This is a genomic window from Mesorhizobium sp. P2_A8, assembly GCF_056404935.1.
Window position 1 is genome coordinate 1 of the sequence record NZ_JBFUDB010000006.1, and the last position, 51,825, is coordinate 51,825.

General features: G+C 63.1%; 68 protein-coding genes, 1 tRNA gene, 2 pseudogenes and 1 riboswitch (1 of these 72 only partly in view). Of the genes and pseudogenes, 47 read left to right on the top strand and 24 right to left on the bottom strand.

The annotated features are described in order from the left end of the window. The first annotated feature begins 181 nt into the window (after positions 1-181). Both AC1D10_RS18065 and AC1D10_RS18070 read left to right on the top strand, forming a co-directional pair. Positions 182-505 carry a protamine-2 (modular protein) gene (locus tag AC1D10_RS18065; protein WP_477274991.1) on the top strand — a complete coding sequence of 108 codons (324 nt, stop codon included), beginning with the start codon at positions 182-184 and terminating at the stop codon, positions 503-505. Between the two features lie 242 nt (positions 506-747). Further along, positions 748-921, top strand: a complete 174-nt coding sequence (locus tag AC1D10_RS18070) for a hypothetical protein (protein ID WP_477274153.1) — start codon at positions 748-750, stop codon at positions 919-921. A gap of 487 nt (positions 922-1,408) precedes the next feature. Here AC1D10_RS18070 and AC1D10_RS18075 read toward each other — a convergent pair whose 3' ends face one another. After that, positions 1,409-1,708: a hypothetical protein gene (locus tag AC1D10_RS18075; RefSeq protein WP_477274155.1), complete on the bottom strand. Its 300-nt coding sequence runs from the start codon at positions 1,706-1,708 to the stop codon at positions 1,409-1,411. Positions 1,709-1,978: 270 nt separating this feature from the next. Between AC1D10_RS18075 and AC1D10_RS18080 the strand changes: the two genes are divergently transcribed. After that, complete coding sequence (locus AC1D10_RS18080; protein WP_379098929.1) at positions 1,979-2,218, top strand: hypothetical protein; 240 nt, start codon at positions 1,979-1,981, stop codon at positions 2,216-2,218. A gap of 236 nt (positions 2,219-2,454) precedes the next feature. Here the strand turns inward: AC1D10_RS18080 and AC1D10_RS18085 are convergent, their stop codons facing one another. The 4 genes from AC1D10_RS18085 to AC1D10_RS18100 all read right to left on the bottom strand — a co-directional run bounded on the left by AC1D10_RS18085 (position 2,455) and on the right by AC1D10_RS18100 (position 5,182). Continuing rightward, positions 2,455-3,285, bottom strand: a complete 831-nt coding sequence (locus AC1D10_RS18085; RefSeq protein ID WP_379098926.1) for a hypothetical protein — start codon at positions 3,283-3,285, stop codon at positions 2,455-2,457. Positions 3,286-3,701: 416 nt separating this feature from the next. Beyond that, positions 3,702-3,908 (bottom strand): hypothetical protein, encoded by a 207-nt coding sequence (locus tag AC1D10_RS18090; protein WP_477274158.1) that lies wholly within the window; start codon positions 3,906-3,908, stop codon positions 3,702-3,704. Between the two features lie 272 nt (positions 3,909-4,180). After that, positions 4,181-4,384, bottom strand: a complete 204-nt coding sequence (locus AC1D10_RS18095; RefSeq protein WP_477274160.1) for a hypothetical protein — start codon at positions 4,382-4,384, stop codon at positions 4,181-4,183. A gap of 261 nt (positions 4,385-4,645) precedes the next feature. Further along, positions 4,646-5,182 carry a DnaJ domain-containing protein gene (locus AC1D10_RS18100; protein ID WP_477274993.1) on the bottom strand — a complete coding sequence of 179 codons (537 nt, stop codon included), beginning with the start codon at positions 5,180-5,182 and terminating at the stop codon, positions 4,646-4,648. A gap of 918 nt (positions 5,183-6,100) precedes the next feature. Here AC1D10_RS18100 and AC1D10_RS18105 point away from each other — a divergent pair. Next, positions 6,101-6,310: a hypothetical protein gene (locus tag AC1D10_RS18105; RefSeq protein WP_477274162.1), complete on the top strand. Its 210-nt coding sequence runs from the start codon at positions 6,101-6,103 to the stop codon at positions 6,308-6,310. Between the two features lie 121 nt (positions 6,311-6,431). Here the strand turns inward: AC1D10_RS18105 and AC1D10_RS18110 are convergent. The 3 genes from AC1D10_RS18110 to AC1D10_RS18120 all read right to left on the bottom strand — a co-directional run bounded on the left by AC1D10_RS18110 (position 6,432) and on the right by AC1D10_RS18120 (position 7,327). Then, positions 6,432-6,505 (bottom strand) — tRNA-Gln (locus AC1D10_RS18110). A 103-nt stretch (positions 6,506-6,608) separates the two neighbouring features. Continuing rightward, complete coding sequence (locus tag AC1D10_RS18115) at positions 6,609-6,899, bottom strand: hypothetical protein (RefSeq protein WP_477274164.1); 291 nt, start codon at positions 6,897-6,899, stop codon at positions 6,609-6,611. Positions 6,900-7,033: 134 nt separating this feature from the next. Next, positions 7,034-7,327, bottom strand: a complete 294-nt coding sequence (locus tag AC1D10_RS18120) for a hypothetical protein (RefSeq protein WP_477274166.1) — start codon at positions 7,325-7,327, stop codon at positions 7,034-7,036. Between the two features lie 473 nt (positions 7,328-7,800). On the opposite strand from AC1D10_RS18120, the gene AC1D10_RS18125 reads away from it, so the two are divergent. The 3 genes from AC1D10_RS18125 (at position 7,801) to AC1D10_RS18135 (ending at position 9,554) form a co-directional block, all read left to right on the top strand. Then, a complete protein-coding gene (locus AC1D10_RS18125; protein WP_477274168.1) occupies positions 7,801-8,865 on the top strand; it encodes a PAS domain S-box protein in 1,065 nt (354 codons plus the stop codon). Between the two features lie 180 nt (positions 8,866-9,045). Next, a complete protein-coding gene (locus tag AC1D10_RS18130; protein ID WP_477274170.1) occupies positions 9,046-9,342 on the top strand; it encodes a hypothetical protein in 297 nt (98 codons plus the stop codon). Between the two features lie 77 nt (positions 9,343-9,419). Further along, the gene (locus tag AC1D10_RS18135; RefSeq protein WP_477274172.1) at positions 9,420-9,554 is read left to right on the top strand and encodes a hypothetical protein; all 135 of its coding nucleotides are present in this window, start codon (positions 9,420-9,422) and stop codon (positions 9,552-9,554) included. Positions 9,555-9,627: 73 nt separating this feature from the next. On the opposite strand, the gene AC1D10_RS18140 is transcribed toward AC1D10_RS18135, so the two are convergent. The 5 genes from AC1D10_RS18140 to AC1D10_RS18160 all read right to left on the bottom strand — a co-directional run bounded on the left by AC1D10_RS18140 (position 9,628) and on the right by AC1D10_RS18160 (position 11,547). Then, on the bottom strand, positions 9,628-9,873 hold the full coding sequence (locus AC1D10_RS18140) for a DUF982 domain-containing protein (protein WP_477274174.1): 246 nt from the start codon (positions 9,871-9,873) through the stop codon (positions 9,628-9,630). Positions 9,874-9,887: 14 nt separating this feature from the next. Beyond that, positions 9,888-10,124: a DUF982 domain-containing protein gene (locus tag AC1D10_RS18145; protein ID WP_477274176.1), complete on the bottom strand. Its 237-nt coding sequence runs from the start codon at positions 10,122-10,124 to the stop codon at positions 9,888-9,890. A 125-nt stretch (positions 10,125-10,249) separates the two neighbouring features. Next, positions 10,250-10,696 (bottom strand): GFA family protein, encoded by a 447-nt coding sequence (locus AC1D10_RS18150; RefSeq protein ID WP_477274178.1) that lies wholly within the window; start codon positions 10,694-10,696, stop codon positions 10,250-10,252. Between the two features lie 130 nt (positions 10,697-10,826). Next, entirely contained in the window at positions 10,827-11,006 is a 180-nt protein-coding gene (locus AC1D10_RS18155; protein ID WP_379103843.1) for a DUF3606 domain-containing protein, read from the bottom strand. Positions 11,007-11,178: 172 nt separating this feature from the next. Then, positions 11,179-11,547 carry a VOC family protein gene (locus AC1D10_RS18160; RefSeq protein ID WP_477274180.1) on the bottom strand — a complete coding sequence of 123 codons (369 nt, stop codon included), beginning with the start codon at positions 11,545-11,547 and terminating at the stop codon, positions 11,179-11,181. 200 nt (positions 11,548-11,747) lie between these two features. Between AC1D10_RS18160 and AC1D10_RS18165 the strand changes: the two genes are divergently transcribed. Further along, positions 11,748-12,206 (top strand): DoxX family protein, encoded by a 459-nt coding sequence (locus tag AC1D10_RS18165; RefSeq protein WP_477274182.1) that lies wholly within the window; start codon positions 11,748-11,750, stop codon positions 12,204-12,206. A 58-nt stretch (positions 12,207-12,264) separates the two neighbouring features. On the opposite strand, the gene AC1D10_RS18170 is transcribed toward AC1D10_RS18165, so the two are convergent. Then, entirely contained in the window at positions 12,265-12,618 is a 354-nt protein-coding gene (locus AC1D10_RS18170; RefSeq protein WP_477274184.1) for a hypothetical protein, read from the bottom strand. Positions 12,619-12,713: 95 nt separating this feature from the next. Here AC1D10_RS18170 and AC1D10_RS18175 point away from each other — a divergent pair. Both AC1D10_RS18175 and AC1D10_RS18180 read left to right on the top strand, forming a co-directional pair. Continuing rightward, positions 12,714-12,988, top strand: a pseudogene (locus AC1D10_RS18175) (DoxX family protein); the annotation flags it as partial. Positions 12,989-13,218: 230 nt separating this feature from the next. Then, on the top strand, positions 13,219-13,659 hold the full coding sequence (locus tag AC1D10_RS18180) for a hypothetical protein (RefSeq protein ID WP_477274186.1): 441 nt from the start codon (positions 13,219-13,221) through the stop codon (positions 13,657-13,659). Positions 13,660-13,677: 18 nt separating this feature from the next. Here AC1D10_RS18180 and AC1D10_RS18185 read toward each other — a convergent pair whose 3' ends face one another. Further along, the gene (locus tag AC1D10_RS18185; RefSeq protein ID WP_379103829.1) at positions 13,678-13,983 is read right to left on the bottom strand and encodes a hypothetical protein; all 306 of its coding nucleotides are present in this window, start codon (positions 13,981-13,983) and stop codon (positions 13,678-13,680) included. A 99-nt stretch (positions 13,984-14,082) separates the two neighbouring features. Then, entirely contained in the window at positions 14,083-14,352 is a 270-nt protein-coding gene (locus AC1D10_RS18190; RefSeq protein ID WP_477274188.1) for a hypothetical protein, read from the bottom strand. 501 nt (positions 14,353-14,853) lie between these two features. Between AC1D10_RS18190 and AC1D10_RS18195 the strand changes: the two genes are divergently transcribed. The 6 genes and pseudogenes from AC1D10_RS18195 (at position 14,854) to AC1D10_RS18220 (ending at position 17,967) form a co-directional block, all read left to right on the top strand. Further along, entirely contained in the window at positions 14,854-15,069 is a 216-nt protein-coding gene (locus tag AC1D10_RS18195) for a hypothetical protein (protein WP_477274190.1), read from the top strand. A gap of 252 nt (positions 15,070-15,321) precedes the next feature. Next, complete coding sequence (locus AC1D10_RS18200; RefSeq protein ID WP_477274192.1) at positions 15,322-15,741, top strand: hypothetical protein; 420 nt, start codon at positions 15,322-15,324, stop codon at positions 15,739-15,741. Continuing rightward, positions 15,701-16,339 (top strand): annotated as a pseudogene (locus tag AC1D10_RS18205) (terminase large subunit domain-containing protein); the annotation flags it as partial. The gene AC1D10_RS18200 and the pseudogene AC1D10_RS18205, both read left to right, overlap by 41 nt. A 343-nt stretch (positions 16,340-16,682) precedes the next feature. Continuing rightward, positions 16,683-17,438, top strand: a complete 756-nt coding sequence (locus AC1D10_RS18210) for a phage terminase large subunit family protein (protein WP_477274194.1) — start codon at positions 16,683-16,685, stop codon at positions 17,436-17,438. A gap of 6 nt (positions 17,439-17,444) precedes the next feature. After that, positions 17,445-17,690 carry a hypothetical protein gene (locus tag AC1D10_RS18215; RefSeq protein ID WP_477274196.1) on the top strand — a complete coding sequence of 82 codons (246 nt, stop codon included), beginning with the start codon at positions 17,445-17,447 and terminating at the stop codon, positions 17,688-17,690. 52 nt (positions 17,691-17,742) lie between these two features. Then, a complete protein-coding gene (locus tag AC1D10_RS18220; protein WP_477274198.1) occupies positions 17,743-17,967 on the top strand; it encodes a hypothetical protein in 225 nt (74 codons plus the stop codon). Here AC1D10_RS18220 and AC1D10_RS18225 read toward each other — a convergent pair. Beyond that, positions 17,946-18,317, bottom strand: a complete 372-nt coding sequence (locus AC1D10_RS18225; protein ID WP_477274200.1) for a nuclear transport factor 2 family protein — start codon at positions 18,315-18,317, stop codon at positions 17,946-17,948. The two genes, AC1D10_RS18220 and AC1D10_RS18225, sit on opposite strands and share 22 nt — an antisense overlap. A 136-nt stretch (positions 18,318-18,453) precedes the next feature. Between AC1D10_RS18225 and AC1D10_RS18230 the strand changes: the two genes are divergently transcribed. Continuing rightward, complete coding sequence (locus AC1D10_RS18230; RefSeq protein WP_477274202.1) at positions 18,454-19,023, top strand: hypothetical protein; 570 nt, start codon at positions 18,454-18,456, stop codon at positions 19,021-19,023. A 201-nt stretch (positions 19,024-19,224) separates the two neighbouring features. Here the strand turns inward: AC1D10_RS18230 and AC1D10_RS18235 are convergent, their stop codons facing one another. After that, the gene (locus tag AC1D10_RS18235) at positions 19,225-19,842 is read right to left on the bottom strand and encodes a class I SAM-dependent methyltransferase (protein WP_477274204.1); all 618 of its coding nucleotides are present in this window, start codon (positions 19,840-19,842) and stop codon (positions 19,225-19,227) included. Between the two features lie 104 nt (positions 19,843-19,946). Between AC1D10_RS18235 and AC1D10_RS18240 the strand changes: the two genes are divergently transcribed. Next, positions 19,947-21,719: a portal protein gene (locus tag AC1D10_RS18240; protein ID WP_477274206.1), complete on the top strand. Its 1,773-nt coding sequence runs from the start codon at positions 19,947-19,949 to the stop codon at positions 21,717-21,719. Continuing rightward, positions 21,716-22,036, top strand: coding sequence for a Bbp19 family protein (locus AC1D10_RS18245; RefSeq protein WP_477274208.1), 321 nt, complete (start codon positions 21,716-21,718; stop codon positions 22,034-22,036). The genes AC1D10_RS18240 and AC1D10_RS18245 overlap by 4 nt, the downstream gene beginning before the upstream one ends. Before the next feature lie 156 nt (positions 22,037-22,192). Here the strand turns inward: AC1D10_RS18245 and AC1D10_RS18250 are convergent, their stop codons facing one another. Continuing rightward, positions 22,193-22,513: a YMGG-like glycine zipper-containing protein gene (locus tag AC1D10_RS18250; protein WP_095091384.1), complete on the bottom strand. Its 321-nt coding sequence runs from the start codon at positions 22,511-22,513 to the stop codon at positions 22,193-22,195. Positions 22,514-22,892: 379 nt separating this feature from the next. Between AC1D10_RS18250 and AC1D10_RS18255 the strand changes: the two genes are divergently transcribed. Further along, a complete protein-coding gene (locus tag AC1D10_RS18255) occupies positions 22,893-23,465 on the top strand; it encodes a hypothetical protein (protein ID WP_477274210.1) in 573 nt (190 codons plus the stop codon). Between the two features lie 11 nt (positions 23,466-23,476). Here the strand turns inward: AC1D10_RS18255 and AC1D10_RS18260 are convergent, their stop codons facing one another. Then, a complete protein-coding gene (locus AC1D10_RS18260) occupies positions 23,477-23,899 on the bottom strand; it encodes a DUF7674 family protein (protein WP_477274212.1) in 423 nt (140 codons plus the stop codon). 96 nt (positions 23,900-23,995) lie between these two features. On the opposite strand from AC1D10_RS18260, the gene AC1D10_RS18265 reads away from it, so the two are divergent. The 13 genes from AC1D10_RS18265 to AC1D10_RS18325 all read left to right on the top strand — a co-directional run bounded on the left by AC1D10_RS18265 (position 23,996) and on the right by AC1D10_RS18325 (position 38,845). Further along, positions 23,996-24,907, top strand: coding sequence for a hypothetical protein (locus AC1D10_RS18265; protein WP_477274214.1), 912 nt, complete (start codon positions 23,996-23,998; stop codon positions 24,905-24,907). 91 nt (positions 24,908-24,998) lie between these two features. Further along, positions 24,999-25,988: a Coat protein gene (locus AC1D10_RS18270; protein ID WP_477274216.1), complete on the top strand. Its 990-nt coding sequence runs from the start codon at positions 24,999-25,001 to the stop codon at positions 25,986-25,988. A 182-nt stretch (positions 25,989-26,170) separates the two neighbouring features. Beyond that, positions 26,171-26,608, top strand: a complete 438-nt coding sequence (locus tag AC1D10_RS18275) for a VOC family protein (RefSeq protein WP_477274218.1) — start codon at positions 26,171-26,173, stop codon at positions 26,606-26,608. A gap of 178 nt (positions 26,609-26,786) precedes the next feature. Then, positions 26,787-27,407 carry a phage connector family protein gene (locus tag AC1D10_RS18280; protein ID WP_477274220.1) on the top strand — a complete coding sequence of 207 codons (621 nt, stop codon included), beginning with the start codon at positions 26,787-26,789 and terminating at the stop codon, positions 27,405-27,407. Beyond that, positions 27,407-29,878 carry a phage tail protein gene (locus AC1D10_RS18285; RefSeq protein WP_477274222.1) on the top strand — a complete coding sequence of 824 codons (2,472 nt, stop codon included), beginning with the start codon at positions 27,407-27,409 and terminating at the stop codon, positions 29,876-29,878. Before AC1D10_RS18280 ends, AC1D10_RS18285 begins: the two co-directional genes overlap by 1 nt. A 63-nt stretch (positions 29,879-29,941) precedes the next feature. After that, entirely contained in the window at positions 29,942-30,652 is a 711-nt protein-coding gene (locus tag AC1D10_RS18290) for a hypothetical protein (RefSeq protein ID WP_477274224.1), read from the top strand. 3 nt (positions 30,653-30,655) lie between these two features. After that, a complete protein-coding gene (locus tag AC1D10_RS18295) occupies positions 30,656-31,159 on the top strand; it encodes a hypothetical protein (protein ID WP_477274226.1) in 504 nt (167 codons plus the stop codon). Next, the gene (locus AC1D10_RS18300) at positions 31,159-31,851 is read left to right on the top strand and encodes a hypothetical protein (protein ID WP_477274228.1); all 693 of its coding nucleotides are present in this window, start codon (positions 31,159-31,161) and stop codon (positions 31,849-31,851) included. The genes AC1D10_RS18295 and AC1D10_RS18300 overlap by 1 nt, the downstream gene beginning before the upstream one ends. Positions 31,852-32,127: 276 nt before the next feature. After that, positions 32,128-32,808 carry a hypothetical protein gene (locus AC1D10_RS18305; protein WP_477274230.1) on the top strand — a complete coding sequence of 227 codons (681 nt, stop codon included), beginning with the start codon at positions 32,128-32,130 and terminating at the stop codon, positions 32,806-32,808. A 225-nt stretch (positions 32,809-33,033) separates the two neighbouring features. Further along, a complete protein-coding gene (locus AC1D10_RS18310) occupies positions 33,034-33,447 on the top strand; it encodes a hypothetical protein (protein WP_477274232.1) in 414 nt (137 codons plus the stop codon). Between the two features lie 70 nt (positions 33,448-33,517). Continuing rightward, positions 33,518-35,872, top strand: a complete 2,355-nt coding sequence (locus AC1D10_RS18315; protein WP_477274234.1) for an SGNH/GDSL hydrolase family protein — start codon at positions 33,518-33,520, stop codon at positions 35,870-35,872. Positions 35,873-35,911: 39 nt separating this feature from the next. Continuing rightward, on the top strand, positions 35,912-37,003 hold the full coding sequence (locus AC1D10_RS18320; RefSeq protein ID WP_477274236.1) for an acyltransferase family protein: 1,092 nt from the start codon (positions 35,912-35,914) through the stop codon (positions 37,001-37,003). Between the two features lie 303 nt (positions 37,004-37,306). After that, the gene (locus AC1D10_RS18325) at positions 37,307-38,845 is read left to right on the top strand and encodes a hypothetical protein (RefSeq protein WP_477274238.1); all 1,539 of its coding nucleotides are present in this window, start codon (positions 37,307-37,309) and stop codon (positions 38,843-38,845) included. Between the two features lie 101 nt (positions 38,846-38,946). Here the strand turns inward: AC1D10_RS18325 and AC1D10_RS18330 are convergent, their stop codons facing one another. Together AC1D10_RS18330 and AC1D10_RS18335 are read right to left on the bottom strand one after the other, a co-directional pair. Further along, positions 38,947-40,011 carry an acyltransferase family protein gene (locus AC1D10_RS18330; protein ID WP_477274240.1) on the bottom strand — a complete coding sequence of 355 codons (1,065 nt, stop codon included), beginning with the start codon at positions 40,009-40,011 and terminating at the stop codon, positions 38,947-38,949. Between the two features lie 221 nt (positions 40,012-40,232). Further along, on the bottom strand, positions 40,233-41,330 hold the full coding sequence (locus AC1D10_RS18335; RefSeq protein WP_477274242.1) for an acyltransferase family protein: 1,098 nt from the start codon (positions 41,328-41,330) through the stop codon (positions 40,233-40,235). An 83-nt stretch (positions 41,331-41,413) separates the two neighbouring features. Between AC1D10_RS18335 and AC1D10_RS18340 the strand changes: the two genes are divergently transcribed. The 7 genes from AC1D10_RS18340 (at position 41,414) to AC1D10_RS18370 (ending at position 44,149) form a co-directional block, all read left to right on the top strand. Next, a complete protein-coding gene (locus AC1D10_RS18340; RefSeq protein ID WP_477274244.1) occupies positions 41,414-42,130 on the top strand; it encodes a glycoside hydrolase family 108 protein in 717 nt (238 codons plus the stop codon). Next, positions 42,130-42,351: a hypothetical protein gene (locus AC1D10_RS18345; RefSeq protein ID WP_477274246.1), complete on the top strand. Its 222-nt coding sequence runs from the start codon at positions 42,130-42,132 to the stop codon at positions 42,349-42,351. Before AC1D10_RS18340 ends, AC1D10_RS18345 begins: the two co-directional genes overlap by 1 nt. A 1-nt stretch (position 42,352) precedes the next feature. Continuing rightward, the gene (locus AC1D10_RS18350) at positions 42,353-42,580 is read left to right on the top strand and encodes a hypothetical protein (RefSeq protein WP_477274248.1); all 228 of its coding nucleotides are present in this window, start codon (positions 42,353-42,355) and stop codon (positions 42,578-42,580) included. Then, positions 42,565-42,750 (top strand): hypothetical protein, encoded by a 186-nt coding sequence (locus tag AC1D10_RS18355; protein WP_477274250.1) that lies wholly within the window; start codon positions 42,565-42,567, stop codon positions 42,748-42,750. Before AC1D10_RS18350 ends, AC1D10_RS18355 begins: the two co-directional genes overlap by 16 nt. Then, the gene (locus AC1D10_RS18360) at positions 42,750-43,073 is read left to right on the top strand and encodes a hypothetical protein (protein WP_477274252.1); all 324 of its coding nucleotides are present in this window, start codon (positions 42,750-42,752) and stop codon (positions 43,071-43,073) included. The genes AC1D10_RS18355 and AC1D10_RS18360 overlap by 1 nt, the downstream gene beginning before the upstream one ends. Positions 43,074-43,427: 354 nt before the next feature. Beyond that, the gene (locus tag AC1D10_RS18365; protein WP_477274995.1) at positions 43,428-43,667 is read left to right on the top strand and encodes a DUF982 domain-containing protein; all 240 of its coding nucleotides are present in this window, start codon (positions 43,428-43,430) and stop codon (positions 43,665-43,667) included. Continuing rightward, on the top strand, positions 43,664-44,149 hold the full coding sequence (locus AC1D10_RS18370) for a hypothetical protein (RefSeq protein ID WP_477274254.1): 486 nt from the start codon (positions 43,664-43,666) through the stop codon (positions 44,147-44,149). The genes AC1D10_RS18365 and AC1D10_RS18370 overlap by 4 nt, the downstream gene beginning before the upstream one ends. A gap of 172 nt (positions 44,150-44,321) precedes the next feature. Here AC1D10_RS18370 and AC1D10_RS18375 read toward each other — a convergent pair whose 3' ends face one another. Then, positions 44,322-45,029 (bottom strand): hypothetical protein, encoded by a 708-nt coding sequence (locus tag AC1D10_RS18375; protein WP_477274256.1) that lies wholly within the window; start codon positions 45,027-45,029, stop codon positions 44,322-44,324. Between the two features lie 193 nt (positions 45,030-45,222). Between AC1D10_RS18375 and AC1D10_RS18380 the strand changes: the two genes are divergently transcribed. Further along, positions 45,223-46,767 (top strand): glycosyltransferase family 39 protein, encoded by a 1,545-nt coding sequence (locus tag AC1D10_RS18380; protein ID WP_477274258.1) that lies wholly within the window; start codon positions 45,223-45,225, stop codon positions 46,765-46,767. A 134-nt stretch (positions 46,768-46,901) separates the two neighbouring features. Further along, positions 46,902-47,420: a peptide-methionine (S)-S-oxide reductase MsrA gene (msrA, locus tag AC1D10_RS18385; RefSeq protein WP_477274260.1), complete on the top strand. Its 519-nt coding sequence runs from the start codon at positions 46,902-46,904 to the stop codon at positions 47,418-47,420. Between the two features lie 53 nt (positions 47,421-47,473). On the opposite strand, the gene AC1D10_RS18390 is transcribed toward msrA, so the two are convergent. Then, positions 47,474-48,211, bottom strand: a complete 738-nt coding sequence (locus AC1D10_RS18390; protein WP_477274262.1) for an SDR family oxidoreductase — start codon at positions 48,209-48,211, stop codon at positions 47,474-47,476. A 147-nt stretch (positions 48,212-48,358) separates the two neighbouring features. Between AC1D10_RS18390 and AC1D10_RS18395 the strand changes: the two genes are divergently transcribed. From AC1D10_RS18395 to AC1D10_RS18415, 5 genes are all read left to right on the top strand, one after another. After that, complete coding sequence (locus AC1D10_RS18395; protein WP_477274264.1) at positions 48,359-49,279, top strand: LysR family transcriptional regulator; 921 nt, start codon at positions 48,359-48,361, stop codon at positions 49,277-49,279. Between the two features lie 171 nt (positions 49,280-49,450). Next, a riboswitch (TPP riboswitch) is annotated at positions 49,451-49,564 on the top strand. Beyond that, positions 49,555-50,163 carry a YkoF family thiamine/hydroxymethylpyrimidine-binding protein gene (locus AC1D10_RS18400; RefSeq protein WP_477274266.1) on the top strand — a complete coding sequence of 203 codons (609 nt, stop codon included), beginning with the start codon at positions 49,555-49,557 and terminating at the stop codon, positions 50,161-50,163. It overlaps the preceding riboswitch by 10 nt. A 35-nt stretch (positions 50,164-50,198) precedes the next feature. After that, positions 50,199-51,023 carry an ABC transporter permease gene (locus AC1D10_RS18405; RefSeq protein ID WP_477274268.1) on the top strand — a complete coding sequence of 275 codons (825 nt, stop codon included), beginning with the start codon at positions 50,199-50,201 and terminating at the stop codon, positions 51,021-51,023. Further along, positions 51,020-51,799 (top strand): ABC transporter ATP-binding protein, encoded by a 780-nt coding sequence (locus AC1D10_RS18410; protein ID WP_477274270.1) that lies wholly within the window; start codon positions 51,020-51,022, stop codon positions 51,797-51,799. The genes AC1D10_RS18405 and AC1D10_RS18410 overlap by 4 nt, the downstream gene beginning before the upstream one ends. Then, positions 51,792-51,825 carry the start of an ABC transporter substrate-binding protein gene (locus AC1D10_RS18415; protein WP_477274272.1) on the top strand. The gene runs 989 nt beyond the window's last position, so the window shows 34 of its 1,023 coding nt (coding positions 1-34); it begins with the start codon at positions 51,792-51,794; the stop codon falls past the right edge of the window. The genes AC1D10_RS18410 and AC1D10_RS18415 overlap by 8 nt, the downstream gene beginning before the upstream one ends.

Here is a 51,825-nt window from a genome sequence, read left to right on the forward strand (position 1 = left end):
ATCGGCGCAGCTACGTCCCTTCCTGTGCTGATAGGGTTCGCGAGCCGCACGGCGGTTGGCGAACCCAATTGTACCGGGCGCAAAGCCTGCCTTTCCCGGCCGCGCGCCTTAAGAGTTGGTAACATTAGAGTTGTGTAACACTGGGAGGCTTTCTATGGATCGGCGATCCTTCTTGACAGCAATGTTTGGCATTGCAGGGGCCGCGGCCTTTGCAAGCGCGGTTCGGCCTATCAACGCAGTGGCCGGCGTGCCAGGGGCCAGCGGCATTCTCGATGAACTCGACGCGCCAGACTCACCGACCTTCGATGATGAAGGTACTCAGGCGGAAGTGAAGCCGGTCTACCATCGGCGCTACCACGACCCCTACTACGACCCCTATTACGACCCCTATTACCGCCGCCACCGCCGGCGGGGCTGGAGAAGGGTCTGCCGTAGGTACTGGCGACATGGTCGCCGGCGCGTCCGGTGCTACCGCAGGCGGGCCGGGATCGTGCTTCGGTTCTAGCAACTAGGCGGAGCCTGGGTTGGACTCGACCCGACGGCCGCGCCGTGTCGCTGCGGCTGGGGCAAGGACGGTCGCTTCGCAAATGGGGCGGCCGGCCTTCCATCACAGGGAATGCGGTGCCGCAGCACGCTCTGAAAGTTCGGCCAGAACGGCGGCAAGCTTCCCTCAACAGCGCTCGAAGATTTCTCGGGAACATTTCCTCACGCCGGTAATTTCTTGGCCGTCAGACCAAGGAGGCTGTCATGAGACGACGCGTCGATCGCGAAAAGATCGAAAGAGCGGACCGCGAGAGCAAACTGATATTGGATGGTGAGCGCAAAGCCAGGGAAGCCAAGACGGCCAGGCTAAGGGAACAGCGACTTGCCCAAAAGAACGAGCCGCAGGCGACCGGCAACGCACCATCGGGAACCGATTAGGTTGTGGGAATGAGCGACGCGGAATAGCGACGGGCATCGCCGTCAAGAGATCGGCGACACGGGTCTGGATCGAGACGATCGCACGGGAGGTGGGGTGCCAGTAACCCGTGGCTCGGTGGCGTCAGTTGGATCGCGAATTCGCTATCCCTGAGATGCGAACGGCAAGCGCATCCAATCCGTTGTCATAGATCCGCGTCAGCACGCCTTCCGCGGCGTTGGCTCGCTGGGCTGTGCAACCGAGCAGGTCCCGCCCTCCGAGGCTCGCCGGAGCATTGGTCGTACGATCCCAGACCGCCCAGGTTCCGCCCGTCTGGACGTGACAATAAAATCTGTGCAGGTGGTTTTCCATGGATGGGAAACGTTCGACGCCCGTTCCGGGTCCATGCCGATGGGCGACGTGGTTAATGTCGCGGCCGTTTCGTGAGCGCCGCCATCCCGGACATGGTCGAATTGCGCCAGCGCTCACAGCCAGCCACCGTTTGTCTGCCTATTGGATCGAAACCGGGTGAGGCAGATCGAGCGGGGCGATCGCGCGCTCGCCGTCATCGTCAACCAGGCCATCCACGAACAGACTGGCCAGGCCGTCGAATTCGATTGCCGCGCCAACGAGTTGTGCCGCCTGCAGGACCAGATGTTCAATGTCCTCAAGAGCGACATTCTCGGCCAGATTCCTGATCCTGACCTGCTCCGCCACCACCGTGATGTTGACGATGCCCGCCGTCGCGAATGCTGTGTGGACCGCTGAACTGACGTCATCGCGCAGCTGCGCCGAGTAATCGTACCGCATCGAAACCTCCCTAAGGGATCGGTTTTCTAGTCAAATGGAAGCATGCACCGGTGACCGGTCAATGGCAAGTAAAATCTGAAAAATATCTAATTAAATCAGTTAGTTAGCATAGTTACACAAATGTGTGGCCGGCGCTTGATCCGCATCATGTGTGGGATGCGGCGTTCACGCATCGCAGGGTCTTGACGCATTATGGGGGTTATCCTAATTATAAGCCGAGTGAGTGAGATACTAACTCGACGTATTCTTAGTCCTGAGCGAGGAAGCGCCATGGCTGAACTGGAACGCCCCGAACGACTGCAGATCATGCTGACGGCCGACGAACTGGCCGCGCTGGAAAACTGGCGATACGATAAGCGCATGCCGAGCCGTTCGGCAGCGGTGAGGGAACTGCTGCGGCGCGGTCTGGCGTCGGACGGGTTCCTGACGGCGGAGCAGGGGGTCAAGTCGCAGGATTTTGGAATCCTGCCCACCGACGGCAACGGGATCGCCGACGGCGGCAAGGAATAGTTGGTGGCTGGCTGGCGGTGGCCCGGTCGCCAGCATGGATCGTCCGCCAGCAGTGGGTCGCCTTTTGAGGCGGATCCGTTCAGTTTCGCGCGCTGAAGGAACGGACGCTTTGTGCCTCATATCGGACATTGAAGCGTTTAACCGGCACGATTATGCCCGAGACGCTGACTGCGCTAAGGATAGAGGCCAGATAAGGGGCTCCTACCCATGCTGGCCGCAATAGAACGTGGGCAGGTCTATTGCGAAACTGTGAACCCACACTGCTTCTGTTCCATCTCGATCTGCTTCGTAATGCGGATGGCGTTCTGCGCATAGGCTTCGGTCACGGAGCCGCTGTTCACGGTCTTGTCTTTCAGCGGACTCACGGCTGCGCAGAGGTGAAAAACATGCGGCTCCGTGGACTTTTTGGCGCCATTTTCCGGCGCGATCCAGTAAACAACATCCTGACCGGCGGGGTGATTGGCGTCCTTCGTAGCGGCCGTCACCGCGGCGGAGTCCGTGGAGATCTCTTGCGCCTGGGCGGCGACGTCGGGCGAACAGGCTGTGGTTGGCTGCCCCGTCTTAATCTGGGTCGCGCACACGTTCATGTCCTGGGTGTATTGCTCGACCGAAGGAGGTTGGTAGCTGACCCCGATCAGCGTCGCGAGCACGGCAAGGGCTGCGCCCAAACCGCCGGCAACCTTCTTGGTCTGCGGATCCATGTTCTTGTCGGTCAATATCAGGAAAACCAGGGGGAGGAAGGCAATCAGCGTGATGATCGCGCCGAGCTGGTTTTGGAAGAAGAATCTGGCCGTGTCGGATGCGCGGGCCGGATCGTGCCTATTGGCCGCCTTCCACAGCAAGTTGCCGACGATCGCAAAGACCGCGATTCCGACCAGCAAGCCGATCAGCAGCGGCATGTTGCCGTGGTCGAACTTGTGCTGGTAGAACAGGTAGATCCCGGCGATCTCGCCGCCAATGGCTACGATCCAGCAGAGCACAGCGAAAAGGCGCAGCCGTGTCGCGGAAGACTTCTGGCCCTGCGTCGCTTGCCAATCCTTGGTAACGTCTGGCCTGTTGTCGCTCATGACCAATCCCCCGATATCGACACTTTTGCGAGTGCGGCGGCAAATCGAAAGGCCAAACCGTTCGGCGCAGCGTCATTGAACCAACGTCTTCATCGACTGCCTTGGCGGCGCCGCGTCAGACCACATCCCATCCATATTGCGCATGAAGTGATCCGTCCAGACCCACGGACGCAGACGGCGGTGCGGCGGTGGCTCCGTTCTTCTTCATCTCCGGCTCGGACTTGATGCTGCCACGGCAATTCGGCAGAGGCCGCGGTGGTCACTGGATCGATCAAAAGCAACATCGGCAGATCAGAACTGCAGCCGGATCGATGGCCTGAGAACCTAGGAGCGGACTGTCTGCTCCCGGCCAATTGCGCTCATTCTGGATCTACCTCGAGGCGAAGCCGTTTTGTGAAACCCGGCTGTTCCCGGCTTTACAGGATGTTGGTCGTCACTTCGACGACGATCGCCGCGCCTTCCGGCGCGCCATTCGTGACATGCACGACACGCGATACCCGCAGGTCCTGCGCATTTCCGTTGATCGACAGGGAAACGCTTTCGCCGATCCGGGGAACGGCCTGGAAAACGGCATCGGTGGCTTCCGGACGGTTGTCGATCGAGATGCGGCAGTTGACGGTCATGGGATGTCTCCTGGGTCTGACGGGTGCCCCGGTCGTCAACGCAGGGTCGGCGAAATGGTTTCAGAATGGCTGGGGGCTGAAACTTATTGGCGCTTGAGTTCGTATAGAGCAGCAGTTGCTCCATGTTCGGGAGCAACAGGCTCGCTGGGGAGGGCATTGGGGCTGCCCCGGCGAGCTGCCGCATCATCGATGATGCCGCCTGCCCAGTCTTGCCTTTGCAAGATTGTTTTCAGCGCGGCCTGTTGCCCACGGGCATCGGGCGCCGGCTCTTTTCATTGCGTCGCGCGTGGCACGAGATAGCTCGTCACGGTGCCTTGGCCAATGCCTCGCTTGACCACGACCGTCGTGTATTGCGCTGGCAGCGATGCGGTGACGTTGGGGTCGATCGACTTGCACCTTCCGACGATTTCGCCGTTGGGAGAGCTTGCCAGCCTGTGCGCCAGTGACGCCTGGCACTGATCAAGCGACGTGTACATTGTCGGCGCCATATCGACGGGTCTGCATATGGCAGCCTGTCCCGGGCTGCACGAAAGCAAAAGCATCACTGCCGCGGTTGCCGGATCCATTCCCTGAGCTCCCATGCTGGATGAGCCTCAACGCGCAAGAGCGGCCTTGGTTTCGCCGTCGCTAAAAGACCGCTTCGCATTGCCCGCCCTGCCGGGCTTTTGTGACGTTGGCCCGCGGCCTCAGTGAAGCGCTGGGATGCACGGTTCGACGGCGTCGTGCAGTGGCCAACTTCAGCTTGTATGGTCCAGCAGTCTGGTGGTGATATCACGACGATGTTCGTTGTTGGCGCGATCGATGCCTTCAACGGTGATCGCGTACATCCCGTTTTCGATCCTTGATATCCAGCCTTTTGCTTTCAGATACCAAAGATGAAACTCCAGATGTTCACGTGGACAGCCTGCCAGGCGTTCGATTTCTGAATCGCCAATACCAGGATTGTTGACGTCTTGTCGGCGTTTGACATAAAGCAGCGCGAGCAGTTTGGCCTGAATGACGACATCCCGTTCGACGCCTTTGGTGTTGCTGGCTTCCTCGGTCAGCTCGCGGCGAATGTTCAAATTATCTTTATATTGAATGTCGTACTGCGCGCGCTTGACCGGATCTTTGAGCGTATTGTGGGCATCTATGATTTCGCTGAAGCGGGATTCGTCGCCGGTGTCCCGATTGTCGGGATGATAGCGCATGGCAAAATAACGAAATATCCGTTCTATCGTTTCCGAGTTGGCGTTCGGGCTGATTTCCAGAAGTTCGTAGTAGTCAATGAACAAATCGGTGCTCCCCCCAACGTCGCTATTAGGCGGCAACGCGTCCGTCAAGACAAAGGGCCTGGCCGCTAAAGATTTGCGGTCCAGGCCCTTGTCGTCGGGTTCATTCCTAGAGTGCGCCTGTTGCCGCCCAGTCGCAAGCTGGACCATGGTCCTTGGACCTAAGATCACAAATCCGGTGCCGTCAAATGCCAAAAACCGGTGGCCGGCGGCGCGAGCCAAGGATAGACGCCGCGATCGAGGCCGCCAGCGGCGCTATTCGCCGCGCGGTCTGGCTTTCGGTCCTGGCCTGCTTTCCGTAGGGTTTGCGGCCAATCTGGCGGATCGCCGGTCTCTCAGCCACAGGGACATCTTTTTTCTTGCCAGCAGCTCTTCGCGAGCGCCATCCGCTCCATGCTTCGCAGCGATCGCATAGTCGGCTCGGTTCGTTCGATAGTCTTCCTTTTGCCCAGACATCGCTTCCTCCTGTTCCGCAGGCGTTTTCCCTCCTCTGGCCCGCGGAGGGGCTACTAACTGCCGGTGCATCGCGCGAGTCTACCAATTGGGGATTGCATTAAAATGATGCAGTCCGCAGTCGCGCCTGCATCTCGCCGCTTTTGATGATGCCTGCTGCGCCCTCTACCTGCTACAATCCGATATGGCCGGCAGAATAGCGATTGTCCTGGCACTTCTTTGCGCCTTCGCCTACGGATTCGCAAAACTCGTGGAACGTTATGGCAGTGTTGGCGATGCTCCCTCTCCGTGTGCGGAATGGTCAAACCCTGATTGCTCAAACCGGAACGTGGCGCCTGCACAGTAGCGATGGTCCACACATCTCGCTTCCCCAGTGATCTCAGGTCGTGCGAGATTTGCGGAGACGGCCGATTTCTTTGCCCGACTTGTGCAAACGCCTCTATGCTAGCGGAAAGCATAGGAGACATCATGGCCAAGCTGACAAACGCTGCCGATATGGCTCGGACCGTTGGTGTTGATCCGACGGCATTTCTGCAGGCATTGCGAAACGCGAAGTTCCCTTGGCACAAGCGCAATGCTGATTGGATTGTTGAGCTTGATAGCGCGGAGCACTCGTCAATGCGGACCGTGCTTGTAACTCTCCTGAAGCGAAAGAAGCCCGTTGCCGTCCGGACCTGAAGGCCAGAAGCGCCCACCGACGTGATCGGCAATGCCGTCGGCGTCGGCCCGCATGTCGCGCCTGTTTATTCGATGATGTTCGACAAAAGGCGACCGGAAATGCCTTGGCGGTTGCTTTGGCTGGTTCCCGCTCATGGGCTCGAACCACGATTCACGCCTTCAAAGGGCGATGTCCTACCATTAGACGAAGCGGGATAATGCTACCTGCGCCGACACCCCTAGCCGGTTCGCGCGCCGGGATCAACGCGATCTTCCTGCGATCGGCAACCGGCGATCGGCAATTGGCGGCAAGCCGATGTCACGGGATACGGCCAACCGGCTCGTCGCACTTGTAGACCGGGCAGCGGCCGTCACGGGTCGGGACATAGGCCGACATCGGCACATGGGGCCAGTCGCATTCGTTGCCGAATTGCCTGACATAGCGGTCATAGGTGTTGGGGCCGGTGGTCAGCACCACGGCGCGGCGGCTCTGGATCAGTTGCTGGAGCTGCTGGCAGCTCATCGTGCGGGTGTCGGGCCGGGCCTCAGTGAGGCCGGTCGCGGCAAGCAGCATTGCTGCTGTCGTCAAGGCAGTTCGGCGGATGGGCATGACGGTTACCTCAGCGTTTCACGTACCACGCAAACGTGTCAGGCCAAACTCGCATCCCGGCCAGCGGTTCGCAACAGCGCGATCCTCGTGCGACAGGCAACTGGCGATCGGCAATGGGCGGCAAGCCGCCGCCGTCAATCCGGGAGATCGCCGATCGGCTGGTCGCAGCGGTAGACCGGGCAGCGGCCGTCACGGGTCGGAACATAGGCCGACATCGGCACTTCCGGCCAGTCGCATTCGATGCCGAATTGCCTGACATAGCGGTCATAGGTGTTGGGGCCGGTGGTCAGCACCACGGCGTGGCGGCTCAGGATCAGCTGCCGAAGCTGCTGGCAATCCATCGTGCGGGTGTCGGGCCGGGCGTTGGCGAGGCCGGTCGCGGCGAGCAGGATCGCTGTTGTCGTCAGGGCAAGGCGGCGGATGGGCATGGCGGTTACCTCGGTGTTTCGCGAATGTCGAGTGAGCGTGTCACGCGAAACTCGCATTCCGGCCAGCGGTTCTGCAACAGCCAGCCGGCCGTCTTCTTGCGGCGCAACCAAATGCCGCGTCGCGCATTGCTGGGAATGGACGGCAGGAAGCCCTACGAGACTCCGCAATGGCCACCCGGAAACGAGGATCGCGAGGCCATGTGCTGTTCCTATTGCGGCGGTCGCGACCACCGCTACGAGGACTGCCCGCAACGCGAGCCCGATGCCGATCCTCCGCCTGACGCCGCCCCGGACGAGGCCACTCCCACACCGAACGGATCCTGAAGCCGGGTTCGGGTTCTTCGAAGTCCTCTCGACCGCAGGTGCGGAATGCCGCGCGCCCATTGCAACCAAATGCGCCACCACGCATTGCTGGGCATGGGCGGAATCTGTCACGCCGGCCCTGAAGGCGACGGGATGGGGGAAGGTGGGACATGACAGGATTGACGAGCATCAATGCTCTGATCGGAATCACTGCCGACGCAAGGCTGGCGGCGATCGTCGATTCGTCCTTCGACGCCATCATCAGCAAGGATCTGAACAGCGTCATCACCAGTTGGAACGGGGCGGCGCAGCGCATGTTCGGCTACACTGCAGAGGAGGCTGTCGGCCGATCGGTGCTGATGCTCATTCCCGATCATCTCAGGGATGAAGAGGCCGATATCATCGGCCGGGTTCGCAATGGCGAAATGGTGGCCAGTTACGAGACGATCCGGCGACGCAAGGATGGCGGGATCATTGCCGTGTCGCTGACCGTCTCGCCGATCAGAAATGCGGTGGGCGAGATCATCGGCGCTTCGAAGATCTCCCGCGACATCACCGCGACCAAGGAGAGCGAGCGCCGGATCAGGCTGTTGCTGCGGGAGGTGAACCATCGCGTCAAGAACCAGTTCGCGGTGATCCTGTCGATGGTCAGGGAAACCAGCAAGCGCTCGACCGAACCGCGCGAATTCGAAGACCTCATCCGCTCCCGCATCATGGCGCTGTCGCGGTCGCACGACCTGCTGGTGAACTCGGAATGGGCGGGCGCCAGCCTCTTCGACCTCATTCAGGAGCAGCTCAAGCCGTTCGGCCACGAGGAACAGGTGTCGCTGTCCGGACCGCTGCTGACCTTGCAGCCGAACGCCGTGCAAAATCTAGGCATGGCATTTCATGAGCTCGGCACCAACTCTTCCAAATATGGCGCGCTGGCGTGCGAGGCCGGGCGGCTCGAGATCACCTGGCAGATCGCCACCGGCGCTTCGGGCAGGCGGGACATCCATCTCGTCTGGGACGAGACGATGCCGGTGCATGAAGGCGACCGGCGGGACGAAAGCACGCGCAAGGGTTTTGGCACCGTCGTGCTGCAGCGCGTCGCGCCGCAATCGCTGAACGGCTCGGCGGTTCTGGAGCGCAGCCCGGGCCATGTCAGCTGGTCGCTTACGGCGCCGCTGGACTCGATCATCGTGCCCCAGCTCGGCACCGAAATGGCTGCCGCCGAGCCGTCTTTCGGCCCTTGAGGGTCTGCCGGCTCGAAATCTCACAATGACTGGGTGGCTACCCGGCACGGCCGGCGGAAGTGGCCAACCTTTTCCGTCGACGGGCGTTGTCCCTGTGCCCGGCACGGCCGGGCGGAAGTGGCCAACCTTTTCCGTCGACGGGCGTTGTCCCTGTGAAGGGAAGGGAAGAAGGAGGCCGAGATGAGAACCCTCGCCATCGTGCCATTCAGCCTGATGCTGGCGCTGGCAGTGCCGGCCGCGGCCCAGACGGACCAGCAGCAGGAGGCGCCGCAGGCCGACAAATGCCGGGTGCAGACGGAGCAAGGCGCAAAACAGCAGCCTGGCGGCGACAATCTGACGGACACGCTCAATGATTGCGGCGGCGTGCTGAAGCCACCCGCCACTGGCGACCAGGAGATGGCGACGCCGGCTCCGGATGAAGGCAAGACACCGGTCATCAAACCGGGTGACGTGCCGGCCCAGCCGCCGGCGCAGTAGACGGCGCGGCAGCCAGGCAGGAACCTCGCTTTGTCAGAAACGTTTCTGTCACGACTTCGAACCGAAGGAAGAGATCCGTGAGAGATATCGCCGGCACTGCCATGTTTCTTGCCTCGATCGCCATTGTCATCGCCCTGATGCTGATGGCGCCGAAAAGTTTTGGATTCGAGACCTCCCGCCCGGTCGTACAGGCCGATGGTTCCGGGCAATAATCGGAAACGATTTCGCACGATGAAGGACAGGCGAGGCAGATGCCTCGCCTGTCCTTTATCGTCTGAGGAGTATCTACCGAACCAGCACGCCGGCGTGGTTGCACAGGGCAGCGAAAGCCTCCTGTGCCTGGGCAGCACCGGCCTTGTGTTCCAGCGCAGCCTCGACCTGCTCGCGCGCGGCCTGATAGAAGGCGCCACGCTTGGCCTGCGGCCAGTCGATCAGGATCTCGCTGGCATCCTGCAGCGTGGTGAGGTCGCGGATCGTGTCCGAGCCATGCGGCCTGATCCGCATCGGCGTCGACAGCATCAGCTCGGTCATGTCCCGGTTCCTGACTATTGGAGGAATTTCGCTTCGCGCGCAGCGTCGATCATCGCCTGCATCGCCTTTTGCGGCGGCGTCCAGCCATCCAGTGCATCCCGGCAGCTGCGCAACGCCGCCCGATACCTGCGGCCCTGGCCCGAGGGCCAGTCGCCGAGACACTCCAGGCCCTCCCAGGCGCTGCGCACCACGCGCTCGCGCTCGGGGGCAAATTTCAGCCGGATCGGTCGGGGAAACATCTTGTCGTTCAACGGTCGTCTCCATGACATGGTGCATGTCACCCAAAAAGTGCGCAGCGGTTTGGACGACAGCGCAAAAAGCGGGCGTCCGACAACGTCGGCAACAGGGCAGGGTTCCCTGCCTGAACGATCAAATTTCAGCTGCCTGCGACGGCATCCGACAACGGCCTCGGTTCGGCCAATTCAGCGTTGTGCGCCGTTGGCCGATCATGCTCGAACTGCTCGGCGCCGGGCAAGGCATGCAGCCACGTCTCGCGCCTGCTGGTCCACAACTCATATTCGGGTACGAGATCATCGGTTGGTGCGACATCGAGGCTGCCGATCGTCACCTCGGCCTCGTCGTCACTGAGGAAGGCGACGCGGCCGCCGCAGGTCGGGCAAAAGCTGCGCGTGCCATAGGTGCTGACGATGCCGGTCGCCTCGAACGCCTCGCGCGGCCAGATGGCATAGGCCGAATAGACCGAGCCGCCGGCCTTGCGGCAGTCCTTGCAGTGGCACAGGCCGATTCTGAGCGGTGCTCCGGTGACCGTGAACTGCACGCCGCCGCACAGGCAGCTGCCGGTCCTGCGTATGGTGTCGGACATGATGCGACCTCCGTCTTGTCAGCCTGTGGCACAGCCTTGGCGGTGGGGCCGGGCGGGACGGATGCTCGTCCGGGACAGAGCCGCATCGGCTCGTCCAGGACAGAGCCCATCCCGATCCCATCGGGATGCCCTAGCCGCGGGCCGCCATATAGGAATCGAGCTTCTTGCGCGATGGTCCATAGCGCTTGATGATGGTCTGCGCCTCGCTTGGCGGAATGCCATATTTGCGGGCAAAGGCGGCGACCTCGTAAGGCTCCTCGCTCGAAACCAGCTTGCGGTCCTGCTTTGTCTTCGACTTGTCGTCAGCCATTTCAGGCCTCGCTTTCTGTTGCCGGGGAAACGCGCAGCCGTCGGCGCCCGAGTCCACGATCAACAGGACATAACACAGATCGGCGCCGCCGGTTCCACCGGCACGAGAATAACGCCGCGCCCGGACGCGCCGTCGCCTCATCGCTTCGGAAAATCGATGCCGGTTTTCGGGGTCAGGCGCGCGGTTCAAAGAGCTCAACCACGTTACCGGACGGGTCTTCGCAAAGGATCTGCAGGCCGCCCGGGCCTTCTACGATCTCGTTGCGAAACGACGCGCCGCCCTCGCGCATGGCTGCAGCCAGTGCGGGAAGATCCCTGACTTCCAGCACAATGCGGTTCCACCCGCCCGGCTCCGGGGTCCGGCCATCCGGCATTGGTCTCGCAGCCGAAGCCATTGGACCGGCGAGCCAGAGTGTGAGGTCGCCGCGCGTCAGGATTGCCATCGCCGGGCCGAATTGCTGCTTCAGGGCGAAGCCCAGATGCTTGGTATAAAACGCGATCGACAGATCGACGTCGCTGACGAGATACCGGAATGTCGCCATCCGCAGGCTCCTCCATCAAGCCCCGCCTGCGAGAAAAATAGCCGCCGGGACAGGGCGCGGCAAGGTTCGGGCGCCTGCTTTGGAAAACCGGCTGTTGCGAGGCGTGCCGCGAACCGGGCAAAAACTTTCGGCGCCGATGTCGGACTTGCCCGGGGTCGCGCGTCCTTGGGTCGGAGCCCATTGCAACCCTGGAGAACGACATGTCGTCGCAAATCACTCAGTCGCAGATCACTCAGTCGCAGATCACCCAAGCGCCGTGGCAGACCGCGGCCCTTCTCATTGCCCGCCTGATCTTCGCTGGCGTCTTCCTGATGGCCGTGACCTTCAAGTTCATGGGCATGGGCGACACCGCCGGCTACATCGCCGCCGCCGGCTTTCCGTTTCCGCTGTTCCTGGCCTGGTGCGCGGCGCTGCTGGAAGCCGCGCTGGTGCTGTGCTTCCTGACCGGCGCCTTCTTCACGCCGGCAGCCCTGATCGCCGCCGCCTATGTGCTGTTCCTCGGCTTCTCCTTCCACGGCCCCAGCCACTGGGCCGGCAACCAGGCCGAGTTCGGCTTCTTCGTCGACCATTTTTCGTTCATGGCCGGACTGCTGTTCGCGGCGGTGCATGGGCCGGGCCGGGTGCTTTCGCTGAATTTGGGATGGCCGGGCAGGGCGTAGGCAAGGGCATGCGGCCCGAGCCAGGCGGCTAGTGCACTCTGGCCGGGCCGAAGGTCGGCTAGCGGCCCTGCAGGATTTTGATCACCTTGCTGCTGTCGGCCGATGACGACGAGAGATTGCGGTAGTCGGCATAGGTTATGCGTCCTCTGGCGACGGCATTCCAAAGGCGATTGCAAAACGTTGCCGGCAAGCGTTCCAGGCTGACATTGGCAACTTCGGCGACGGTTTTTCTCTCGGCCAGCGGCAGTGAAGCCTGGCTCGCAATGCACTCCCTGATGACTTTGGCCTTGATCGCCGGGCTGCCGCTGACGACGGCCTGGGCGTTGTTGAACTCGCCCTCGCTGACGGTTGTGCAGCCGGCGAGCATTACGGCGCCAAGCAACAAGGCGCCAAAGCGCGATTCAAATCTCATGTGTCCCCCCGAAATCAACTGCATTGGAGCCAAGCAAAACTATGTGACACAGGCAAGATGCTGGAGAGGTCATGCAGGTAAAATGGTTGGTCCATCCGCTGTTCCTGGCCCGGTGCGCGGCGCGGTTGGAGGCCGCCCTGGTGTTGTGCTTCCTGACCGGCGCCTTCTTCAGGCCGGCAGCCCTGATCGCTGCCGCCTATGTGCTGTTCCTCGGCTTCTCCTTCCACGGCCCAGCCACTGGGCCGGCAACCAGGCCGAGTTCGGCTTCTTCGTCGACCATTTTTCGTTCATGGCCGGACTGCTGTTCGCGGCGGTGCATGGGTCGGGCCGGGTGCTTTCGCTGAATTTGGGATGGCCGGGCAGGGCGTAAGCGAGGGGCCTGTGGAAGCACGCCAGCTGGCCGGTCGCAGGTAGGCCGTCGTTTTCCCACAAACGACGGCCCCATGCTTGCCTGCCCACTACCCCCCCAGGACAGCACCAAGCTACATTAGAGCAAGCTAAAGTTTTGCGTCTATAAACTTTGACATAGTGTCAGAAAGATTCGCCGCCTTGCATTCGGCAGATAAGCTGGCACGCTGCGCTCCGACCGGAGGGGATGCCATGTCCGACACGAACACGGCGATGGTGCGTTTTGCCCAGGACGCCTCCGACGAGGATATCCTCACGGTTGTTCGCAGGTGGAACGACACGCTGGCCGCCGAGGACTATGAGGGCGCGCTGGCCATGATCCGTGCTCCGGGCTGGACTGCCGATTTGTTGCAAAGGACGATTGCGGGATATGGCCACCCCGAACCCGCTGAGCGGGTACACAAGGTGACGCCACTGGCTTCGGCCAGGTATCATCCCGGCACTGAACCGCTCAACAATCCATGGCCCAGGCACGAGGTCGACCGCGATACGCTGCCCGATGGCAAACCATTCATCTCGGTCTGGTTCGACATGCCGCTCGATGGCTACTGGAGCGATGTAACCGCCACGTTCAATCTCGATCGCGACGGAGACATGCTGGTGCTGGCGCTTGCGATGATCCATGTCATGTGAAGGCCCCCGTTGGCACCCTCACATCTGGTCGTTGTAGGGCTCCTTGATCTGACCGACCATGCGGGCGAGCTTTGAAAAGGAGGGCATGTCGGCCTCCGGCTGGCACTGATTGGCGAGCTCCAGCAGCCGTATCGGAAAGCTGACGGCGTCACGGCTTGACGCGGACATGCCTTCGGATCGCTCCTGGCTGGTTTCGCCGGCCTCGGCCTTGCGCAAGGCCAGGTCTATCTCCTCTGCGCTCAGCACCCCCTTTTGAACCAGCAGGTGGTTGATCGATGCGACGGCCATCAGCAGGCCTTCGAGTTGCAGGTTGGCGACATTCATGGCGATTTGCTCCCGTGGCTATGGTCGAAACGCGCGAGCGGCGTTTCCGCTCCGCATGAGGGGGGAATCGGTTTCAGCTGGGATGGCCGGGCAGGGGGCCTATTCCTGCGTCAGCCCCTCGCCATATTCGCGCCACAGCGCCTGCGCCTCCGGACCGCCGAGGCGCGGGATGGAGGGATCGCCAGGGATTATGGCGACGGCGCTGATATCGTATTGGGGAAAAGCATGGGCGACGAAGCGGATCGCTTCGCCCAGCGAGCGCACGCGGATGATCGGATCCGCCTGGCCCTGGCCGGTGCTGCGCACACCGGAAACCGTGGCTGGAGCATGCCGCATCCTGAACACGGATGCCATGGCTGGTCTGTCCATCGTCCTCTCCCACAAGGCCGTGCGACGGGAATCATTCCATGAGCTTCCGCTAACGATCCCACAGATGCCGGCCAATGGCCAGCCGGCCCGAAAAGCCCGCCGATCCGTGCCGATCCAGTTGTCCGGTGAGGGCAATCGTGCTATTGATTTGGCCATGGTGCTGATTTGCGCCAATGACCTCCAGGCCCGCCGCGCAGGCGGGGTTTTTTGTTTTTGCCGCAGCCCTTGGGCGATGCCGCTTACCCCTTCGGCGCGGTGACCGAAAAAGACGGATAGGAATTTTTTCTCAGAAAATCGTTGACTGGGTGAGGGCAGCTATGCTACATATTTGTCCATGGTGCTGATTTGCGCCAACGACCCGCCGCCGAGGCGGGTTTTGTGTTTTTGGCGTCTCTGTCGATCGAGACGCCTTCAGTAACCACTTGACTGTTGGCAGGACAGAGGGGGCGCGACGGAACGCCATCCTTCGCCCTGACGACCCATTCACCCGCGAGAACTCCCATGGTCCGCTACGCCACCATCATCACCGACGATGACGGCCGCGAGGTCGTCAGCGCCATTGGCGAATTCGAGGGCGCCGCGCCGCCGGCCCGTCTGGGCCGGGTCGAGCAGGTGGCGCCCGGCGTGCTGATCGGCATGCTGCGTGGCGGTCCGGTCGATGCGGTTGGCGGTTTGGTTTTGCCCAGGGATCGCTGGGTAGCAGCGACAGGGGGATAGGGGCGGCACGGCTGATGCTGCGCCTTGCCGGCCAATCCGGTGCGGCGGGTTCCGGCGCGGGGCGCTCCGAAGCGGCAAGACCGGCCGGCGCGACAGAGGCCAAGGCTGAGGCAAAGCCGGCACGGGCGGCCAGCAAGCCGCGCAAGCGCGCCGCCCAATTGAAATCCAGGGCGGCGAAATCCAGGACGAAAAAATCCGCCCGCTCGAAATCCAGGACCGTGAAATCCGCAGCGAAGCCAGCGGAGGCCGGGCATGGGTGAGAAGCCGCCGGCCAGGCCGGTCCAGCCATCGCGGAAAAGCCGGACGGCGCCGCCCGCCGCCAAGCCCGCCGCCAGCGCGGTCGCCGTGCGGAAGCCGCGCCCGAAGCGGACCAAAAAAACGCTGGGCGATGATTTCCTGGCTGCGGTGCGCGCCGATTTCCGCACCCATGGCGCCGGCGTCATCGCCGAGGTGCGTGCCGACAAGCCGGATCAGTATCTGAAGATCGTGCTTTCGGTGCTGCCCAAGGATTTGCATGTTTCGATCAACCAACTGGACGGCTTGAGCGATGACGAGATCCGCAGCCGCATCCGCAGCCTCGAAGCCGTCCTCAAGCCGTTCCTTGAAGACCTCGGCAGCGAAGACGGAGTATCTGGCGCTGCTGTCGGAACTGGACCGCAGGCGCAGGACTAACCTGCTCGCCGCCTACCGGCCCTATGCCAGGCAAGCGGAATTCCATGCCGCGGGCGCGCAAAACCGCGAACGGCTGTTCATGGCCGGTAACCAGCTCGGCAAGACCCGGGCCGGCGGGGCGGAATGGGCCATGCACCTGACCGGCCGCTATCCCTCGTGGTGGCAAGGCAGGGTTTTCGACAGCGCGGTTCGGCTGTGGGCGGCAGGTGTGACCGGCGAAGGCACGCGCGACAACCCGCAGCGCGTGCTGGTCGGCCCGCCGCAGCAGCAGGCGGCCTGGGGCACCGGCATGATCCCGGCCGACGCTATTCGGCAGACCACGATGGGGCGCGGCGCGCCGGGCGCGCTCGACAGCGTCGTGGTGCGCTGGGGTGGCGGCGGCGACGTGCAGGCCGATGAATCGGTGCTGTCGTTCAAGAGTTTCGAGAAGGGCCGCGAGAAATGGCAGGGCGAGACGCTGCACGGCGTCTGGTTCGACGAGGAACCGCCGCTCGACATCTATTCCGAAGGCCTGACCCGCACCAACGCGACAGGCGGCATCACCATCGTCACGTTTACACCGCTGCTCGGCATGTCGGATGTGGTGCTGTTGTTCTTATCGGCGGAAGAGGTGGAGGGACTGGCGAAGGGGTGAGGGATTTCAAACAACAAGTGGCAGTGGCTTCGATGGCTTCTTGTTTTCGGCTTGCGCTGCCCCTCACCTGCCTGCCGGCATCCTCTCCCCGTATAGTGACGGGGAGAGGGGGCTGGCCGCAACCTTGGCTCCCTTTATTGCAACGCAGGTGATGGGCGAAACCATTGGTGACGGCGTCCTTCTCCCCGTCACTATACGGGGAGAAGTGCCCGGCAGGGCGATGAGGGGCGGCGCGACGGTGGCCAGAAAACCGCGTCCGAACGACACCATACAGCCTTCGCCTCGCAAGGTGATTCAGGAATTCGCCATGACCCGACACGTCACCTTCATGACCATCGACGATGCCGAGCACTATACCCGCCAGGAGCGCGCGGCGATCGTCGCCGCCTATCCGGCGCATGAGCGCGAGGCGCGTGCACGCGGCATTCCGGTGCTGGGGTCCGGGCGCATTTTTCCGGTGGCGGAGGAACTGATTGCCTGCGAGCCGTTCCGGCTGCCGCGCTACTGGCCGCGCATCGGGGCGCTGGATTTCGGCTGGGACCATCCGTCGGCGGCGGTCGAGCTCGCCTGGGATACCGAGGCCGACGTCGTCTATATCGCAAAGGCCTGCCGCGCTTCGCAGCAGACGCCGGCGATGCAGACGCTGACCCTGAAACCATGGGGCGACTGGCTGCCCTGGGCATGGCCGCGCGACGGCCGCCGCGAGACCCTGGAAGGGGCGGGCGTGGCGCTCGCCCGGCAATATTCCGCGCACGGGCTGAACATGCTGGCCCGCCACGCGCAATTCCCGGACGGTTCGGTCTCGGTCGAGGCCGGGCTGATGGAGATGCTCGACCGCATGCAGTCCGGCCGCTTCAAGGTGTTCTCGACGCTTGCCCCCTGGTTCGAGGAGTTTCGGCTCTATCACCGCAGGGATGGCCAGGTGGTGAAACTGCGCGACGATCTGATGGCGGCGACACGCTATGGCGTGATGATGCTGCGCGAAGCGGCGGTCGATCCGGCTGAGTTCAGGGCGGCGAGAAGGCCGGCGGGGCAGAGCGATCCGCTGGGGGCGTTCAGGTGAAATAAGTTGAAGATCGATCCCCGCAAAACCGAAAAGGGTTATAAATGTTCGTGGATCGGGGGGCGTAATGATCTTTTCAACTCTTGCACGATGTCGCTGCGCCTGAAACGGGACGGCAAGGGCCGCCAGTACGTTGTGCTGGCCGCGATAGCTGGCGTAAACTATGAATATTACCCGATGGAACTGGGTGAGTTCAAACAACTGATCGACGCGGCTCTCGCGATACAATCCGCAGCGGCTGCCGAGTCTTGATACTGCGCATGTAAGCCGAGCGCAGCCTTGCTCCATGCCTCAAGGAAGGCCAATGCCATGGCTCGGCCGCCTGATGACCATCCGTATCGTCCCCGCCACCTTGCGCGACCTCAACTCCATCTCCGCCAACCTCCGCCCTGAAGACCAGGCCGAGATCGACTGCCAGTTCGACGCGTGGTTCGCCGGTGCTGACGCAGCTCGCAGGTATCCGCGTCGAGACCGAAGTGCTGCGATGTCTCGAATTGACGCCGTGGGTTACTCCACGATCTTCCAATAGGAATCCTTGCGGATCACCTTGCCGTCGCGAAACGTGTAGAAGTCGCAACCCTGGACTTCCTTTTTCACACCCTCGGGGGTGGTGCCGGTGAGGGTCCATTTCGAGATGCCGGTACTGGCAGCCGCAGCCACAAAATGCTCGGCGTGGCCGTAGTGGACATCGGGCAAGCCTTCAAAACGTGTCGCCAGCGCCTCGCGTACGCTGCGCTTGCCCTCGCAACGCGTTCCCCAGGGCTTGCTCCCCCTCGGCATCTCCAGGACGCAATCGTCGGCAAACAACGCCATGATGCGATCGAGATCATGCGCGTTGAAGGCGTCGCTTAGCTCCGTCAGTGTCGCTCGAATGTCCATTCGCCCGTCTCCTCCAGGGATAACCGATAGGCCGCGATGTCCGAAGTAGGTCACTGGCGAGGGGGCCGGTCAAGTGCGCGGGCCTTCGAGACTCCGCCCGAAAACGGCAACCGCACTCCATCGCTGTGGCCTGCTCATGACCGTCCGCATCATCCCCGCCAGCTTGCGCGATCTCTCCTACATCGCCGCCAATCTGCGCGGGGAAGATCGCGCCGAGATCGACTGCCAGCTCGACCAGTGGTCGCCGGGGCTGCTGGCGCTGACGGCGCTGCAGGGGTTTGCCTATGTCGCAGAGCTCGACGGCAATCCGGAGGCCGGCTTTGGGGCCGCCGAACAGCGTAGCGGCCTATGGATCGCCTGGAGCTGGGGCACGCGCCGGATGAAGCGCTGCGTGCCTGGCATCACGGAATTCTTTCACGCCGTGCTCGCCCGCCAGGTCGCGGCGCGCGGCGCCTGGCGGGTCGAGGCCCGCGCGCTCGCCGCCAATGAGATGGCGCTGCGCTGGCTTGGCCGGCTCGGCGCCACACAGCGCTGCCTGCTGCCGGGCTACGGCAAAAACGGCGAAGATTTTTTCCTCTACGACTGGACAAGAGAAGGCTGGACCCATGTGCCTGTTTCAAAAACCACCGGAACTGAAGCCGCTGCCGCCGACGCCGACGGCCGAGGACAAGGATGTCCAGGCGCGCGAGGCGGCGCTACAGGCTGAGCTCGAGCAGCGGCAAGGCACGCTGAGTACCATCAAGACCGACCTCGCGCCCGGCGATATCACCGGCCGGCGCCGCGTTCTTCTGGGGCTTTAGACCATGACCGCGATGAAGCGCAGTTTTCGCAAGCGGGTGCTGGCGTGGTGGTATTGGCGAAGGCATGCAAGGCTGGCGAAGCGGCGGTGATTGGCAGCTTCCACCCCTCACGCCTTCTTCGCGAATGCCCAGACCATCAGCGGGTATTCCTCGTCGTTGCTGAGATCCCGCCACAGGCCGTAGGCTCGCACCGGCCCGCCGATGTGGGCCCTGGCGCAGGCCTTGTTGCCCCAGCCGTGGACCTTGACGTTGGCTTCGGCGAAGCCGCCCTCGACCATCAATTGCTTCAGGCCGGCGGGGGTCCATCTGTTGTAGTCGTGCGGCCTGGCGTGGACCCGAAACAGGAAGGGTGTCGCCACCATCGCCCAGCCGTCGGACCGGGTCATGGCGTGGATGTTCTGCACCGCGGCCTGCGGCCGCCGCACATGTTCCAGCACCTGGTCGGCGATGACGATCGAATATTGCTCGTCGGTGCGGTCGTTGCAGATGTCGAAGGCGGGGAAATCGACCGACCGGTAGTTCGGGCACATCGCCCGCCAGTAGCGGTTCCAGCCGGGCGAAATCTCGATCACGTCGGCGGCTTTGCGATTTCCCGCTTCGAGAAACACGGTGAACGCCTCGATCTGGCGGATGCGCAGCCAGTTGCGCGAATCATAGCCAAGCAGCCGCTTCGCCACCTGTTTGCCGCGGTTTTTCAGGGTGCCGGCAAGGCTTGTCGTCGTCACATCGACCTCCTCCAAAACCCGCCGCCAGACCTTCCTAGACCGAGAACCGCGCAAAAGAATGACAATGGTCGCGATGCCGTCGCGCCAAACCAGTGAGATCTGACATGACCGATTCTCGTGCCCGCGATATCCTGTCCCGCCAGTCCGAGCTCGAGAGCGAGCGCAGCCAGTATGAGGCGGTGTGGGAGCAGGTGGCGGAGTTCTGCGACCCCGATGCACCCGACATCTGGAGCGGCCGCCGCATTGGCGGCGCGGACTCGCAGGCCGAGCGGCAGGAGCGGCGGGGTGCGCGCGTCTACGCCAACACCATCAACTCGGCCGCCAACCGGCTCGCTGCCGGGCTGGAAAGCCTGATCATCCCGCAGTCGGAAAAATGGCATGGGCTGTCGACCGCCGAGATGAATGACGAGGAGACCGACGAGGAAAAGGAGTGGGCGGAAGGCTTGCGCGATTTCCTGTTTGCGCTGCGCTATTCGGCCAATTCGAATTTCGTGCCGGCGACGCAGGCCTGCCTGCGCAATGTCGTGCGCTATGGGCCGGCCTATCTCTATGCCGAGGAAGGGTTCGGCTCGACGCTGATCCGCTATGCCTCGATCCCCGTGGTCGAAGGCTATCTCAGCCGCAACCGCTGGGGCCAGGTCGACATCTTTCACCGCCGCTACGAGCGCACGGCGCGGCAGGCGGCGCAGCTGCTCGGCTATGAAAAGCTGCCGGCGCGCATCAAGCTGCTGGTCGACGATCCGGCCAAATGCGAGACCAAGATCTCGCTGGTCCAGTGCATCCAGCCGCGCGACGAGCGCAAGATGTATCGGCAGGGCGACCACACCCGGTATCTCGACACGGCGTTCGCCTCCTACCACGTCATCGAGGACGAGGAGGAGATCGTCAGGGAGAGCGGCTTTCGCACCTTCCCGGTGTCGACCTTCAACTGGCGCCGCTACGAGGGCGACCCCTACGGCATCTCGCCGACCATAGAAGCTCTAACGACCGTGCGCGAGGAGAATGCCGTGCGCCGCTCCGGCCTGCGCGCGCTGCAGCAGATCACCGATCCGGCGACCGCCTCGAAAGCCAGGCTCGACTATGTACCGGTGCTCAATCCCGGCGAGAATTATCCCGGCCTGATCGACGACAATGGAAGGCCGCTGATCGTGCCGATCTCGACCGGGCAGAACCCGACCTATGCCTTCAACTACGCGCAGAGCCGCGCCGACGAGATCCGCGACATGATGTTCGTCAATCTGTTCCAGACGCTGGTGCAGAACCCGCAGATGACGGCGACAGAAGCGCTGATCAGGCAGGAGGAAAAGGGCGCGCTGCTCGGGCCGTCGGGCTCGATCATCCAGGCCGGCTTCGCCACCAATCTCGACCGCGAGCTCGGCATTTTGGAGGACAAGGGGCTCTATGACGCGGACAGCCGCTTCCTGCCGCTGGCGAGCCTGGCCGGCAAGGCGGTGCGGCCGACCTTCACCGGCCCGCTCGACGTGCTGCGCCGCGCGGCCGAAGCGCGCGACACCATCCAGGTGGTGACGACGGCCATGCAGATGGCGCAGTTCGACCCCGGCGTGATGGACAATATCGACGGCGACGAGGCGATCAAGATCGTGCAGGGCGCCGGCCGCAGCCCGCAGCGCATCTTCCGCCGCAAGGCGGAGGTCGACGGCCTGCGCGATGCCCGCGCCAAGGCAAGCCAGGCCCAGGCCGGCATGGCGGCGATCGCCACCGCAGGCAAGGCGGCCAGGGACGCCGTGCCGGCGGCCGTGCAGGCGCGCGACAGCGGCCTGCTCGACGGGTTGCAAGGCATGCTGCAGGGCCAGGCCGGGACACCGGGCGGCCAAGATGTGCGGGGAATATTGGGTGCAGAGGATGGCGGCGCATGAGCCGGAAACGCTTTGCCCATTCCGGCCAGGCCGGCGGCCCGGCCAAGGCGCGAGAGGCGCTGGCCAGGGCGTATCTCAGGGTGTTTTCAGGCGAGGACGGCGAGATGGTGCTGGCCGACCTCGCAGCGACGACAGGCTACTACCGCCGCCCGTCCTATGGCGAGTGGATGGCGCGGACCCGCACGCCCAGCGGCTTCGAACTGCACAGCGCGCTCAGCAATGCGCGCGCCGAGGTGGTGCAGCACATCATGGGGTTTCTGACGCTGGACGAGGCGCAGCTGCTGGCGCTGGAGAAGGCCGCGCGGGCGGAGGGGTAGGTGGGGCGTTCGAACTGCGTCCCTCTCCCGTTCTACGGGGAGAGGATGGCCGGCAGGCAGGTGAGGGGCGGTGACAGCATTCCAGAACGTTGCGCTGCCCCTCATCCCCCTGCCGGGACCTTCCCCCCGTTGAACGGGGAGAAGGGGGGCTAACGATCAATAATCGCCGTTGTAATACCGGTCGTCGCAGGGTGCGGTGTAGATGCGGCCGTCGCGGTCCTGGTAGCGGCACATCTGTTCGCCGCGGCGTTGCGGTTGCGGGGTGGTGGCCGAGCCGACAACCGCGCCAAGCAGGGCGCCGCTGGCCGCGCCGATGACCGTGCTCTTGGTGTTGCCGCCAATGGCCTGGCCGACGAGGGCGCCGCCGGCGCCGCCGATAAGCGCGCCGGTTCCGGCTCTCTGCTGGCCTTCGGTCTGTGCGCAGCCTGCAAGTGCTGCGGTCATCAGCACGGCGGCAATGGCTTTGTGAAAGTTCATATGCGGTCTCCCTTGAATGCCTGAAATCCCTATGGCTCGCCACGTGCCGCCGCAATGCGGCGGAACAGGGGCACCAGGCCTCACGATATAAGACAGGGTTTCTCGGGCGTTGATGGGCCGAGCGCCGAAAACACCTCATGCGAACAAGGCGCTAGCTCGGCTCCTTGTCAAAATGATTCAGCCTTTGACGGTTCGGCCTGGCTGCGCCGGGCCTTCCGCTATCGCTCCCAGCCCTTCGGGCGTTCAAGTCCTTTGAAAGGTCCATTGGACCTTTCAATCCGCCCGAAGGCAGACCGGACTTTCACCGTTCGTCGTTTGGAAAGCCAGCAAGTGGCTTCCCATGCGCTGCGCGCACCACTCAAACAATGGAGACATGCCAATGACCCGAGGTCTTCCCCGCACACTTGTCCGCGCCGCCGCCCGCGAGGCCGGCCTTGCCCCACCGAAAGCCGGCCTGAAGGCCGTCACATCAGGGCAGGGCGGCGCCTTCCGCACCGTCTTTTCGTTCAATGCCATGATGGTGCCGGTCACCGATGCACAGGCCTATGCCAGCCAGAAGATCTTCGACTTCACCGACGGCAAGGTGCGCATCAAGGGCGGCACGGCGCGGCTGCAGTTCGCTGTGCTCAGCCCCCGCGCTTCGACCATCAACGACAATGCCGCACTGACCTGGTCGCTGGGCTCGGCGCCGGCATCGAGCGCGACGCTGGCCACGACCATGGTCAATGTGCTGGCCTCCACCGCCCGCACGCTGGACGGCGCCGGTGCGGCACTCTCCACCGCCTCGACCGCCGATATCGCGGCGGCAGCGACGCTGGACGGCACCGCGACGCCGATCGATCTCTATCTCAACCTTGCCTTCGCCACCGGCACCGACATCGACGCCGACGGGACGCTGGCAATGACCGGCACGATCACGCTGCTCTGGGAGAACTGGGGGGATAATATTTGAGCTGACCGGCCTTAGGCCAGCGGCCTTCCGTCAGCCCAGAATGCGTCGACTTTCGTCCACCAGATACTCGACTGTGGTTGCAGCCATCGCTTGAAGTCGTCGGGGTTCGTAGTGTGATGCAGGCTCTTGTTCTGCAGATCCTCGAGCAATCCGACGATCGCCGCATCCCGCACATAGGGATTGCCTTCGATGATCCAGCGTTCGACGACCCCGAAAATCCCGCCGAACCGGTCTGTCTCACCAGCCTCGAGGTTGCGGATGAGGTGGAGCGCCAGCTCTGACAAGGCAAGGTACAGCGGTTGCTCCCCGCCATCGCGCCAACCCTCTCGGAATTTTTCCCATGCGCCGTGAAACGACGGATCGACCTGCAGGAGCCGCTCGAACATGTTCGAGCGGTCGAACGTGAAATCTGTGGGTTCGTTCTTGTCGGTCACGTCACCTTTTCGCCCGAAGCCACTGGGGTGACAAGCTCTACAGCCCTGACTTGAAAGTCGGGCTACTTCCCTGAAACCCACATAAGGAAATCTCACATGACAGATCTGGCAGACGCCGGGTCCGTGGCGGCGCGTGCGCAGCCGGCGGGCAACCCGGTACGGTCACCGGCTGGTGCGGACAACGGGTCCGCCGCGCCTGCCGCCCAAAGTTGGTTTGACGGTCTTTCCGAAGGCAACCGCAAGCTCGCTGAAACCAAGGGCTGGACCAGGCCTGAAAGCCTCGATCGGGTTTTCACATCCTATGCGGAGCTGGAGCGGCAGCAGGGTGAGAGCCTGCGCGTTCCCGCCGCGGACGCATCTCGGGAAGACTGGGACAGGTTTCATGCCCGGCTGCCCGAGGCGATGCGTCCGGTCACCTCATCCGAAAAGGTCGAGTACCGGCGCCCGGAAGGGTTGCCGGAAAACTTCGCCTATTCGCACGAACTCGCCAATGCTTCCAAGGCCTGGGCGGTCGAAGCCGGTGCTTCGCCGAAGACCGCGCAGGCCTATCACGACAAGTTCGTCGGCTACATGGCCGAGCAGGCCGTGCGCCAGGAGATCGCGCTGGCCCGTTCGGTGGAGGCCACCCATGACGACCTTGTCCGCGACTGGGGGCCGACCGACAGCGACGGCTTTCGCCGGAAGATCGAGGTCGCCAACCGGGCGATGAAGAAGCTCGGCCTGGTCGACGCCTACAAGGCGAAGGGCATCCTTCTGCCGGACGGGGCGCTGACCGATCCGCAGATCGCCAGGGCGTTCCACGCCATCGGCGAGGCGATGTTCACGGAAGACACGATCGATGGCGGTGCCGTCTTGAGCGGAGGCAATCCGTTCAAGCGCAACGCCGCCGGCGAACGCAACATTTCGGCGATTTCAGCCCTCGTCAAAAGCGACCCCGCCCGTGCCCGCCGGCTGGCACGCGAGGCCGGTGAGAACCCGGATCAGTGGATGCCCAACAACCCCCTCTAAAGCTGTGTCGATATTCAGGTGATGCCGGCCGCCTCGGCCTGACCTGAATCTCAGCACACTCCGCCAAACCCAAACCTGAAGGAAGAGAAAAATGGCAGATGCCTACACCCGTATCGCGGACGCGATCGTTCCGTCCGTCTATGCGCAATATGCGTTCGAGGAGCACGTCCAGTCGCTCGAGATCTACCAGGCCGGAATCCTGTTTTCCGACCCGGCCATCGCCTCGAAACTGTCGATGGGCGGCCGCTCGGTCGACATGCCCGGCTGGAAGGATCTCGGCAACGATCCGTCCGAGCCGGTCAACGACGATCCGGCCGATTCCATCGAGATGAAGAAGATCGGCTCGCGCCGCGAGGTCGCCGCCCGCAATGTCCGCGCCCAGGCCTGGGGCGTTCCGGATCTGACCTCGATCCTGGCCGGTGACGATCCGCAGAAGCTGATCGTCAAGCGGCAGACCGAGTACTGGCAGCGCGCCAACAAGCTGACCCTGCTCGGCATCCTGAAAGGCGTCGTCGCCGACAACATCGCCAATGACGGCGCCGACCTGGTGCGCACCACCGGCGCCTCCATCGTCGACACCGACATCATCGAGGCCGCCTATCTGATGGGCGACCGCGCCGACAAGTTCAAGACGATCTGGATGCACTCCAAGCAGATGAAGGCGCTGAAGCTCGCCGACCTCATCGACTATGTGCCGTCCTCGCAGCAGGGCGGGCCGCTGATCCCCTATTACATGGGGCTACGGGCCGTCGTCGACGACGACATTCCGGTGGCGGCGGGCGTCTACACGGCCTTCATGTTCAAGGACAAGGCGATCCTGTGGAACGAGCTGCCCGTCAACACCGAAGGCGGTCCGCTGGAGTTCGACCGCAAGCCGCGCCAGGGCCATGGCGGCGGCGTCACCGAAATGGTCGGCCGCCGGCATTTCGTGCCGCACGTTCCCGGCACCCGCTTCCTCGACGCCTCCTCGGCCGGCGAATTCGCCACCGATGCCGAACTGGCACTCGCCGCGAACTGGGACCGCACCGCATCGAGCGTCAAGGCCATGACGTTCATCGCGCTGAAGACGACCGAGGCCTGATCGGGCCAGGCAAGGGGGTGGGGGGTTGCCCCCCGCCTTCACGGCTCGCAGAATTGTTAGACATGTGGACACGACCGCACGTCCACATGTCATCCTCCATCGGTGTTGGGGGCACCTCAAGCGTCCGTTGTTGGACCAGGCGACGCCTTGTAGATTGCAACGACACCTTGGAGATTGGAAACATGGCGCTCAAGCGGATGGACAACGTCGGAATCGTGGTCGAAGACCTCGGAGCCACGATTGATTTCTTTCGCGAACTCGGCCTCGAGCTCGAAGGGCGGGCCACGATCGAAGGAGAATGGGCCGGACGCGTCACTGGACTGGGCGATCAGCATGTCGAGATTGCCATGATGCGCACACCGGACGGCCACAGCCGGCTCGAGCTCTCCCGCTTCCTCGCGCCGCCTGTCGTCGCAGATCACCGGAACGCCCCGGTCAACGCCCTGGGCTACCTCCGCGTCATGTTCACCGTGGACGACATCGACGAGACGCTTGCAAGGCTCCGCATGCGAGGCGCGCAGCTCGTCGGCGACGTCGTCCAGTATAAGGACGTGTATCGGCTCTGCTACATCCGTGGGCCTGAAGGGCTCCTCATCGGACTCGCCCAAGAACTCAGCTGAGCGCAATCCGAAGACAGCCAAGCTCCCCACCCGTTGGGGGGAGGCCGGCAGGCCAGAGGGGGCGCGGTAGAAGCGCGATCTCTCACTATCGCCATCCAATCCCAAGCCGCTTCGCAGCGGCTTTTTTCATGTCCGGAGAACAATCATGACCCGACCCGCATGGACGAGGCGCTGAGCCATGGCCATCACCCCGCTCGACATCGCCAACATGGCGCTCGCCGTGCTCGACGAGGCGCCGATCGACAGCCTCGACCAGGACATCAAGGCGGCGCGGCTCCTCAACCTGCATTTCGACCTGACGCGGGAGGCGGAGCTGACCAAATACGCCTGGGTGTTCGCGATCCTGCGCGCCACGGTGGCGGGCTCGGATACCGGCAGCGGCGATTGCAGCCTGAACTTCGCCTATGAATTGCCGGCCGACTGCCTGCGGCCGCTGCCACTGAGCCGCAATGGCGAACCGGACGGCGCGCCGGTCTCGTGGCGCCAGGAGGCCGGCCTGATCTACAGCGACCAGCCCGGGCCGTTGGCGATCCGCTACGTCGCCAACCTCACCGATCCGAACGACTGGGACGCGCTGTTCACCGAAGTGCTGGTGGCCGCACTTGCCATCAAGGTGGCGCATCCGCTGACCCACAAGTCGGGCATGATCGACATTGCCCGCTCGGCCTACGACCGGGCGCTGGACGCCGCGCTCAACGCCAACGCCATCCAGCGCGGCGGCAGGTTCTACACCGCGTCCTGGTCGAGCCAGCGCGGCGACAACAGGGTTGCGCCCGGCGACAGCAGGATTATGCGCTGATGACGACGCTCTATCCGGTCCAGGACGTCTTCACCCGCGGCGAGATATCGCCACGCCTGCACGCACGCGCCTCGCTCGATTTCTATCGGGCGGCACTCGCCAGATGCGAGAACTTCGTCACGCTGCCGCATGGCGGCATCCGCAAGCGCGGCGGCACCTATTTTGCCGGTGAGGTAAAGATTTCGGCGAAGAGGACGCGGCTGATCCCGTTCATCTTTTCGGCCGATCAGGCCTACGCGCTCGAATTCGGCGACCTCTACATCCGCGTCTACGCCTATGGCGCCCGCGTCGGCAGCGTGGAAGTCGTCTCGCCCTATCTCGAGGCGGACCTGTTCGATCTCGCCTATGTGCAGTCGGCCGACCAGATGTGGATCACCCACCGGGACTATCCGCCCAAGGTGCTGACGCGTACGGCGCACACGGCATGGACGCTGGATGATTATGCGATCGACGACGGCCCCTATGACGACATCAACAACACCGCGACCACGCTGACACCGGCGGCTTACGGTTCCTTCGTTCCCAGGATGACCAGCCTGACCGCGCCAAGCGGCACGGTTTCCAGCCAAAACGCGACCGCCGATGCATGGGAACTGTTCGACAAGAGCAGCAAGACCGGATCGGTCATTTCATCGGGCACCGGCGCGTGGGTTCAGTATCGCCTGGCGTCCAGCGCGCGGAAGGTGTGCAACGCCTATTGGGTGCAGGCCAACGGCGCTGCCGCCGAGTCGCAGGACATGCCGACCCAGTGGGAGGTGCAGGGATCGAATGACGGTTCCACTTGGGTGACGATCGACTCGCAACAGGGCCAGACCGGCTGGGCTGCGTCAGAGCGCCGGTACTACGAGTTCTTCAACAAGACGGCCTTCGAATACCTGCGCTGGGACGCGGAAGGCGGCGGCGGTCCAGACTCCACCAACATGAGCTTGGCCGAATGGGCGCCGAACGAGGACGGCGACCTGATGACGCCGTTCAACCTGACGGCGTCCTCGACCGTCGGCATCAATGGCGGCACCGGCTTCCAGACCAGCGACGTCGGCCGCGCCGTCAGGCTGTTCGCCTCCGACGGCCGGTGGCGCTGGGCCAAGATCGTGTCGCGCACCAGCACGACCATCGTCACGGTCCGCCTGTACGGCCATGCCCTGCCGGACCTCAACCCGGTATCCCGCTGGCGGCTGGGCACGCTGGTTCCCGGCAAATACATGGAAGGCGGCTCGCTGTACGAAGAGCGCCTGGCCTTCAGCCGGAAATTCTCCGTCTATGCCTCGGCCACCGGCGACTTCGACAATTTCGCGCTGGGCGAGAAGGACGACGATGCGCTGGAATTCATCCAGGCCGGCGGCGGCCAGGCCAACGACATCGTCTGGATCGCCGAGTCCGACGGTGCGCTGCTGATCGGCACGTCGGGGGGCGTGCGCGCGTTGTCGGGCTCGGGCATCGACGAGGCGCTGACGCCGACCTCGTTCAAGAACCGGCGCTCGCGCACCTTCGGCTGCGCCCGCATCCGCCCGGTCGATGCCGGCCAGTCGTTCCTCTATGTCACGCGCTCGCGCAAGTCGATCGCCGAGCTGACGCAGACGGCGCAGAGCCGCTTCACCTCCGATGATGTCGGCCAGATTTCCGAGCATATCCCGAAGCTTGGCGTGGTCGAACTCGCCTTCCAGACCGACCCCGACCCGTTGCTGTGGTTCCCGCTCGAAAATGGCGAACTTGGCGGCTACACGCATCAGCCATCGCAGGAGGTCAGGGGCATGCACCGGCATCGGCTGGGCGGCGCCTTCGTTGGCTCCAACTGGGCGGTCGTCGAGAGCGCCACGGCGACCCCCGGCCAGAACGGCAACGACGATCTCTGGCTGGTCGTCAAGCGCACCATGGGCGGCGTGACCAGGCGCACCATCGAGATCAAGACCGCGCCGTTCGAATATGGCGCGATCGCGGACGCCTTCGAAGTCGACTGCGGCCTGACCTACTCGGGTGCTGCCGTGACCACGGTGGGCGGCGCCACACATCTCGCCGGCCAGTCCGTCGATGTGCTGGCCGACGGCAAGGTCTATCGCGGCCTCGCCGTCAGCGGCAGTGGCACCGTGACGTTGCCGGCGGGGTCGGCAGCATCCGCCAAATGGCAGCTCGGCCTGCCCTATGCGGCGGGCGCCGACACGCTGGAGCTCGATGTCGGCGGCCGCGACGGCTCCATCATCGGCCGCCGCAAGAAGGTGGCGAAAGTGATGCTGTCGCTGCTCGAGACCGACACGACGGGGCTCGAAGTCCAGTCCTTCATGCGCGGCCGCTGGGAGCCGGTGCGCATGCCCTCGATCGTCGCGCCCGATGGGCGGGCAACGCTGTTCACCGGCAATGTCGAAGTGCCGATCGACGACAGCTGGGAAGGGCAGGGAAGGGTGAGGATACGCCACCTCAACCCGACGCCCTGCACCATCCGCGCGTTCACGCCGGTGTTCGACGCGGAGCCTTAGGCAGCTCCGGCGCCGCGCTTCCCCGCGCAAATCATTCGCCTTCTCCCAAAAAGGACCCCACCCATGACATCCCCCCATGCCGAGCAACTCGGCAGGGCGCGGACGGCTGCCGAATACGGTGCCGTCATCGCCTTGCTAGACACCGATCTCGATGACGCGATTGCCCGCAGAGCCGAGCTGGCTGAAGCGGAAGACCGTGCGGTCTTCGGCGACGGCGACCTGGCCGCCGCGCGCGCAGCACTCGACGACTGCAACGACAGGGTCGCGCTGCTGGAAAGGACCATCGATGCCGCCGGCAAGCGCCGCGCCGAGGCCGCCGCCAGCGAAGCCCGGGTCGACATCGCCGCCCTTGGCGACGAGATCAAGGCGAGGGCGGTAGCGCTCGCCGAGCGCTGGAGCACAGTGCAGCGGCTGGTCGAGTTGCTGCGCCAGCAACTGTTCGAGGCCGATGCGCTGGCCCGCGCCATCGCCACCGCCAACGGACTTTTCGATGCCGCAGGGGTCGCCGACCTGAAGGTGAACCTGACCACCACGCGCCGCGCCGCCATGGCCGGCCCGCGCGCCGCCGCGCCCGCCCGTCTCAGCCGCCCGGCGATCCAGGCCGACAGGCTTTTGCTGTCCTTCCTCAGCCCCGGCGGCGCGCTCGATCCGCGCCCGGCGCTCGGCGCGCCGGTCAGGCGCTCCGACGTCAGGCGCCCCGACGTCAGGCGCCCCGAGGGCAAAAGCCAATTCCTTCCCGCAACAGCAAGCAAACCCTTTGGCGAACGAGGCTGAACCATGTGCACACTCGCTCTTCTCGGTACGGCTCTTTCGGTCGGCGGCGCGCTGGCGGAGGGCCAGCAGTCGAAGCAGATGGCCGACGCCCAGGCCAGGGCCTATGAGCAGCAGGCGCGGGCCGACGCGCAAAGTGCGGCCTTCGAGCAGGGCCAGGAGCGCCACAAGCAGGACCTCCTGCAGGCGCAGTCGCGCGCCCAGGCCGGCGCCTCGGGCGTCGGCATGGCCGGCTCGCCGGCCGAGGTGCTGGCGGCAAACGCCAGGCAGGTCCAGCTCGACATCAAGGCGATCCAGTACAGCTCGCAGCTGCGCCAGAACAATCTTGGCACGCAGGCCGCCATCTCGCGCTTTTCCCGCCGGCAGGCGTCGACGGCGAGCCTCTTCAAGGCCGGCGGCAGCCTCGGCTCGGGCCTCGCCGGCCTCTACGACCCGAGCAAGGCCGTGACCTTCGGCAAAGGCGCTTTCCCGCCGGCGCCGCGTGGCCTCTCCACTGGAGGTCTCTACTGATGGCGACCATTCCTCTCCAGCTTGCCCAGCGCCGGCTCGATACCGGCAACGTCGTCTCCTATCCCGAGGGATCGCCGGTCGGCCGGGCGATGCAGGGTTTTGGCGACGAGCTTTCCGCCGTCGCCGAGCGCTACCGGCAGATGAAAGAGCGGCAGGACGCGTTCGACGCCGATATCGCGCGCCGCCGGTTCAACGGCCGGATCGCGCAGGCGGAAGACGAGGTGGTGGCGAATGCGCCGGCCGATGGTGCCGGCCTGCATGACGCCATGTATGGCCAGGTCGATCCGCGCACCGGCCGGGTGGTCAGATCAGGCCTGTTCGACACGCTGTTCGACGATGCCTTGCCGAACATGCCCGAGAGCCAGCGCGCCGATTTCGCCAGGCAGAAGGAGGCGATGCGCGCGGCCGGTTCGGAGCGCATGGCCGCGAGGCAGCAGGCGCGCCGCGATGACTATGAGCAGGCCGAGTGGACAGCAGTGCAGGACGCCTCCCTTGGCGCCATTGCCGCGACCGACCCAACCGACACCGGGACTTTCGAGGCGATCCGCCAGAGCGGCCTCGACCTGATCGCCAAGATGGGCAACCCGGTGGCCAGGCAAGCAGCCGAAGCTGCCTGGCGTAGAAATACGGCCAAGGCGCTCGTCCGGACTGGCGCCGCTGAACGGCTTGGCGGCGGAAACGCGCGCCGGTGAGGCTGTGCGTTGCGCAAGGCCGCGAAGAAAGGTGGAACCAACCCTTCGCCGGTCGTTGGCCCTGTGCTGGTTGATCCCGGCACTCCAGACCCTGATCGCCTTCCTACAAGCGGGCCTTTTTTATTGCCGAAGATTCGAATCAAATTGAGACCGCTGCATTGGTGGTTCGAAAGCCATGCTCGCGAGTAAGTTTTTATGAGATGGCGCTAATATGCCTGTCGCGAGTTGTTCCTGCACAGTCATTCACGGCTGTTTAAGGCAACCAAGGAGGCTCGCATGTACTCCCTGAACAGAAGTCTGGCCAAGATTTTGGCCGGCAGCGTATTGGCAATTTCATTGTCCTTCCCGGCTTACACTGCGGACGTGGGAGCCGGCGCATCGATCGGTGGTGGCGGCGGCATCAATGCCGGTGTGGGCGCCTCACTTGGTGGTGGAGGCGGGGTTAACGCTGGTGGTGGCATTTCAATCGGCGGCAGCAGCGGAGTTAATGCCGGTGCTGGCGCAAATGTCGGCGGCTCCAATGGTGTCAGCGCCGGCCTCGGTGCTTCCATCGGTGGCAGCAATGGCATCAATGCAGGTGCAGGCGCCAACGTTGGCGGTACGAGCGGCGTCACCGCCGGAGCAGGTGCGAACGTCGGCGGTACGGGCGGCGTTACAGCCGGACTTGGCGCCACCGTTGGCGGCACGAGCGGCGTCACCGCCGGAGCAGGTGCGAACGTCGGAGGCGTCGGTAGCATCGGCACGGGGGTGGGCACCGGCGTTGGCACCAATCCAACCAATCCGACGAACCCAAGCAACGCGACCAACCCGAGCACCGCAAGGCTGACAAGTGTCGTCGCCGACATGTCGGACAGCCAGGTGGCGCGGATGAAGAAGCGCTGTGTGGATGTGCTGAACAGCTCCGATTCTTATGACCGCGACCTCCGCCAGCTTTGCCTGATGATCGCGCGCCGCTAGGCACTGGTCGATCATCTGTCAGATCAGTCCGAACGCTGGTCCAAAACGGCTTTCAAGGCCCCGCTGACCGCCAGTCGGCGGGGTTTTGCTTCTCTGCGTCCATCGCCATTGTGACGCTTGGATGAAGCCAACCAAGGTGAAGGGCATCGCTCATCCGCGATAATCGCCAAATGACGCCCACTTCAAGCCTCGCTTTCGCGGGGCTTTTTTCATGGAGCAAGCCTTATGGCCCAACCCCACACCGCCGCCGTTCACCTGTTGAGCGGCGAACAGAGACCCGTGCGCCTGGCAACCACAGGCAACATTGCCCTGTTCGGCCTGCAGACCGTCGACGCCATGGAGGCAAAGGTCGGCGACCGGGTGCTTGTCAAGGACCAGACGAATGCGACGCAGAACGGCATCTATACGGCGAGCGAAGGCCATTGGCATCGTGCAGCCGACGCGCGCAGTGCGCGAACCTTGCAGAAGGGCACCACGGTGTACGTGCGGCAAGGCGTGGCCTCGTCCCATTTGGTCTATGTTTTCGAAACATTCGATCCGGTGATCGGCGCCGATCCTATCAAGCTTTCCTGCTCGCTATCGGATGATACGCTGGGTGATGTCGTGGGCGCGGACAGCGCTGCCATGCGCTCACGCTAAATTCCGAGAGACAAAATTCCAAAAAACAATCGGCCTCGCTTTCGCGGGGCTTTTTCATGGAGCAAGCCTTATGGCCCGACCTGCAACTGCCGCCGTTCGCCTGTTGACAGGTGAGCGAGAACCCGTGCGCCTGGCGACTACGGGCAACATCACGCTGTCAGGTCTGAAGACCATCGACGGCGTGCTGACGGAAGTCGGCGATCGCGTGCTGGTGAAGAACCAGGCCGATGCGACGCAAAACGGTATCTACACGGCCAGCGAGGGCCAATGGTACCGGGCGGCTGACGCACGCACTGCACGGACCATGCAGAAGGGGACAACTGTACGTGTGCAACAGGGTGCCACTTCTGAAAGCTTCGTCTACGCCTTCGATGCCTTCGAGCCAGTCATTGGGACTAGCGACATGACCTTTTCCCTGGCATCGCTGGGGCATATCGGGACGGAGCGCTACTCGACGGAATTCGGTTTCATTGACGATGGGGTGACGAACAACGACGACGCGTGGGCGTTGGCCAAGGCGACGTTGGGCAGCGTCGAAACACTCGTCATGCTCAGGAAGGCGCTGGGCGTTTTCTACTTCGCCACGACGGGCGATTTCACCGGCCACAAGATCGATGCGTCCAGCAATCCTACCTTCAAAGGTCCGAACGTCTACAATGACAGGACGCAGGCCCAGAAAGTCGCCAATGCCCCAGCCGTGACCGTCGTCGGGACAGGCGAACTGCTGTTCACCAGCACAGCCCTTCTCTCCACCTTTCAGCATCACGCCGAACCGGTCGATAAGTTCGACTTCCTGACCGATGGTGACGTGACCTACGACGAACCGACCGTGGTGGATATGAACACGGCCACGATGTTAAAATTTGCCTGGCCGAACGGCAACACCACATCGGCGACTTCGACCGGTATTTCCAAGGCCATCAACCTGATCAACATCAATTGGGCTACGGCGGACCTGACCACATTGATTTTCGCAGGCATCGTGCCGGAAGCCGGGTGTCAGTATTCCTGGGTGTGCGGGTACAATGCCACCGATACCGGCTATGTTGTCATCGCCTACGACGGCGGCTACCACGCTGTCTATGCGGCTGTTAATGGCAACATGACGCACAAGAAACTGACCGCTGCCAGCACCTTTACCGAAGTCTCGGTCTTCCACTTTGGCGACGGGCCAGCCGCGAACGCCGATCCGGGCTATACGCTCACCAAGTCGAGCATCACGGTCGATATGCTCACGCCGACCAAATATCAGGTTGGCCTCAACGGTGTGGTAATCGCCGACGGCGAGCTTGCCAAGCCGGTAACGTATGTCGGCCCTGGCGTTTACAGGCCGGCAGCGGCAGCCGAAGTAAGCAACTTCCAGAACATCATCAAGACCAAGAACCCCACCCGTCTGGCCCCCCGCCCGATCCGCGCCTTGTTCGTCGGCGATAGCAAGATGGACGATATCATGATCGGCTGGCCGCGTGATATCGCGCGCGTCATGCAGGGTTCCATGGGCACGCAATGGGAGAGCAGCAAGAACATTGCGCTGGCTGGCGCAGTGCTTGCCGAGCAGCTCACTGCTATCCTGGCCGAAACCATGACAGGATATACGGATGTGTTCATTGGGCTCGGCACGAACGACACCCAGGCGGGAACGTCAACGGCCACATTCGCCACCAACCTTGCGCTGATGCTCGATCGGGCCCTCAGCTCCGGGGCAAAGGTGACGGTGCTGCTTACCCCGGCGTTCTATACCAGGACGGAATCGGCACTCTACGGCGGCCTTGGCCAGAACTCCGGCAGCGGTTCGTCCGTGCCCATTTACCGGGAAGTCATTCGCCGCGTCGTTGCTACATACCGGGATGCGGGAAGCCCGGTCGCACTTGTGGATGCCGGCAAGATCCTGGGCCCGACCATTGCGCGATACCTGAACTGGAACGCCGATCAGAACCGCGTGGACACCAACGTCCTAGACAACATCCACGAAACCCGCAGCGCACGCACCAAGATCGCGCATGCGTGCGCAAGGGCCTCATATGGCCTGTCAACACCAAAGCGGACCAGCGGCATCAAGACCATGCTCGCGATGACCTCGGGCAGCGGCATGGTGGCAGCGGCGGCGACTGCCTATCTCGGCTCCTATGCCGGCGCCAGCGCTCTCGTGGCCGCGATTACCGTCCCATATGCGGGCGTGGCAAAGAACCTTCGGACGCTGGCGAGCGCCGTTCCTGGGGCTTCGCAGACCTACACCTACACGCAGTTCATCAACGGTGTGGCGACGATACTCACCAGCACCACCACGGCGGCAGTCCTGCTGTCCTCCGATGTGGTCAATTCGGTGGCGGTGGCGAAGGGTGATAGCCTGTCCGTGCGGGTGGTGAACTCAGCAACAGGTGCGGTTGCCACGCACCAGTGCACCGTGGAGATCGGCGCGTCCTAGGGCGTTGCCGCTTCAGCCATTCGCTGATATCCAGCGGCGATGCTCTATCAAAACATCCAAGGTCTCCGCGCCGTCGCGGCTCTGATGGTGCTCTGTGCCCACTTCTATGTGTCGCCTTGGGTGCAGCCTGCCATCAATGCGGTCGGTCCCGGTGGGGTTGATGTGTTCTTTGTGATCTCGGGCTTCGTGATGTACCTGTCAGCCGACAGTCTCGGCAAGAAGGACGTGGGCCGGTGGCGCGCCTTTCGGAATTTCGCTGTGAGGCGGGTATTTCGGATCTATCCAATCTACTGGTTCGTGTTTGCGGTGGCCTCGATAGTGCTCGCCACAACGACGGTTTCACTCGCTCCGGCTGATATTACGCAACAGCCTGCATGGAAACTGCTGCTGCTCGTCGCCCAACCGAACAACCGAATCCTGGCGGCTTGGACACTGCAATACGAGATGGTTTTCTACAGCGTCTGCGCTGTGGCTATCTTGCTGTTGCCCCGTCGCATCCTGCTCGTGCTGGGTGTTTGGTTTGCCACCGTTTTCGCCTTGTGGGCCGCTGGATTAAGCTGGCATTCGACCTACTATGTTCCGGCAATCTACTTTTTTATCCCGATCGTTTTGGAGTTCTTTTTCGGGATCGTCGTGGCCTTGTTGGCTGAGCGGAAGATTTCTGGCTATGCACTTTCATCAGTAGTGGTCGGAGTGGTCTGGCTTCTCGTCGGAGCATATGTCTTAAGCCGCAATGGAGGATACGGCCAGCCACCCATGTGGCGTGCGACGTGCATAGGGCTGCCGGGTGCCTTCATTGCCTACGGGCTTGTTGCTCTGGAAATCCGGGAGAGATGGACGTTTCCCAAGGCGCTGGTCAAGCTGGGGGACGCCTCTTATTCCCTGTACCTATGGCACCAGATGCTGTTCGCCTTGATGGCTGCAATGTGGGTTAAATTGGGGGTTCATGGCGGCCTGCCCTTGAGGCTCGTATCAATCCCGATAGCAATTGCCATAGGAGTAGCGAGTTACCGTTTGATCGAACGTCCCATCAACAAGTCCAAATGGGTTGCCTTGCTGGCTGGTGCGGAGAAAAGGGAACGGGCAGCGCCTGCGATTTCCCTGGTTCACCACGTCATGCCGAATTCCTGATCGTCGCGTTCTTCGTCACTCGGCGTCCGATACTCCCGTGCGCCGTTTGACCAGCGGCGTGAGAAGTAGCCGCTCCATAGATCTTTGCCAACGTGCCATGCTCCGTCTTTTTCGCTAAACTAAAGGGCTAAAGCTCGCAGGGCGGCAAGTATCTGTTTCATGGCCGCTTGATATCACATTCGCTGTTTGAACTTAATCCGACAGCCTAATTCGCCTCCCGCAGCGCATTGAAAATTACATCGGCATTGTTGCGATCACCGCTCTTCATCACATTGGCCGTCGCATGAGACATCGTACGTTTGGATGTCACCGATTGTTGATGTGTTCGCCCGTGTTCGCGCCATGATCATGATATCCGGATGCGCGCAACGGCAACGGCCTTCCAGCCATTCCCTTGAACAGGAGTACATCGTGTTGCGACGCTTCATGACCGCGCTGGCATTCATTTGCCATGCGTCCGTGGCCCTTGCGCAGTCCGTTGTCGGCTCGCCAGTTGTCGGCGATATCGCGACCGTCGGCGGTGCCGGCGCAAATTCGGCTGCCGCCAACACTGTTCCTGCAGCTCCTGACGGCAGCCGAGGCGCGGCGACCATGCGGGCCTTGGTTGCCGCCGATTATCCGCTCGCCGCACTCAAGGCAAACAATCCTGCAGATCTTGCGAGCGCCGCAACGGCACGCACGATTCCTGGCTTCACCAACACCGCTGGCGACGACGTGATGAACGCCAACGGGCAGCATTTCGCTTCCGGTTGCGTTGCGATTGAAGCGTTCGGTGGCGTCGGCAACGGCTCGACCGACACTCTTGCGGCCTGGAACTCCGCGGTGTCGTCATTCCGCACCAAGGATATCTGCATCAAGTTTGGAGTCGGCACCTACGTCTTCAGCAACACCGCCTCCGCCACCCCGTCCGGTACAGCGCATATCCGAATTTTCGGCATGGGGAAAAGCGTCACGCATCTTTTGTGGAACGTGAACGTCGCCGGCATGATCCTGACCACCGGCAAACAAATGACGGTTGAAGTTGACGGGCTGGATTTCGAAACCGGCAGCTTCAACACGAATACGGCGCTCGCGGTCAACAGCTCGGATTGCACCGGTTCAAAATATTCGTCGCATTTCAACGACCTGTCGTTTCGCGGGCAGGGAAATTATTTGCCGTCCGCTTATTGGACGAATGATCTGCTTATCAACGGTCTGTCGGACGTCAGTGCAACCGAGGTTGATTTCTTCGGCAACAGGGGCAACCACACAACCGGTTTGACGTATCAATCAAGCAATCCGACCTGCGTTGCTATCGCGTTGAGCGTAACCCATGCGAATTTCATCAACGACAAAATCGGCTTTCTGTACGGCACCGCCGCGCAAGGCGTCACAATTTCGCAGTCGAACTTCACCAATGGTCTAACAGGCATCAATGTCCCTATCGGCTCAATTGGCACCGCACAACTTGCGGTGTCGGATAGCCAGTTCAACACCGCCAACAATCAGATATTGATCAAGGGAGATTTGCTCGGCTGCCAAATCATGAACAGTGTTTTTACGGTTCCTGCGTCGCCCTGGAATGGTATTTACATCAGCAACGCTACCGCCAACTGGTTCACCATTCTCGGCAATGTCTTCGAAAACACCAAGAGGACGGGCGGCGATGGAATTCAGGTGAATGCCAACGGCGCCGCCAACGTCGGAACGATCATCGGCAATGGATTTTTCAACCTTGGTTTCGGTGTCGGTCTTCAGGCCGGCTCCCGTCATTGGACGGTTGCGTCCAACTCTTACAACCAAGTGAGGACGAACGTATCCAATTCCGGCGTTGGCAATTTGGTTGGCGTCGCAACCCCGTAAAACCCAATGGTGGCGAGAAAAGGGAAGACGGGTAGTCGGACAAATCCGGCCGATCCCGGTGGCGCCACCATGAAGGGCGTGACGCTCGCCAACTTCCGCCGCTACGTGAGGGCCGGCGCCACCAAGGCTTCCTCCGGTGCTGGCCGGCCGGATCGAACACCGTCACCACCATTGGCAACCGGTTGGAGGGGTGCATTCGCTAGTGGCTTGGGCGCCAGACGCGATATCCGTCTGCGCAGCGGCGTCTCGACGTAGCGGAATGAAAAATGACTGACGATCGTCACGACGATCAACGTCAGCCCGAACCAGATAGGTCTCGGCAAAAGCGAAATTGGCGTCCACATCTTGAGCGCAACATAGATGGGCAAGTGGAGCAGATAGACGGAATAGGACATGTCGCCATACCACCTCAGCACGCCCCGCCCCAACAGGCGCTGGGCAACCGGGGAGGCTGTCGAAACCAGTACGAGAGAAGGCAGATAGACAAGGTAGAGCGTGCTGCTGAACAGAGATTTTGGCAATTCAAGGACGTAAATCATTCCTGGCCACGACAAGACGTAGAGGACCAGAAGCGCAACGAACGGGACATCGTACGACTTGTCCGGCTCAAGGTTGACGCGCCCGGCGACGACGCCGGCGAGAAACAGAGGGGCGGCCTGCATGAGTACAGGAGTGCTGATGGCGGCGCTTTGGAGAATGGCCACCGCCGCGAGCAGCAAGAAGTTGGCAGCATTGCCCAGGCGCTGGCAAATCCACCAGATCAGGGGGAAAACCAGATAGAATTGGATCTCTCTCGGGATCGTCCAGAACACCGATTGGCCGGCCCAGAAAGCGTAATGGTGCCACCATCCATCCCACTGCAGCCCGTAAAAAGGCTGGCCATCACCTGTCAGCAACAGCCAGGCATAGGCTGCCGTCACGCAGATGAAAAACAGTGGCAGGACGCGTGCCGCGCGCTTGACCCAGAAGTCAATCACCGCCGAGCCAGAAATCGGGGCAGTCGAATACTTCCTGCCCATCAGAAATCCGGACAGCACGAAAAACAGTTCGACACCGATGATGCCGCACCAGGCAAATGTGAGGGGATGCCACGGCGCATCGGTCGCGAAATGCTGAAGGAACACTGACAGCGCGGCAATGCCGCGCAGCCCATCGAGCGCGAACATTCGCGCATTATTATCCTGCAAGCTAAATTCCCCCGTCCAGGCCGACTATAGCCAGAATCCCAGACTTAACAACTGCCCAGAGAGGGCGGAAAGGAACTGCCTTGGACCGCAACTTCGCGCAGGCGCTTGCGCGTCTTGAAATCGGAAGGCGGGTGGTCGGACAAATCCGGCCGATCCCGGTGGCGCCACCATGAAGGGCGTTGACGCGCCGACTTCCGCCACTACGTGAGGGCCGGCGCCTCCGAGGCTTCCTCCGCTGCTGGCCGGCCGGATCGAACACCGTCACCACCATTGGCAACCGGTTGGAGGGGTGCATTCGCTGGTGGCTTGGGCGCCAGACGCGATATCCGTCTGCGCAGCGGCGTCTCGACGTAGCGGAATGAATAGTGGCTGACGACGGTAACGACCGCCAGCGTCAGCCAGAACCAGATGGCTGCCGGCAGAAGCGCGATCGGTGTCCACATTTTGAGCCCGAAATATATCGGCCCGTGTAGCAGATAGACGGAATAGGACATGTCGCCGTACCGCCGCAGCACGCCTCGCCCCAACAGGCGCCGCGCCAGCGGTGAGGCCGTTGCGACCAGCACCAGGGCGGGCAGATAAATCAGGTACAGCGGTCCTTGCGAAAGGCCGCTGTACAGGGATTTTGGCAGGCCAAGAACATCGATCATACCCGGCCATGAGATGACGTAGAAAGCGACCAGCACCACGAACGGAACATCATATGATTTCTCGGGCGCAAGGGTGATGCGTCCGGCGACGACGCCGGCGACGAACAGCGAAGCATACGCCATGAAAAGAGGCGTGCCGATCGCGGCCATCTGGCAAATGGCGACGGCCAGGATCAACAGGAAATTGGCGGCAGTGCCGAGGCGCTGGCAAAGCAGCCAGATCAGCGGGAAAACCAGATAGAACTGCATCTCCGGGGGGATAGTCCAGAACACCGATTGACCGTTCCAGAAGAGGTAATGCTGCCACCACATCTTCCACTCGAGCGCGTAGAAGGGGCGGATCTGACCGGTCAGCCAGAGCCAGGCATAGGCCGCAGTGATGCAGATGTAGAACAGCGGCACCACGCGGGCGACACGCTTGACCCAGAAGTCGAGCACGGCCGCGCCGGAAATCGGGGTGGTCGAGTAGTTCCGGCCCATCAGAAAGCCGGACAGCACGAAGAACAATTGCACGCCGACCAGACCGGCCCAGGCAAATGTGTGGGGATGCCACGGCGCATCGGTCGCGAAATGCTGAAGGAACACTGACAGCGCGGCGATGCCGCGCAGCCCATCGAGCGCAAATATCCGCTCATTGTTGTTCTGCAAGTCGAATCCCCCGGCCCAAGCCGACTACATAGCCAAGAATCCGAAACTCAACAACTTGCCCGCGAGGGCGGGAAGGAACTGCCATGGACCGCAACTTCGCGCGGGCGCTTGCGCTCGTCCTGAAATCCGAAGGTGGCTGGAGCGACAACGCTGCCGATCCCGGTGGCGCCACCATGAAGGGCGTGACGCTCGCCAACTTCCGCCGCTACGTGAAGGCAGGCGCCACCAAGGCGGATCTCAAGCAGATCAGCGACGCGCAGGTCGCCGCCGTCTACCGCCGTTTCTACTGGGACGCGGTGCTCGGCGCCGAATTGCCCGATGGTGTCGACCATGCGGTGTTCGACTTCGCCGTGAACAGCGGGCCTGGCCGGGCGGCGAAAACCCTGCAGGCGGCCCTGGGCGTTGCCCAGGACGGCCGGATCGGGCCGGCGACCCTTGCCGCCGCCAGGGCAAAGCCGGTCGGCGTCACCATCGACGCGCTTTGCGATGCGCGGCTGGCCTTTCTCAAACGGCTGCCGACATGGTCAACATTCGGGCGCGGCTGGTCCGATCGTGTCAAATCGGTGCGGACTCAAGCCTTGCTGATGTCGGCGCAACCAGCGGCGCCGGAGGCCGCGCCGGCGCCTGTGCCGGCTCTGCAACCGTCCGGTGACGAAACGGCCGCTGGCGATGTGCCTGCGGCCCGGCCTGTACCGTCGGCCGGCAAGACTGCCGTCGCGGCCGGCATCCTCGTCCTCATCGCTGGAACGCTCACGGCCTTCCGGCATCACGTCAGCGATCTTTTCGGGAGCCTCTTCTGATGAAATGGGTCAACACCAACGCACTGCACAATCTCCTCAACACGCTGATCGCGATCATCTGCGGCGGCGCCCTGGCCGGCTTCGACTGGACGATGTTCGGCGTCACCGATCGCACCGCGCTTCAGATCAGCGGCACCATCGCCCTTGCCAAGATCATCATCAACGCGGTGCGCGACGGTCCGCGCGGCATGGTCGCGCCGCCGCCGGCCGAGGAGAAATGAGATGGGAGCGCTCGCCCTGCTTGGCCAGTTCTGGCCGTATCTGCTTGCAGCGGGTGCCGCGCTCGCCGGTCTGTGGACGGCCTATGCCAAGGGCAAGGCTGGCCAGAAGGCCAGGCAGGATGCCGCCGACGACGCGGCGCGCAGCGAAGCCCGCAAGATCGACGACGCTGTCGCGGGCCGGGCGCCTGACAAAAACAGGGGGAGGCTGGCCAAATGGTCAAGATCATAGCCCTTTCGCTGATGCTGGCTGGCTGCACTGCCGCCGGCGGGTCGTTCTGCGCGGTCGAGCATCCCATCCGGCCGACAAAGTCGGAGGTGGAAACCCTTTCCGACGCGTCGGTAGCGGCGATCCTGGCGCACAACGAAAAGGGCCAGACGATTTGTGGATGGAGGCCGTGATGCACGATCTTTTCGACCTGCTCGGCATCAAGGGACCGGTCGTCGCCGCCGGCCTTGCCGGCGGTGTTCTGCGGGCGCTGTCGCGGCATCGCTACAAGCTGCGCGAAATGCTGGCCTCGCCGATCTGCGGCGCGCTCGCCGCGGCCTACCTGACGCTGCCGGTGGTGTCCTACGCCAGGATCACCGGCCTGCCGATGCCGGATCCGGCCGACGACACTACCACGCTTGCCGCCGCCTTCCTGATCGGCGTCTGCGCCATGTGGATTTCGGATATCCTGTTCGAGTTTGTCCTGCGCAGGTTCAAGCCTGCGCCGGAGGAGTGAAAACGCCAGCAGCAACCATTCCTTCCGCCGCTCGTTGACCTTGCGCCGGGTTGATCCGCGGCAGGACCCAGAACTGCCGCTGCCCATGGTGGCGGGCTTGTTGTTTGTCGGTTTCGTGCCAGGACCTGCGTCAAAGCAAATGTCGGAAGCGTACAGTTCCTCCGATAAGTAAATTGTGAATATCATCCTAAAGTTGCATATTATTTGCGCGATATGTCATAGTTAATGGACTGAGACTTGTTTAAGTGCTTCAATAAAATCGTCATGAGCTATTGCGCGGGCGCTGGTGCTTGAGAGCGCATAACATTCTCCCGCCCCAGCGGGAGCTATGTGGTGACAGTCAATCGACCTAATATGTTTTCTGGAATTCCCATCGAGAGACGTGACGGCACCATCTCGATTCTCAGTACACTTCCCCAGATGGCGGACGCTCTGGCAAACGACTGGCCTTCCGATGGCCCACTGTTTTTAGCAGCACTTGCTGCCCTGGTCGGGGAAAGGGTGGGATGTTGCAGCACAAGGGACGTCCACCGAGCCTTCATTGCCGCGGCTGTCGAAGCCGATTGTCTTCCCGACAGCTACATGAGGAAGTGAGCGACCAAATGCCTCTCACCCTGCGGACGACCCTTTGCGAAACGAGAGATGCGTTGCATGTGCTTCGAAGGGCTCTATTTGTCCGAGGGCATATCGAAGCAATGGGAGAGATCGATTCCCTCATAGGCGTCGCGGAAGGCAAGGCAGTCCACGCGATCGGCAACATTGACCGGGCCGAGTTTCGAAAACCCATTCTCGAAGCGGTGGCGAACCCGGCGATGCCCGAAGCAATCGTTTTCCCAGTCGCCCTGCCGACAAAGCTTGGCGAGCTTCGCGAACAAGGCATGGGCCTCAGCGCCTATTGCGGCAATGCGCGCTGCGGTCATTTGCGTTCGCTGGATCTCGATAGCCTGATCGAGATCTACGGCACCCACTACGATTTCATCAGCGAAAGGCGGCTGGCGTCGAAGCTGGTATGCAAACGGTGCCAGAATGTTGGGGGGAGGCTGGTCGTGGTCTCCGACAAGAGGCCCCGGTACTGAATGCCGGGCAGCCGGCAGTTCGTGGTGTGTTCGCGGGCAACTGGTACGATGTCCAGGTGTGCGCCCGACGATATCCGCCGCAACCAACCCCTTGTGGACCCTGTGACGGGTTGACACTGCAGAGCCAGCCCGCTGCCGCAAGGTGGCGGGCTTTTTTGCGTTTCCAGCCCGATCAAGCCAGGATGTTGACGGCGCGTGCCGCGACCAGCGCGATGGTCAGCAGCGAGATCATGGCCTCCGCCATCATCAGCAGCTTGGCGCGTTGACTGAGTGGCAGCGTGTCCGTCGGAGAGAAGGCCGTCGCATTGGTGAAGGCGAGGAAGAAATAGTCGACGAAGCCGGGTAGCCAGTTGCGAAGTTCACGGTCGTTCAGCGTCATCTGCGCGAACAGGAAATCGGCCTGTGCAAGCTTGACGAGGCCGCAGGTCGGCGGCCCGCCCCGGTCGGTGCTCCAGAACCACAGGGCAAAGACGATGACGTTGGTCACCCAGATGTTGAGCGCGTCGATCAGCAGCGTCGTGCCGCTGTTGCCGGCATGGCCCTCCAGCAAGGCTCGCACCAGCAGGACCAGCGAGCCGCAATTCATGACGCTGATGATGGCGGTCATGGTCAGGGCTGTTCTGCGGATCATGACACGAAACTGGCCGATCGCATGCCACTCGTGATCCTCGACCGCCTTTCGGGTGGCGGCCTGTGTCCAGGCCGTGGCCACCGACAAGGGCAGCAGCAGGGCGGCCTCCAGCCCCGGCGCCAGCCAGCGCGGCCCGAATGAGAGGTTGTTGATGACCAGAAGCTGCAGGCAGATGATGACGAGGACGGCCGCACGCGCCATCCAGAAATCGAGCGCGCGGTAGTGTATGACGGCATGCTGGTGGCGCATTGGAATCCGGATTTTCGAACAGGGCCAGGCGTGCAGCGCTGTCCTGCCTGGAGAGAGGAGCGCCGATGTTCCTGCTCGATCTTGGTGCTGCAATGGCACACAGCTATACTTTTTCGTAAGCTTCGATGTTTGGGGCTGTTCGTTAAACCGGACTATGTGATTTAAGCGCCGCATGGCGGGGATAGATGGATCCATGGACAAATGGGGGCCGGCGGGATTGCCTGCCGCCGGTGTCGATTCCACATCGGTTTTGTCCAGTCTGATCGGTCACCCCTGGTATCTGCTAGCGATTTTGTGCCTGACGCAGATAGTCTGCTGGACGGCGATGCCCGCACTTATCAACGTCTCGCCGCCCAACGATGTCGTCGAAGGCTTCATGTGGGGACGCGAATGGGTGCTGTTGACCTACAAGCACCCACAACTTCCCGCATGGCTGCTCGAGACCAGCCATCTTCTGACCGGATCGTTCCGCTGGCCGCAATATCTCGTGGCCCAGCTGACGATCTCGGCCACTTTCGTCCTGGTCTATCTGCTGGCCCGTGACTTGCTCGGGCAGAGGCGCGCGCTGGCCGCCGTGCTTTTGATGCCGTCGCTCTATTTCTTCGGTTGGCCGACCCCGCAGTTCAATCATGACTACGCGCAGATGCCCTTCTGGGCAGCCATCTGCTGGCTGCTGTGGCGTGCGGGCCGTGGCGGCGGGCCGGGCTGGTGGCTGGCACTCGGACTGGTGTCGGGCGTCGGGCTCTACGCCAAGTTCTCGACCGGCCTGCTGTTGCTGTTCGGCGCCATCTGGCTGTTGTGCGACGCACGGGCACGCAGCCGGCTTGCCACGCCTTGGCCATGGCTTGGGCTCGCCGTTTTCGTCGCTGTCGCAGCGCCGCTGGCCGTCGAGCTCTACCGCATCGATTTCCTGCCGCTGACCTATGCCGCCTGGCGCGATCAATGGGTGCTGGCCCATCGCTCCCGCTTCTATTACATCGGCGTCCAGATGGCCGGGCTCTGCGGCTTTGTCCTGGTGCTGGCGATATCAGGGCTGCTGCGGCGCTCGCCCCCGCCGCAAGAGCCCGTCGGGCGCGGTACGCTGGTCTATCTCCTGTGGATGGGGGTTGGCCCGGCGATCCTCGTCATGGTGGCGTCCCTGTTCGCCGGCGTAGGCGAGGCCTGGGGCGCGCCGATGTACAATCTTGCTGGCGTTGTGGCGCTGGCTCTGCTGGGCCACCGTCTCGCCGACGTCGAGATGCGAAAGCTGGCGATCTGCGCGCTCATCTTCATTGTCGGCATCTCCGGTGCCTATGCGGGCATCCGCTGGACGAAATGCAATCTGCGCGGGCGCATGGACGCCGTCTGCTGGCCGGCGCAGAAGATCTCGGATGAGGCCGAGGCCGTCTGGCACGCGGCGGCGCCCGATCGGCTCGACATCGTTGGCGGCCATGGCCTTCTTGCGCCGCTGGCGGGCCTCAATGCCTATGACAAGCCGTCTATCTTCACCGACCTGAGCATGCAGTACGCCCCCTGGATCACCAAGGAGCGGCTGCGCGACCACGGCATACTCCTGGTCTGGCCTGGGCGCGACGTGCCAGCTCAGCTGCAGGCGTGGGTGGGCAACGTCCCGGTCAAGACCGTTCTTTTCGACTGGTCGCTCAAGGCGCCGCCGGTGGCGATCAGTTTTGCCGCCGTTCCGCCCGGCGCGCCGCAGTTGCCGGGTGCGATCGACAGCCTCGCCCAAACGAGCAACTGAAGCAGGTCGGCCAGTCTGCTGGACGAAGCAAGCGACAATGCCCATTTATGGGGAGATCCAAACTTGCTTTTGCGCAATTCCAGACGGAAAAACCGCTACACTTTTCCTGGAATTGCTTTTGAGGAGACGTGATAATGGCGACTTCGACCCAACGCGCAGTGCTTGCCGGCGGCTGTTTCTGGGGCATGCAGGATTTGATACGGCGCTATCCCGGCGTCATCTCCACCCGTGTCGGCTACAGTGGCGGCGACGTACCAAACGCCACCTACCGCAACCATGGCTCCCATGCCGAGGCCATCGAGATCAATTTCGATCCTGCCATCATCAGCTATCGCACGCTACTGGAGCGCTTTTTCCAGATCCATGATCCGACGACCCGCAACCGCCAGGGCAACGATGTCGGGATGAGCTATCGATCGGCGATCTACTACACCAGCGATGAGCAGAAGCGCGTTGCCGGAGACACCATCGCCGATGTCGACGCCTCCGGCCTGTGGCCGGGCAAGGTCGTCACCGAGGTCGCACCGGTCGGCGACTTCTGGGAAGCCGAGCCCGAGCATCAGGACTATCTGGAGAAATATCCCAACGGCTACACCTGCCACTTCGTCCGGCCGGGCTGGAAGCTGCCGGTTCGCGAGAAGGCGGTTTCGTAGGGTTCACAGGATCGGGGCCAGGCCCCGATCCACGCCTTGCCGATTGCCGCAGATCAAGCCTGCTGCGTCGGATAGAGCGTCAGGATGTTGACGTTGACCCTTGGCGGCTGCGCGACCGCGTAGAGCATGGCGGCGGCGATGTCCTCGCTCTCCAACTGCTCCATGTCGCCCAATCTTTGCTCGACCGCCATCCGCACATCGTCGCGCATGTTGGCGGTGAATTCGGTTCTGACCGCGCCGGGTTCGATCACTGTGACGCGGATACCGTCCTTGCCGATTTCGCGGCGCAGCGATTCCGCCATGGCGCTGGCCGCATGCTTGGTGCCGGAATAGACCACCGATGGATGGATGTAGCGGCCGGTGCCGGACGAGACGATGACGATGTGCCCCGATCCCTGCCGTTTCATCGCCGGCAGCGCCGCGTTGATCGCGTAGAGCAGACCCAGAATGTTGATATCGACCATTTCCCGGTATTCGCCGGTGGTGGTGTTCTGGAACGGGGCGGCGACGCCGACACCGGCAACATTGAACAGCATGTCCAGCCGGCCATAGTCTTCCAACACGCGCCGGACCATGGCGGCTGCCTGGGATTCGTCGGTGATGTCGGCCTCGATGGCCAAGGCTTCGCCGCCGTTGTCGCGGATGCGTGTGGCCAGATCGTCGAGCCGCTGCCGGCGCCGCGCCGCGATGGCGACGATCGCGCCTTGCGCCGCCAGCGCCAGCGCGGTTGCCGCGCCAATGCCCGAGGAGGCGCCGGTTACCAGGACGATTTTTCCATTGAGTTTCCGCATGTTCGTTGCTCCTGCTCAGAAGGAGATTCAAAGGCATTCGGTGCCGATCCTGCTCGGCACGTTGGAGCCATATCCTCAATCTGGACTGCAGACGCCCTACGGAGAATATGATAGAATATCATCATACTCATTGGAGAATCCGGTATAATGCGCGGTAGCGAGTATGCGGAGCTGAAGGCCTTTGCCGCTGTCGTCGCGCATGGCAGCTTTGCCCGTGCGGCTGAAGATCTCCGGATGTCGGCGTCGACGCTCAGCCAGACGATCCGTCAGCTCGAAGCGCGGCTTGGCCTGCGCCTGCTCAACCGCACGACCCGCAGCCTCTCGCTGACTGAAGCCGGCGCGCGCCTGCATGCGCGCTTCGCGCCGGCCATGGCCGAGATGGAGGCGGCGGTCGGCGATGCGACCGCCTTGCGCGACACGCCGGCCGGCATCTTGCGCGTCCATATGCCAAGCGTTGCCGCCGCCACCTATCTGGAGCCGGTGCTCGGCCGTTTTCACCAGGCATGGCCGGACATCGTGCTCGATGTGACGATCGACGATGCGGCCATCGATATTGTCGAGGCCGGCTATGACGTCGGCGCCAGGCTAGGCGAATTTCTCGAAGCCGACATGGTCGCCGTGGCGCTTGGCGGCACGCTGCGCCAACTCGCCGTGGCCTCGCCGGACTACATCGCTCGTTGCGGATCGCCGTCGGCACCGGTCGATCTGCTCCACCACCGCTGCATTAACTGGCGCCGGCCGGGCAGTGCTGGCCTCTATCCCTGGGAATTCGCCAGGGATGGCCAGTGGTTCTCGGTCGCGGTCAACGGCCCGCTTGTCGTCTCCAGCCGCGACATGGCGATTGCCGCCGCTGTGCAGGGTATCGGCATCGCCTTCTGGGCGGAAGACCTCATGCGCCCGCTGATCGATGCCGGCCGGCTGGTGTCGCTGCTGGATGATTGGTGCGCGACCTTTCCCGGCTGGTTCCTTTGCTATCAGAAGCAGCGTCATACACCACCGGCCGTACGCGCCTTCGTCGATTTCCTGCGCCATGCGCATGCCGGCCGCCAGACGCTGCCAGCTGGTTGAGCGTTTGTCGCTCGAAAGGCCGGGGTTTCGGTCGCGGCAGCGAAGGTTGCCGACAAACTCCGGTCCGGCAGCACCGACGGTTTGCGCTCAGGGCCTGGGCCTGGCGCAATGCTTTTGGCGCAGAGCACCGAAAAAACGGCTTTCGCTTCAGCTCGAATGGTGCTTTAACCCGCGCATCCACAGGGGTGCTCCGTACGGTCGGGGCTGAGACGGGGGCGGCAAGCCCACAGACCCTAGAAGCTGATCTGGGTAATACCAGCGGAGCGAGGCGGGCGATGTTTTCAGGCGCACAGATTTCCCTATATCCCATGGCCGACGATTTCGTCGGTGTCATCCTTGGCGCGCTGGGCGCGCTCGATCCCTACCGCGACCGGCTCAGGATCGAGACCGACGACATCTCGACCTTGTTGGTCGGGCCGCCCGAAGTGCTGTTTCCGGCGATCCGGGACCTGTTCGTGGCGGCGGCACGCAGCGGCAAACATTGCGTGCTGTCGGCCACCATCTCGCGCGGCTGCCCCGGCGAGCCGGATGATCCGATCTGCAGCTCCGATGCGCTTGGCGGACCTGCCAGGCCACTCGGCCCGCGCAAGGACGCGGCAATCGCGGCGGTGCGCGGCGCGGCCGCCACCGGCCAGCCGGCGGCAGCGCAGTTCTCGCTCTATGTGATGGGCACCGACGACCACATGGACGAGATCTACGGCTGCATCGATTTTCTCAAGCAGTCCGGCGTCTATGAGCGCTCGAAGCATTTCTGCACGAAATTGCGCGGGGATGCCGGCGCGATCTTTTCGGCGCTCGACGAGGCCTTTTGCCGCTTCGGGCCCGGCGCCGGCCACGTAACCCTCGACGTCACGGTCTCGGCCAACAGCCCGTCGGCCGTCTGAGCCAGCCGCGCTTTCGCGCGACCTCGTCAAAGGTTATGTCCGTGGCCTCACCATCAGTCGCTTCGCGCCCGATCGCGAGCCTTGTTGTCAAGACAGCACCAGCCGTGATCTCGGTCGGGCTGCTGCTTCTGGCGTGGCAGCTCTACGCCACGTGTTCCGGCATCAAGCCGACGACGCTGCCGGCGCCGTCGCGCGTGTTCGAGCAGGCGGTGCTCAATCGCGAGGTGCTGGTCGACAATGCCATTCCCACCATTCGCGCCACGCTGATCGGCTTTGCCTTTTCACTCGGCGCTGCTTTTGCGCTGTCGATGCTGGTCGATTTCTTCCAGCCGCTGCGGCGTGCGCTGTTTCCCGTTTTCATCGTCAGCCAAACCTTGCCGCTGGTGGCGATCGCGCCGCTGGTGGTGCTGTGGTTCGGCTTCGGGCTGACGCCCAAGATCATGCTGGTGGCGCTGGTCACCTTCTTTCCGATGCTAGTGGCACTGGTCGAGGGCTACGAGGCGACGGAGACCGAGATCGGCCAGATGCTGCGCGCGATGGGGGCAGGGCGCTGGCGCGTCTTCGTGCTGGCGCGGCTGCCGTCGGCGCTGCCCTATTTCTTCGCCGGCCTGAGGATATCCATCACCTATGCCGTGGTCGGCGCCATCTTCGCTGAATATGCCGGTGCGGCGAAGGGGCTGGGCATCTACATGCTCAACGCCAAGAACAATTTCCGCCCCGATCTGGTGCTGGCCGCCGTCGGTGTCAGCGCTGCGCTGACACTTGTCCTGTTCGCGTTGACGGTGCTGCTGCAGCGGCTTGTCATGCCCTGGGAACGGGCCGCCGGCAAGCAACCCGCCGGCATGGGGCCGCGGCCATGAGCAGGCTCGAGCTGCGGCATGTGCGCAAGGCCTTCGGCGGGCTCGACGTGCTTGCCGGCATTTCGCTCTGCGTCGGCGCCGGTGAATTCGTCTCCATCCTTGGTCCATCGGGCGCCGGCAAATCGACGCTGTTCCAGCTTCTGACCGGCGCGCAGCACGGCGAGGGCGAGATGTTCTTCGACGGCGCGCCGCTCGACGACTACGGCAGGCATTTCGCATTCATGCCGCAGCGTGACGCGCTGATGCCGTGGCGACGCATCCTCGACAACACGACGCTCGGGCTCGAAGTGCAAGGCGTCAGGCGCAAGGCGGCGCGGGCGCGCGTCGCGCCGCTGTTTGCCGAATTCGGGCTTGCCGGCTTCGAGCGGCATTTTCCGGCGCAGCTGTCGGGCGGCATGCGCCAGCGCGCGGCGCTTTTGCGCACCGTGGTGCAGGAGCGCGACATGCTGTTGCTCGACGAACCGTTCGGCGCGCTCGACGCACTGACCCGCACCGCCATGCAGCGCTGGCTGGAACAGATGTGGCGGCATCACCGCTGGACGGCGCTGCTGATCACCCACGATGTGCGCGAAGCCGTGTTCCTGTCCGACCGAATCTATGTGTTGTCGGCACGCCCGGCCCGCATCGTCCGCGAAATCAAGGTGCCGCTGCCGCGGCCGCGCGATCCCACCGGAGTGGCCGCGCTGCAGGCAAGCACGCTTGAAGCCGAGATTCTCGACATCATCCTCAATCCCGGACCCAACCCACACCCATCCAAAGGATACGATCATGACTGACTTGACGCGCCGGCAAGCCTTGTTGC

What these genes read in the sequence shown, in the direction of transcription:
- AC1D10_RS18065 (WP_477274991.1), top strand. Translation starts at nt 182, where the DNA reads ATGTTTGGCATTGCAGGGGCCGCGGCCTTTGCAAGCGCGGTTCGGCCT.
- AC1D10_RS18070 (WP_477274153.1), top strand. Translation starts at nt 748, where the DNA reads ATGAGACGACGCGTCGATCGCGAAAAGATCGAAAGAGCGGACCGCGAG.
- AC1D10_RS18075 (WP_477274155.1), bottom strand. Translation starts at nt 1,708, where the DNA reads ATGCGGTACGATTACTCGGCGCAGCTGCGCGATGACGTCAGTTCAGCG.
- AC1D10_RS18080 (WP_379098929.1), top strand. Translation starts at nt 1,979, where the DNA reads ATGGCTGAACTGGAACGCCCCGAACGACTGCAGATCATGCTGACGGCC.
- AC1D10_RS18085 (WP_379098926.1), bottom strand. Translation starts at nt 3,285, where the DNA reads ATGAGCGACAACAGGCCAGACGTTACCAAGGATTGGCAAGCGACGCAG.
- AC1D10_RS18090 (WP_477274158.1), bottom strand. Translation starts at nt 3,908, where the DNA reads ATGACCGTCAACTGCCGCATCTCGATCGACAACCGTCCGGAAGCCACC.
- AC1D10_RS18095 (WP_477274160.1), bottom strand. Translation starts at nt 4,384, where the DNA reads ATGTACACGTCGCTTGATCAGTGCCAGGCGTCACTGGCGCACAGGCTG.
- AC1D10_RS18105 (WP_477274162.1), top strand. Translation starts at nt 6,101, where the DNA reads ATGGCCAAGCTGACAAACGCTGCCGATATGGCTCGGACCGTTGGTGTT.
- AC1D10_RS18115 (WP_477274164.1), bottom strand. Translation starts at nt 6,899, where the DNA reads ATGCCCATCCGCCGAACTGCCTTGACGACAGCAGCAATGCTGCTTGCC.
- AC1D10_RS18120 (WP_477274166.1), bottom strand. Translation starts at nt 7,327, where the DNA reads ATGCCCATCCGCCGCCTTGCCCTGACGACAACAGCGATCCTGCTCGCC.
- AC1D10_RS18125 (WP_477274168.1), top strand. Translation starts at nt 7,801, where the DNA reads ATGACAGGATTGACGAGCATCAATGCTCTGATCGGAATCACTGCCGAC.
- AC1D10_RS18130 (WP_477274170.1), top strand. Translation starts at nt 9,046, where the DNA reads ATGAGAACCCTCGCCATCGTGCCATTCAGCCTGATGCTGGCGCTGGCA.
- AC1D10_RS18140 (WP_477274174.1), bottom strand. Translation starts at nt 9,873, where the DNA reads ATGACCGAGCTGATGCTGTCGACGCCGATGCGGATCAGGCCGCATGGC.
- AC1D10_RS18150 (WP_477274178.1), bottom strand. Translation starts at nt 10,696, where the DNA reads ATGTCCGACACCATACGCAGGACCGGCAGCTGCCTGTGCGGCGGCGTG.
- AC1D10_RS18155 (WP_379103843.1), bottom strand. Translation starts at nt 11,006, where the DNA reads ATGGCTGACGACAAGTCGAAGACAAAGCAGGACCGCAAGCTGGTTTCG.
- AC1D10_RS18160 (WP_477274180.1), bottom strand. Translation starts at nt 11,547, where the DNA reads ATGGCGACATTCCGGTATCTCGTCAGCGACGTCGATCTGTCGATCGCG.
- AC1D10_RS18165 (WP_477274182.1), top strand. Translation starts at nt 11,748, where the DNA reads ATGTCGTCGCAAATCACTCAGTCGCAGATCACTCAGTCGCAGATCACC.
- AC1D10_RS18170 (WP_477274184.1), bottom strand. Translation starts at nt 12,618, where the DNA reads ATGAGATTTGAATCGCGCTTTGGCGCCTTGTTGCTTGGCGCCGTAATG.
- AC1D10_RS18180 (WP_477274186.1), top strand. Translation starts at nt 13,219, where the DNA reads ATGTCCGACACGAACACGGCGATGGTGCGTTTTGCCCAGGACGCCTCC.
- AC1D10_RS18185 (WP_379103829.1), bottom strand. Translation starts at nt 13,983, where the DNA reads ATGAATGTCGCCAACCTGCAACTCGAAGGCCTGCTGATGGCCGTCGCA.
- AC1D10_RS18190 (WP_477274188.1), bottom strand. Translation starts at nt 14,352, where the DNA reads ATGGACAGACCAGCCATGGCATCCGTGTTCAGGATGCGGCATGCTCCA.
- AC1D10_RS18195 (WP_477274190.1), top strand. Translation starts at nt 14,854, where the DNA reads ATGGTCCGCTACGCCACCATCATCACCGACGATGACGGCCGCGAGGTC.
- AC1D10_RS18200 (WP_477274192.1), top strand. Translation starts at nt 15,322, where the DNA reads ATGGGTGAGAAGCCGCCGGCCAGGCCGGTCCAGCCATCGCGGAAAAGC.
- AC1D10_RS18210 (WP_477274194.1), top strand. Translation starts at nt 16,683, where the DNA reads ATGACCCGACACGTCACCTTCATGACCATCGACGATGCCGAGCACTAT.
- AC1D10_RS18220 (WP_477274198.1), top strand. Translation starts at nt 17,743, where the DNA reads ATGCCATGGCTCGGCCGCCTGATGACCATCCGTATCGTCCCCGCCACC.
- AC1D10_RS18225 (WP_477274200.1), bottom strand. Translation starts at nt 18,317, where the DNA reads ATGGACATTCGAGCGACACTGACGGAGCTAAGCGACGCCTTCAACGCG.
- AC1D10_RS18230 (WP_477274202.1), top strand. Translation starts at nt 18,454, where the DNA reads ATGACCGTCCGCATCATCCCCGCCAGCTTGCGCGATCTCTCCTACATC.
- AC1D10_RS18240 (WP_477274206.1), top strand. Translation starts at nt 19,947, where the DNA reads ATGACCGATTCTCGTGCCCGCGATATCCTGTCCCGCCAGTCCGAGCTC.
- AC1D10_RS18245 (WP_477274208.1), top strand. Translation starts at nt 21,716, where the DNA reads ATGAGCCGGAAACGCTTTGCCCATTCCGGCCAGGCCGGCGGCCCGGCC.
- AC1D10_RS18250 (WP_095091384.1), bottom strand. Translation starts at nt 22,513, where the DNA reads ATGAACTTTCACAAAGCCATTGCCGCCGTGCTGATGACCGCAGCACTT.
- AC1D10_RS18255 (WP_477274210.1), top strand. Translation starts at nt 22,893, where the DNA reads ATGACCCGAGGTCTTCCCCGCACACTTGTCCGCGCCGCCGCCCGCGAG.
- AC1D10_RS18265 (WP_477274214.1), top strand. Translation starts at nt 23,996, where the DNA reads ATGACAGATCTGGCAGACGCCGGGTCCGTGGCGGCGCGTGCGCAGCCG.
- AC1D10_RS18270 (WP_477274216.1), top strand. Translation starts at nt 24,999, where the DNA reads ATGGCAGATGCCTACACCCGTATCGCGGACGCGATCGTTCCGTCCGTC.
- AC1D10_RS18275 (WP_477274218.1), top strand. Translation starts at nt 26,171, where the DNA reads ATGGCGCTCAAGCGGATGGACAACGTCGGAATCGTGGTCGAAGACCTC.
- AC1D10_RS18280 (WP_477274220.1), top strand. Translation starts at nt 26,787, where the DNA reads ATGGCCATCACCCCGCTCGACATCGCCAACATGGCGCTCGCCGTGCTC.
- AC1D10_RS18285 (WP_477274222.1), top strand. Translation starts at nt 27,407, where the DNA reads ATGACGACGCTCTATCCGGTCCAGGACGTCTTCACCCGCGGCGAGATA.
- AC1D10_RS18290 (WP_477274224.1), top strand. Translation starts at nt 29,942, where the DNA reads ATGACATCCCCCCATGCCGAGCAACTCGGCAGGGCGCGGACGGCTGCC.
- AC1D10_RS18295 (WP_477274226.1), top strand. Translation starts at nt 30,656, where the DNA reads ATGTGCACACTCGCTCTTCTCGGTACGGCTCTTTCGGTCGGCGGCGCG.
- AC1D10_RS18300 (WP_477274228.1), top strand. Translation starts at nt 31,159, where the DNA reads ATGGCGACCATTCCTCTCCAGCTTGCCCAGCGCCGGCTCGATACCGGC.
- AC1D10_RS18305 (WP_477274230.1), top strand. Translation starts at nt 32,128, where the DNA reads ATGTACTCCCTGAACAGAAGTCTGGCCAAGATTTTGGCCGGCAGCGTA.
- AC1D10_RS18310 (WP_477274232.1), top strand. Translation starts at nt 33,034, where the DNA reads ATGGCCCAACCCCACACCGCCGCCGTTCACCTGTTGAGCGGCGAACAG.
- AC1D10_RS18315 (WP_477274234.1), top strand. Translation starts at nt 33,518, where the DNA reads ATGGCCCGACCTGCAACTGCCGCCGTTCGCCTGTTGACAGGTGAGCGA.
- AC1D10_RS18320 (WP_477274236.1), top strand. Translation starts at nt 35,912, where the DNA reads ATGCTCTATCAAAACATCCAAGGTCTCCGCGCCGTCGCGGCTCTGATG.
- AC1D10_RS18325 (WP_477274238.1), top strand. Translation starts at nt 37,307, where the DNA reads ATGTCACCGATTGTTGATGTGTTCGCCCGTGTTCGCGCCATGATCATG.
- AC1D10_RS18330 (WP_477274240.1), bottom strand. Translation starts at nt 40,011, where the DNA reads ATGTTCGCGCTCGATGGGCTGCGCGGCATTGCCGCGCTGTCAGTGTTC.
- AC1D10_RS18340 (WP_477274244.1), top strand. Translation starts at nt 41,414, where the DNA reads ATGGACCGCAACTTCGCGCGGGCGCTTGCGCTCGTCCTGAAATCCGAA.
- AC1D10_RS18345 (WP_477274246.1), top strand. Translation starts at nt 42,130, where the DNA reads ATGAAATGGGTCAACACCAACGCACTGCACAATCTCCTCAACACGCTG.
- AC1D10_RS18350 (WP_477274248.1), top strand. Translation starts at nt 42,353, where the DNA reads ATGGGAGCGCTCGCCCTGCTTGGCCAGTTCTGGCCGTATCTGCTTGCA.
- AC1D10_RS18355 (WP_477274250.1), top strand. Translation starts at nt 42,565, where the DNA reads ATGGTCAAGATCATAGCCCTTTCGCTGATGCTGGCTGGCTGCACTGCC.
- AC1D10_RS18360 (WP_477274252.1), top strand. Translation starts at nt 42,750, where the DNA reads ATGCACGATCTTTTCGACCTGCTCGGCATCAAGGGACCGGTCGTCGCC.
- AC1D10_RS18365 (WP_477274995.1), top strand. Translation starts at nt 43,428, where the DNA reads ATGTTTTCTGGAATTCCCATCGAGAGACGTGACGGCACCATCTCGATT.
- AC1D10_RS18375 (WP_477274256.1), bottom strand. Translation starts at nt 45,029, where the DNA reads ATGCGCCACCAGCATGCCGTCATACACTACCGCGCGCTCGATTTCTGG.
- AC1D10_RS18380 (WP_477274258.1), top strand. Translation starts at nt 45,223, where the DNA reads ATGGACAAATGGGGGCCGGCGGGATTGCCTGCCGCCGGTGTCGATTCC.
- msrA (WP_477274260.1), top strand. Translation starts at nt 46,902, where the DNA reads ATGGCGACTTCGACCCAACGCGCAGTGCTTGCCGGCGGCTGTTTCTGG.
- AC1D10_RS18390 (WP_477274262.1), bottom strand. Translation starts at nt 48,211, where the DNA reads ATGCGGAAACTCAATGGAAAAATCGTCCTGGTAACCGGCGCCTCCTCG.
- AC1D10_RS18395 (WP_477274264.1), top strand. Translation starts at nt 48,359, where the DNA reads ATGCGCGGTAGCGAGTATGCGGAGCTGAAGGCCTTTGCCGCTGTCGTC.
- AC1D10_RS18400 (WP_477274266.1), top strand. Translation starts at nt 49,555, where the DNA reads ATGTTTTCAGGCGCACAGATTTCCCTATATCCCATGGCCGACGATTTC.
- AC1D10_RS18405 (WP_477274268.1), top strand. Translation starts at nt 50,199, where the DNA reads ATGTCCGTGGCCTCACCATCAGTCGCTTCGCGCCCGATCGCGAGCCTT.
- AC1D10_RS18410 (WP_477274270.1), top strand. Translation starts at nt 51,020, where the DNA reads ATGAGCAGGCTCGAGCTGCGGCATGTGCGCAAGGCCTTCGGCGGGCTC.